This is a genomic window from Variovorax sp. FG153, assembly GCF_057809595.1.
Genome location: NZ_JBMDKG010000012.1, coordinates 111797 through 168623, shown reverse-complemented (window position 1 = coordinate 168623; position 56827 = coordinate 111797). Strand labels below are relative to the sequence as shown.

Genomic DNA, 56827 nt, shown 5'->3' with positions numbered 1-56827 from the left:
CGCTCGAACGCGTGAACCCCGGCGTGCCGGTCATCGACATCACCGACCCGGCCAGGCCGTGGCGCTCGATGTCGCTCACCACGGCCGCGATGATCGACCCGTGGGAATCGCTGCGCGTGAATGCACGGCGCCAGCTGCTGCTGGCCGACAACGGAGGCAACAGTGGCCTGTTCGGTGGCGCCGAGGTCGACATCTACGACCTTTCGGCCGATTGCCGCACGCCGCAACTGCTCGCGAGCATGGAGGTGGGCACCGGCAAGGACGGTGGCATCCAGTCGCCGAAGAGTCCGAGGGGGCACGAAGGGAACGTGTCGCCCGATGGCCTGACCTACTACATCGGCGACATCATGAGCCAGCGCTACCACGCGGTCGACATCACGAACTCGACCCGGCCGCGGATGGTGGCTGCGTTCGACATGGCCCCCATCGGCCCGGTGACCGCACACGGGCTCTCGGTCAGCGAGGACGGCAGGCGCGCCTATGTGGTGTCGGCCGGCACGCCCACGGCGCAAGAGGTGCTCGATCCCGACGCGAAGACCCTCAACGGCTTCCTGATCCTCGACACCTCGGAAGTACAGGCGCGCGTGCCCAACGCGCAGATGAAGGTGATCTCGACCACGACCTTCAAGGACGGCAGCGTGGCGCAGCACACCATCCCCGTGACCATCGCGGGCAAGCCGCACCTGGTGATGGTCGACGAAGGCGGCGCCGCGGGCCTGAGCGACACCGCGAACGCCAAGCTGGCCTGCGAGGCGAAGCTGTCGCCCTATCCGATGGCACGCATCTACGACATCAGCGACGAGAAGAAGCCCGTGCTGGTGTCGAAACTGATGCTCGAGACCCACGACCCCGCGAACTGCGACAAGGTGCTGCCCGACATCGCGGGCCTGTCGACCTTCACCTACGGCAGCCACTACTGCTCGGTCGACAACCGCGACAACGGCACGGCGCTGGCCTGCTCGTACTTCAACTCGGGCGTGCGCGTGTTCGACATCCGCAATCCCGCGCGACCCAAGGAGATCGCGTACTACAACCCCGCGGGCGTGACCGCGCCGCGCGCCGGCTCCATCCACCGGCAGATGTCCTGGGCTGGTCGTGGCGGACCCGACTGGTGCGCCTCGCGCGTGGACTTCGACTTCGACCGCAAGCTGTTGACCACCATGTGCCAGGACAACGGCCTGCTGATGCTGAAGTTTGCCGAGAACACCTGGCCCTTCGCGCAGAGCACGCCTTCCATGCTGCAGAACTGACGATGACGCGCACCCTCGATCGATATCTGCGCGCTTGGATGGGCGCCGCCGCCATGCTGGCGAGCGGCCTGCCTCTCACCGCCGCCGCCTGGGAGGCCGACGTGCATTTCGGCCTCACGCGCTGGCTCGCGGTGCAGGCGGGCTTCAGCGCGCCGCAGGCCGATGCGATCGCGACCGGCAACCAGCGCGTGGACTTCGGCGCGATGGAGACGATGCTGCTCGTGACCGAGTACGCCTGCACCGGCGCCGATGCCGAGGGCCGCGCGGAGGCGGCTCACGCGGCGCGGCGCCTGCACGCCCCCGGCGCCGGCGAGGCTTCGACCGAGGCGCTGCGCACGCTGCTGCGCGATGCGGGGCCGAAGGCCGGATTGCTGCTGCTCAAGTTCGGCGAGGCGCTGCATCCGCTGCAGGATACGTCGGCCCATGAAGGAACGGACACGGCCGGGATCGGCGCGCCCGCCATCGCGGGACTGCCCTGCGATCCGCCGCCGCCGGCCGCGGCCTCGGGCGGCGAGCAGGCCCATCGCGCCGACCTCACCGCGGCGCGCCCGGCCGCCGCGCTCGCGATGGCGCGCGCGAGCTTCGAATGGCTGCAGCGCTATCCGCCGATCGCGGACGCGCCGCGCGTGGTCGCCGACTGGCCGCGCGTCGAAGCGCAACTCGGGGGCTTCCTGACGGCTTCCACCAAGGCGGCGAAGGCCGCGTGGTTCCACGAGCACGGCATGGAGGACACGGGCTTTCTCGAAGGCATCAGCCTGCCCGATGGCGCGCAGCCCTGGACCGCGACCTGGTCGGGGCGCCGGTTGCCGCGGTTGCAGGAGGCGGCCTCCACGCAGCATGGCGTGCCCGAGGAGGTGCACCGCTTCTTCGACGACTTCTTCGCGGCCTGGCTCGGCGATGGCGATCCGGCCGCCGCGCTGGGCCTGGCCAAGGGCGAAGGCACGCCCGCGCAGCGCGACCTCGCGGCGCGGCTGCGCCTGTGGCGCCTGCACGATCACGGCGCCGCGGCCGCGCTGGCGCATGCGCCATCCGCGCTCACGCGCGCGCAATTGCAGCGCGTCGATGCGCTCGCGCGCGACCGCTCCGCCTACGCGCGCTATCCGCGGCTGGCCGATGCCTTCTTTCCGCTCATGGCGATCGAGTCCTATGCGCCGCCGCTGCTGCCCTACATCGTGCGGCCGCTGCCCGCGCTCGCGGATGGCGAGCCCCGGATGCTCGCGATCGCGAAGCTGCGGCACGCGCCCTACGACGAGCTGCTGCTGGTCGCGCAGCGCCGCGCGGGGCGCTGGTCGGTGGTTTCGCTGCAGGGCGTGAGGGATCACTGATGGCGATGGATGCGCGCCGATGGATCGGCCGGCATGCGGTCGCGCTGCTGCTGGCCGCCGCCTGGGCCGCACTGGCGGGCCTGCTCGCGCTCGGGCTGGAGCGCGCGGACCGCGATGCGCGCTTTCTCTACCTGGTGGAGACGCAGGTCTGCCATGTGCCCGGGGCGGTCCAACCCCTGGCCTTGTCGTCCGCGGCCACTGTTGCCGACCCGCGAAAGGCATCGCGCTGATGCGTTCGCCCGTCCGCTGCCGCCCCGCCCTTCTTCTCGCCGCCGCGGCCGTGCCGGGCCTCACGTTCGCGCATTCCTTCGGCGTGCAGTACACGCTGCCGGTGCCGTTCTGGATGTATGCCTATGGCGCGACCGCGGCGCTGGTGCTGTCGTTCGTGATCGTGGGGATCTTCGCGGCCGTGCCGCCCGCGCGGAGCGAGACCTCGCCGAACGCGCGCCGCGTGGGGACGCATGTGTTCGTCCCGGCCTTCGTCGTGCAGGGCCTGCGCTCCCTGTCGGTGGGCCTGCTCGTGCTCACCATCGCCTGCGGCTTCCTCGGCACCGACAACCCGTTCCGCAACCTCAACATGACCCTGTTCTGGATCGTGTTCGTGCTGGGCCTGACCTATGCCACCGCGGTCGTCGGCGACCTGTTCGTGTTCTGCAACCCGTGGCGCACGCTCTGCGAGCTGCTGCGCGCGCGTTGCGGCATCTGCTTCGACGGACGCATCGCCTATCCCGCGTGGCTCGCCTACTACCCGGCGCTGGCGCTCTACATCGCCTTCATCTGGATCGAGCTGTTCGGCCACGGCACGCCGCGGCAACTGGCGCTGATGCTCACCGCCTACACGCTGCTGACCGTGGCGATGGCCTGGCTCTTCGGCAGCGCGGCCTGGTTCCGGCATGGCGAGTTCTTCGGGTTGTTCCTCTCGCTCGTGGGCCGCATGGCGCCGATCGCGTGGCGGCGCGCCGGCTGCCGCGGCGTGGCGCTGCGCTGGCGCCTGCCGCTGTCGGGGCTGCTCGAGCGCCATCCGGGGCATGTGAGCCTGGTGCTGTTCATCCTGTTCATGCTCTCGTCGACCGCCTACGACGGCGCGCACGAAACCTGGCCCTGGAGCCGGCTGTTCTGGAAGACCCTCTATCCGCTGGTCGAGCCGGCCGTGAAGGCCCACAGCGCCCAGCCCTATGCGACGGCGGCCAGCCTGTTCCATGGCTGGCAGTGGCTGGCGCTGTGCCTCTCGCCCTGGGTCTATCACGGCGTCTACCTGTTCTTCCTCGCGCTCACGCGGCGCGTGGCGGCCTCCGAGCTCTCCACGCGCGCGCTGGCCTGCCGCTTCGCACTGACGCTGGTGCCGATCGCCTTCGTCTACCACGCGACCCACTACTACACGCTGCTGTGGTCCCAGGGCGCGCAGTTGCTGCCGCTCTTGTCCGATCCGCTGGGCCGGGGCTGGAACCTGTTCGGCACGGCACGCGCCGCGATGCCGCCGCGCATCATCGATCTCAACATCGTCTGGCACACCCAGGTCGGGCTGATCCTGGCCGGGCATATCGCGAGCGTGGTGCTGGCCCATGCGGAGGCGCTGCGGATCTTTCGCCACACGGGCCGCGCGCTCGCGAGCCAGGTGCCGATGCTGCTGCTGATGGTCGCGCTGACGGCCGTGGGGCTGTGGATTCTTTCGCTGCCGCTGGCGGGATAGGCGCCGCATCCCCTTCACTCACCCGACCCGCCATGAAGTCCTCACTGATCTACACCCTCGGCGGCTTCGCCATCGTCGCGCTGCTGGCGCTCGGCTATCTCGCGGCGCGACCGTCGACCGACCCGGCCACGTCCGCCGCGGCACCCGCGCGCACCGGCACGCAGTTCGAGGTGCGGATCGGCGCGGCCGCCGAGGCCGAAGGCACGCCGCTGCCGGTGCTGCCCGTCGCGCGCGGCGACATCGTCTCGATCGCCGTGAGCTCGGCGCAGGCCGGCCAGCTGATGATCCACGGCTACATGCAGGAGATGGTGCCGGTGGCCGCGGGCCAGACCGCCACGCTGCGCCTCGCGGCGCTGCATGCGGGCCGCTACCCGCTGCACCTGCATGGCGAGGACCAGAGCCACCGCGAAGTGGCCATTCTCGAGATCCGGCCATGACGCCATGGCGTGTTGGCATACTCGGCCCCCATGACGGTCGAAACATTGGGCGGCGAGCGCCCCTATGTCATCGAGGTGCAGGGAGAGGAAGTCACCGTACAGGACACGATGGTGGCCGGCTTCACCTATCGCATTCAGCTCGAATCGCAACTCGGCAGCTCGGCGCGCGTGGTCCAGTGCTTCAAGGCCTGGACCCGGCTGCAGCGCGAAGGCGCCGCGAACCTGCAGGGACCCGAACTGGAGCATGCGGCCGCCTGGCTCGAGGCGCATCGGCAGGCACGCTGGCAGGCACGGCGCCTCTTCCTGGTGCCGAACGCGAAGACCTTCGTGCTGAGGCTGCGCGAACAACCCAAGCGCTGAGCGGGCCGATTCCGGTTTGGGAGGGAGTGTTTGGTGCCGCTTGTCCGAATCGAACGGACGACCTTCCGCTTACAAGGCGGGTGCTCTACCAACTGAGCTAAAGCGGCCGAAAAGAAAAACCTGCAGCGGATTCTAGTGGGGGTCCCCACCAGGGCCCGGGCCGACTACTTGATGCGTTTGAGCGAAGGCCGCGCGCCGCCACCGGCCGGAGGGCGCGGCGGCTCGTCGGTCGGGTCGGCATCCGGGCCGTCGCCGATCTCCGTCACGTCGCTGCCCGCATCGTCGGCCGTCACCAGGTGCACGACCCGGTTGGCCTCGCTCTCGCCAGCGCCGCGCGAGGCATCGCGCAGTGCCGAACGGACGGGACTCGCCGGCGCCGGCACGCCCGTGGCGGCCGGAGAGTCGAGTCCCATGCCGGTATCGGCCGCGGGAGGCGGCGCGGGAAAGGCCATGCCCTGGCCGTTCTCGCGCGCATAGATCGCAATCACGCGGCCCACGGGCACGCTGATCTCGCGCGCCGTGCCCGCGAAACGGGCCTTGAACTCGATGAAGTCGTTGCCGAGCTTCAGCGAGCTGGTCGCGTCGAAACTGATGTTCAGCACGATCTCGCCGTTCTTCACGTACTCGCGCGGCACCTGGACGGTGTCGTCGACCTGCACCGCGACATAGGGCGTGAACCCGTTGTCGGTGCACCATTCGTACAGCGCCCGGATGAGGTACGGGCGGGTGGAAGACGACTCGAGCGCGTTGATCATGAAGGACGGCGATGAAGCGAAGCGGAAAACGGACCTGCGCGAGGATTACTTGCGCATGACCTTTTCGGAGGGCGTGAGTGCTTCGATGTAGGCCGGGCGCGAGAAGATGCGTTCGGCGTACTTCAGGAGCGGCGCGGCGTTCTTGCTGAGGTCGATGCCATAGTAGTCCAGGCGCCACAGCAGCGGCGCAATGGCCACGTCGAGCATGGAGAAGTTGTCGCCCAGCATGTACTTGTTCTTGAGGAACACCGGGGCGAGTTGCGTGAGGCGGTCGCGGATGTGCGAGCGTGCCTTCTCGAGCGCCTTCTCGTTGCCCTTGGCGGTGCGGTTCTCGAGCGTGGACACGTGAACGAACAGCTCCTTCTCGAAGTTGAGCAGGAACAGGCGCACGCGCGCGCGGTCGACCGGGTCGCCGGGCATCAGCTGCGGATGCGGGAAGCGCTCGTCGATGTACTCGTTGATGATGTTCGACTCGTACAGGATCAGGTCGCGTTCGACCAGGATCGGAACCTGGCCGTAGGGGTTCATCACGCTGATGTCTTCAGGCTTGTTGTAGAGATCGACATCGCGGATCTCGAAGTCCATGCCCTTCTCGAACAGCACGAAGCGGCAGCGGTGGGAAAAGGGGCAGGTCGTACCTGAATACAGCACCATCATGGCGAAAGACTCCTAAAAATCAAAAAGAGTGGGTCGCGTTGGCAACCCACTCCACGGGACCGGCGCACTTGACGCTCCGGTCGGCAAGGATGGAACTACTTGACGTCTTTCCAATACGAGGCGTTCAGTCGCCACACGAAAACCACCGACATCGCGAGGAACAGCAGCACCCAGACACCGATGCGGATGCGCGTGTTCTGCGCGGGCTCGGCCATCCACTGCATGTAGCTCACCAGGTCGCCCACGGCGGTGTCGAACTGCAGCGGGGTCATGGTGCCGGGCGTGACCTGTTCCCACTTGTTGGCGAACACGTCGACCTCATGGCCATGCTGCTCGACCTTGGTGTAGACCGGACGGCGCTCGCCCTGCAGCTCCCACAGCGGGTTCGGCATGGCCACGCTCGGGAAGGCCAGGTTGTTCCAGCCGGTGGCCTTGGTGTCGTCGCGGTAGTAGGTGCGCAGGTAGGTGTAGAGGTAGTCGGCACCGGTGCCGCCGTGGCCGGCGCGCGAACGCGCGACCAGCGTCAGGTCGGGCGGCGTGGTGCCGAACCATTCCTTGGCCTGGCGCGCATCGATGTTGGCCTTCATGGTCTCGCCGACCTTCTCGGTCGTGAACAGAAGGTTGTCCTTGATCTGCTGCTCGCTGATGCCGATGTCCTGCAGGCGGTTGAAGCGCATGAAGGCGGCCGAGTGGCAGTTGAGGCAGTAGTTGACGAACAGCTTGGCGCCGTTCTGCAGCGCGGCCACATCGTTCGTCTTGTTCGGTGCCTTGTCCCAGGCGAGGCCGCCGGACTCGGCCGAAGCGGCCGCGGAGAAGGTCAGGCCCAGTGCCAAGCCCAGGGCCGCGAGCCAGCCGGAAATGCTTTTCTTCATCGTGTGTCTCTCGAGCTGTCTTGCGCTGGTCAGTGGGCGGCGAAGGTCACGCGGTCGGGCACCGTCTTGAACTCGCCCTTGCGGCTCCACCACGGCATCAGCAGGAAGAAACCGAAATAGAACAGCGTGCCGATCTGCGAGATGGTCTGCGCGATGTCGAGCGCGAACGAGCCGATCACGAGATTGCCCCAGACGCCGGGCGGCTGGATGCCGAGGTAGCCTAGGATCAGGAAGAAGAAGACGAACACGCCGTACACGTACTTGTGCCAGCCCGGACGGTAGCGGATCGACTTGACTTCGCTGTGGTCGAGCCACGGCAGGAAGAACAGGATGATGACCGAGCCGCCCATCACGACCACGCCCCAGAACTTGGCGTCGAAGGTCTTGAGCAGGAAGATCGCCACGGCAGCCACGACGATGATCGCGACCTTGAGCGCCACGCCCGACTTGCCCTTGACGAAGTTCCAGATCGCGGCCGCGGCGATGATCAGCGAGAACACGTTGACCATGTCGTCGGTGGTCGCGCGCAGCATCGAATAGAAGGGCGTGAAGTACCAGACCGGCGCGATGTGGTTCGGCGTCTTCAGCGAGTCGGCCGGGATGAAGTTGTTGTACTCCAGGAAGTAGCCGCCGGCTTCGGGGGCGAAGAAGATCACCGCCGAGAAGATCGTGAGGAACACCACCACGCCGAAGATGTCGTGCACCGTGTAGTACGGGTGCGACGGGATGCCGTCGAGCGGATGGCCGTCGGCACCGCGCTTGGCCTTGATCTCGATGCCGTCGGGGTTGTTCGAACCCACTTCGTGCAGCGCGATCAGGTGGGCCACCACCAGGCCGAGCAGCACCAGCGGCACGGCAATCACGTGGAAGCTGAAGAAGCGGTTGAGCGTGGCGTCGCTCACCACGTAGTCGCCGCGGATCAGCAGCGCCAGATCAGGGCCGATGAACGGGATGGCGGCGAACAGGTTCACGATCACCTGGGCGCCCCAGTAGGACATCTGGCCCCATGGCAGCAGGTAGCCCATGAAGGCTTCGGCCATCAGGCACAGGAAGATCGCGCAGCCGAACACCCAGATCAGTTCGCGCGGCTTGCGGTAGCTGCCGTACATGAGGCCGCGGAACATGTGCAGGTAGACCACCACGAAGAACGCGGACGCGCCCGTCGAGTGGATGTAGCGGATCAGCCAGCCCCATGGCACGTCGCGCATGATGTACTCGACCGATGCGAAGGCCTGGTTCGCGTCGGGCTTGTAGTGCATCACGAGGAAGATGCCGGTGACGATCTGGATCACGAGGACCAGCATCGCCAGCGAGCCGAAGATGTACCAGAAGTTGAAGTTCTTCGGCGCGTAGTACTTGCCCCATTGGTCGTTCCACAGCTTGCTCAGCGGGAAGCGGTTGTCGACCCAGTTCAGCAGCTTGGCGCTGGCCGGGGCGTTGGGGGAGATTTCGTGGAATTCAGCCATGTTCTTCTTCTGCCTCAGGCCTTCTTGGAGTCTTCACCGATCAGGAGCTTGGTGTCCGACAGGTACATGTGCGGCGGCACAGGCAGGTTGTCGGGCGCGGGCTTGTTCTTGAAGACGCGGCCGGCCAGGTCGAACGTGGAACCGTGGCAAGGGCAGAGGAAGCCGCCTTCCCAGTCGTTGGGCAGCGAGGGCTGCGGGCCGGCCTGCAGGCGGTCCACCGGCGAGCAGCCGAGGTGGGTGCAGATGCCGACCACGACCAGCACGTCGGGCTTGATCGAGCGGTGCTCGTTCTGGGCGTACTTGGGGGTGAATTCGTCGGGATGACGCTTGGACTGCGGGTCCGCGAGCTGCGCATCGAGCTTCGGGAGCTCGGCGACCTGCTCGGGCGAGCGCTTGAGGATCCAAACCGGCTTGCCGCGCCACTCGACGGTGACTTTCTCGCCGACCTTCAGGCCGGAGATGTCGACCTCGACGGCAGCGCCGGCGGCCTTGGCCTTTTCGGAGGGCTGGAACGTGCTGACAAAGGGAATCGCGGTGGCCACGCCTCCCACTGCACCGGCACAGCCGGACGCGATCAACCAGGTCCGCTTGCTTGTGTCGATCCGGGGGGAGCCGGCGGTCATGTCACTCATGGGGATCCTCTATCTTCTTCGCTGGAGCAGGGTCAACCGACGATTGTAGCGGGGCGCAACGTGCGAATTCAACGGTTGCAAGACCGTGCGGTCGCGCGAATGACGCTCCGATCCGACATCGGCGGGGCGCGGAAGGCGCGCACGCGAAAACGCCCGCGGCTCGTCGCCGCGGGCGTTTCACGAGGGGAGATTCAGTTCAGCAGGCCGTGCTGCATCGCTTCGCGAACGGCTTGCGTGCGCGACTTGACCGCGAGCTTGCGGTAGATGCTCTTGGCATGGAACTCGATCGTGTTGATCGAGAGATAGAAGGCCTCGGCGATCTGCCGATTGCTCCAGCCCTGCGCGATCAGGTTCAGCACCTTGAGCTCGCTGACCGACAGCACGGACTTCGGCGCCTCGGTTTCGGCAGCCGCCGACGGTACTTGCGTGCTGCTGCTGGCCGGCGCGCGGCGTGCGGTGCCGAACATGCGTTCGAGCACGCAGCGGGCAACACGCGGATCCATGGCCGCACCGCCGCGCTCGAGCGAGCGCAGCAGGAAGACCAGCTCGGTGTCGAGCGCATCGGTGAGCAGGTAGCCCGCCACCCCGGCCGACACCGCGGCGCGCACGCGCTGCGTGTCGGGCAGCGCCGAGACGGCGATGCGCTCCATGTGCGGGTGCGCTTCGCGCAGATGCAGGATCGTCGAGACGCCGCCGTCCTCGGGCAGGTCCATGCCGATCAGCGCCAGCGCGCAGGAACTGCGGGCCAGGATCTCGCGAGCCTGCGCGCACGAACGGGCGACCAGCACACGGGCCCGCGGCTCGAGCACGGACACGACGCTGCGCAGGCGCTCGGTCACTTGAAGATCGTCGTGGACGATCAGCACGCTCTGGAACTTCGAATTCCTCGCCATCACGCTGGCGTCGGTCTTTTCCAACAGAATTTCCACCTTGAATCTCCCGATGCGGCAACTGGGTTGCGGGTCTGAAAAAAGTTAACGTTGGTTTACGCAAACGCAGGATCGATGCCTGCGCGTGCCACCCCAGAGCCAGCGCGGCCATGAGATCGCCCACACTGTTGATTTCATTGGATTTTTTCGAAGGCACTCGACTTGAATGCCCCCGGAACCCGGTGGACTGGAGGCCTTTTGGAGGCCTCGTTACGGCCGACATCGCGGTCGTTGCTACGTAACATCACATCCGTAACCTTTTCACGATCGCCGCCATGACTTCTTCAGAAAGAAGAAACCAAGTGCAAGCGGGTTGCTACCCACTTTCAATACTGCTACCCTCGACGCGATTGCATAAAAATCTTTGAGAGGATCCCTTATGAAGACCACCAAACTGGTTGCAGCTGTCGCCCTTTCCGCTCTGGCGGCTTCTTCCGCGTTCGCTCAAGGCGCTCCCGCCGGCGGCAATGCCGCCACAAACAACGCCCAAGGCGGACTGACGACCGAACAGTGGGTTGCCGCTGGCGCAGGTGCAGCCGTCTTCGTCGCCGCCGTGAGCGGCAATGGCGGCAATTCGGGCGGCGGCTTCGGCCTGATCCCTGGTACCGGCACGACTGGCACCACCGGCACTCACCGCTGATGTTGCGAGCCCTCCTAGACGGAGGGCACTCGCTGAAAGGTCCCCGCGTCGGTATCGCCACGCGACTTATTAAATGTTGCCTTTGGGCAACGTTTTTTTTGGGCGTTGGCGGTTGTTCTTCCGGTTCTTCGGCCATTGTGGAGACGGCACGCGCGCTCTATCGGGGGCAGCCGTCTGCAGCCACACCGAATTTCAATCCCAATTTTGCTTACCTGAGAGCCAATATCTCGGGTCGCACCATCTATATGGTGCTCGGCTATCTGGACCCGCGGCCGGAAGGCACCGTCGAGGTCTGGTACAGCGGTGGCGGTGAAGTCGTGCGACTGCAGAACGGTCGCCTGGTCGGCACTACCGGGCTCACCACGGATTGGCGCGCCGTTCGCATCGCCGATTGGCCCGCCTGGCCTGCAGTTGCCTCGACACCCGGCAATGCGCCCATCGCGCAGCACTATGTGCGCGAGCGCGACGTTATGCCAGGCTATCGATTCGGCATCAGTGACGAGATTACCCGCATTTCCATCCCGGCGCCCGGCGACACAGCCATCGCGGGCGCGGACCCGAAGTCGCTACAGTGGTACGAGGAGCGCAGCGTCTCGCGCCCAGCGACTGGCTCGCTCCCTACCGCCCGGTTCGGAATCTCGTACAAGACAGGCACACCTGTTGTCATCTATTCCGAGCAGTGCATCTCCAACAATCTGTGTATGAGCTTCGAGCGGTGGACACCCCCCACGCCGGTAGCCGGCGCCCCGGCGAGCGCTGGGACATGACCTCCCGAGGTCCGCATCCCCGGCATTCCTACTGGCCTCGTCACATCGCGGCGGCGTGCGCACTGGTCGTCACATGCGGCGCATGGGCACAGCAAGCGATGCCGGCGAATTCGAACGACCAGACGCCCCGCTCCGACACCGATGTCCGCGCCGGCGAACGATTCAGCACATGGTTGCTGCGGCAGCCACCGGAAACGGCCTCCCCCGGGCTCTCGTGGCGCGTCCCCGAGGAGCGGCTGGCCCAGCAGTTCCTAAAGAACACACTGCTGGTTCGCCTCGAAGCCGAAGCCCGCCGCGCCTCACGCGAGAGCCAGGTCGACCGGCTTGCCCTGATCACCTGGCTACAAGGCTTGCCGGTGACCGGACGCGTAGCCCTCGGCATCGTCGATCCTCGATGGCTGGAAACACATCCCGCAGAAGATCCCGTGCTGTCGGCCGGCCAGCAGCTCGTGCCTGGACCGCGAGAATTGAAGACCATTGCCGTGGTGCGCCCCAACGGCGAGCTTTGCCATGTCCGGCACGAGGCCGGGCGCAGCGCCTGGGACTATGCAAAGGCCTGCGACCTGCCCACCGCGGATTGGGCCTGGGTGGCACAGCCCGACGGCCGCACGGCGCGCGTCGGTGTGGCCCCCTGGAACGCCCAGCCCTCCGATGAACCCGCGCCCGGCTCCTGGATCTGGGCCGCGCCTCGACAGATGCCGGACCTGGTCGCGGCCTCGGAGGGGATGATCAAGTTCCTGGCGACCCAGGGACCGTCGCCCCAGGCGCTGGATGCCGCGGCGCTCGATACGGCCACGCTGACTACCGCTCCCGAGAAGCGCCCACCACTGACCACGAGTCTCGGCGCCGGAAAAGACACCGCGCCCGCCCACTACGCGCCGGTCCGCTCCGTGCTGCCCGAGCCCGTGTCCACCCCCAAGGCCTTCAGGACCAGCACCAACGACTGGGGCGAAACCGGCCTCCTGCAGACGCCCACGGCCCGTATGGGCGAGCTCGGCGACTTCCGGTTTTCGTTCACCAACGTCTATCCCTACTCGCGGCTGAACTTCATGTTCCAGCCGCTGGAGTGGTTCGAAGCCGGCTTTCGCTATACCTCGATCAGCAACCAAGCCTACGCGGCCAGTACCACAGGCCAATCGAACAAGGACAAGAGTATCGATTTCAAGGTCCGGCTCGCCAAGGAGTCGGCCTACGTGCCGGAACTCGCCCTTGGCTTCCGCGACTTCGGCGGTACCGGCCTGTTCTCTTCCGAATATCTCGTCGCCAGCAAGCGCTACGGCGACTTCGATTTCAGCCTCGGCATCGGCTGGGGCTACATGGGCAGCAGCGGCAACATCAAGAATCCGTTGATCGCGATCAGCAATCGCTTCAGAACGCGCCCCGGCAGCACCGCCTCGACCGGAGGCCAGGCCAACTTCAACAGCTTCTTCCGCGGACCCTCAGCGCTTTTCGGCGGTGTCGAATGGCGCACCCCATGGGATCCGCTGACCCTGAAGCTCGAATACGACGGCAACGACTATCAGCACGAGCCGTCGGGCATCAATCAGCGCCAGCGCACCCCTTTCAACGTGGGCCTCGAGTATCGTTACTCGCCGGCTGTTTCCTTCTCGCTGGGCTTCGAACGTGGCGACAAGGTCATGCTCGGTGTGTCGCTCTCGACCAACCTTGCCAAGCTCCGGTCCCCCAAGGTGGCCGATGCACCGCTACCGCGCTTCACACCTGAAGCGCCCAAAGCATCGCCTGGCTGGCCGACGACCGCAGCCGACATCGAAGCTCGCACCGAGTGGACCGTGCAGCGCATCGCTCCACAGGGCGACAAGCTCCATGTCTGGATCAGCGAGAGCATGACCGTCTATCGCGAAGCCCGCGTCGAGACCATCACTGCATTGCTGCATCGCGATGCGCCGGCTTCGATCAAGTACTTCGTGCTCCACTACCGCGAACGCGGACTTTCGCTGCACGCGCAGGTGATCAACCGCGACGAGTGGGTCAACGAGCACTACAAGGCGATGACCCCCAGCGAGAAGCGCGCAGTTGGCCAGCGTGAGTACGCGCCGAACGTCGATAGCAGCGAAGACATGCAGCCCCTGCCGGCAGTGGTTGCAACGGCGGCAAGTGCTCCCGTCAATTCACCGCAGAATGCGGCAGATGCCTCTTCGACGGACACAGCCATGGCTGCGGCGCCCGCACCTATGGCTCCGTGGGAACGCAAGCGTGAGCGCTACACCTTCGGCATCACGCCCAGCACCACGCAGATCGTCGGCGGCCCGGACGCCTTCCTGCTCTACCAGATCGGCATCCAAGCGGTTCTCGAGTACCGATTCACCGACAGCACCTGGTTCAACGGCGCCCTCAACTGGCGCATGTTCGACAACTTCGACAAGTTCACCTACACCGCGCCCAGCAATCTGCCGCGCGTACGGACGTTCCAGCGCGAATACGCGACGACGAAGCGGCTGACGATGCCGGTGTTCCAACTCACCCATGTGGGCCGGCTCGCTGAGGATCAGTACTACAGCGTTTACGGCGGTGCACTCGAGCCCATGTTCGCAGGTGTCGGGGCCGAATGGCTCTACCGCCCGTCACGCAGTCGTGTCGCTTTCGGTATCGACATCAACCATGTGCGGCAGCGCGACTTTGCCCAAGACTTTGGCCTGCGTGACTACAAGGTCAACACGGGCCACGCCACCCTGTATTGGGACACGGGCTGGAACGGCGTTCGCGCAACCATCAGCGTGGGTCAGTACCTTGCGGGTGACAAGGGCGTCACGCTCAACGTCAGCAAGAGCTTCGACAACGGCGTGGTGCTCGGCGCCTACGCGACGAAGACGAACGTGTCGTCGCGTGAGTTCGGCGAAGGCAGCTTCGACAAGGGCATCTACGTGGCAGTGCCTTTCGATGCCTTCCTGCCGAAGTCGAGCAAGTTCACGGCGGCTTTCAACTGGTCCCCGCTCATTCGGGATGGTGGCGCGAAGCTGGGCCGGATCAATCCGCTGTACGACATGACGTCGATCAGGGATCCGAAGTCCTTCTCGATCGGGGCTCCGGAGAGCAGTCCGCCTCGGGCGGGGGACAATATCTTGAATTTCGAAGGCGCCCGTTAAGCGGCGTGCTCCCGGGATTTACAAATTTCAAGTCGTCCTTGGCTTGGAAAAGACCTCCGACGCCAGAGCCTGCAAGGCAAGTGCTTAATTCTGGGCCTTGCCATTGGCTTGGACCGGAACGGAATATAGTCGCGTTTTATGGCTCGGTCGAACAACTACTGGCCAGCGCCTGATCGAAATAACGCTCAGCCGCCGCTAGCGCGATGTTGTCAGTTGATGCGTGGACAACCGTGGCGGGACTGATCACCTTGCAGCACCGCGGCCTTACACGAATACGGCACGTCGGGGCTCACCGCGACCCATCTAAGCTCGGAAGCCTCCAAAATCAGAGCCAATCGCTCTCATCAACTGCATCGCGGCCCTCGCGGCGATACTGCAAATGCAGCGGCGTTCGTCGGCGTGCCGGACGAGGCTAGCGCACGCAAGTGATTCTGCCCCCCGGCCCGAGTAGTTATGCTTAATTAGGATGGTACAGATCATATAGATTCCATTGATGACTCTTCTCATCACCCTACAGAATGATCCACTCCTAGGACGGGACTGCTGAGACGAACGACGCAAAATAGTGGCGCCGACGCAGTCAATCGTGCTTCTTGCATGCTTTGCCCAGGCCGGACAGGAAAGACTTACTCCATGCAGCGCAGAAATTTATTACTCAGCGGGCTCTTCATCCCGACTGGCTCAAATGCCTCCCCGAATGAAACGCCGAACGGCTTCTCGTTGCGGGGCGACACGGAAATCAAACAACGGCTCGCCGATTTTAACAATACGATTGACGGAGCAAAAGGCGCGGCGCAAATCGGCTATGACGGCGCATCAGCGCAGGCGGTTCTCGACAGCGTGCGACCCATGCGAGATTTCACGGCTCTTCGTGCCTACAAGGGTAGAGCATCTGGCATTCGCATTACCGCTAGCGGGATTTCCGGGCAATTTTGGTTAGACCCTTCCGACGTGTCATCGCCTGACAATGGCGGCACCGTCATCGTCGACGCCATTAGGCGCCGCTGGAAACGCGATTGTACAGGCCCACTTCGGCCTGAGATGTTCGGCGCAAACGGTGGTCCAGATGACTCCTCCGCTTTTAACGCTGCCCTCGCTGTTTCCGGCGCCCTGTTGCTAGCTGACGGGGCAACATACACCTTCATGGCAGGATTAAAACGGACTGGCTCAATTTGGCTGATGGGAAATGCGCAGTTGGTCTTCAACTTCTCAGGCACACCTGGATTAATCTGTATTGGCAGCGCCGATCAAACAGCCCGCTTCAACGACATTACATTCGACGCAGGCTCTTCCCAAGGCCAAACGCGAGCAGTCACACTGCAAATCTCTGGCTATGCTTCGGTAGTTTTGACACGAACATCAGGGATTAGGCAGCATAACGCAAATAGATCCACAACTCGCTTTCTAAATATGGTCAACTGCTTCGATGCAACCATAGAAGGTGGCTCCTTTACGAATATTACGGCGCTTGGGAATGGCAACATCGGCGATGCGCAAGGGGCCGTCCGTGCCATCTATGCAACTGGTAGCAAGCACCTTGGAATGCTACACGTACATGGTGGCACTCTATTCGAAAACATTCACACTGTAAATTCTTCAGGGACGCCAGTCTTCGAGGATGCCGATGCGGTGGTTGTCCAAAACGATGGGACGTTCAAGCATGATGCATGGGTAGACCGATGCCGCTTTCGCAATGTAGGGAAGCGCGCATTGAAATCGCAGGCAAATCTTGACAGCCTGACCATGTTCAGCGGCAATGTGGTCGATTCGACTTGGGTCTCAGCCGATCCCGCTTCCATGATCAGCGATGGCATGTTCGCCATGGCTTCTGCCTACGGAGGTAATTTGGTCACGCGAGACAATTACGTGTCCGGCGCCATTAACTACTTTGAAGAATCCATCAATTGCAGAAGCGTGACTTCTTCCGGAAATGTTCACGTAGGAAGTTACGTTCATGGAGTAGCCAACAACCTTACTCGCCCATACTACCACACCAATATCAGCGAAAGCTTTATGTGCTTCGGAAATCGTCGAAACAGCGCCGCTGCGGGATATGCATCAGGTGCTGCCGCCGGCGCTTTCGATGTCATTGCCGCCGCGAATTTTTTTTCGTCACGGACGTCGTCAATGGAGTTTGTGCATGCTCGAAATGTTGCCATTTCCACCAACGTTTTCCACGCTGATTCAAACGCCGGGCCATCAATTCGTCTAAACCAGTCGATCGGTAATTTTTCTAGTGTAGGCTGCGTAATGGTTGGATTTCAAGATGGCTACTATTTCGATAACTCTATTTCAGCCACATTCTCAAACGTTATCGTAGGCAACACATTTGATGTAAGCCGCAATCCAATATCTAACTTCTCACCCTTTGCAGCACAGCGGCAAGCTACGGCTGGAAATATGCGCAACTCCTCCCTCTCCGGAATGATGACCGCGAAAGCATCGCCGACCACTAGCCAAGTCGGTGCATCAGGCTCATCAGCCGCGCTTCCAGAGAAACCGGCGGCCTATGAAATAGTTCGGATCAATGGAATTGTTTATCATCGGCCCCTCTATAATGCACCCGCTTGAAAGGCGCACCAAACACCGCCGCTCACGAATACAATGACTGCGTGTCCGCTATACGTTTTCGCTCTTACGGCGAATGTCCGGCTTCAAACTTTCGTAGATTTACAACACCATTTTACCCAGCGGTCAAAACGGCGCCGGAACGTCAAGAGAGCTATCTAGAATTTTTTTCTTTTCCCTACTGGGTTCACCATCAATCTCAAGAAGTAATAATGCACTCGCGGATTGATTTTCAAGGTGCACCCAGTCGACCACTTCTGCGTGCGGCCGATAACCGGGAAGCATTTGTGAGAGTGCCTGCTTAAGCGCAGGTATATCATTACGATCAAGAATGGACCTCAGCATTGCAAACTGACGCCATAGCTCATCGGCTGGAGGGCAAGGCTCATGAGCCTTCATTACGCGTGGATGCATAGTCCCCATTGGATTATCGCCAATAAGAAGCTCTTCATAGAGTTTCTCACCAGGCCGCAGACCCGTAATTCGAAGCTCGATGTCACCTTCAGGGGTGCGCTCGTCACGTACGGTTCGCCCTGATAGTTCTACCAGCCGACGGGCCAAATCGATGATGCGCACGGGCTCGCCCATGTCGAGAACGAAAACGTCCCCTCCCTGAGCCATTGCACCCGCTTGAATTACCAATTGAGCGGCCTCGGGAATTGTCATGAAATAACGAGTTATGTCCGCGTGGGTCAGAGTGATCGGGCCTCCAGCCTCAATCTGGCGGCGGAACAGCGGCACCACCGACCCGCTGGATCCCAGCACATTGCCAAAACGGACCATCGAAAAACAGGTCCCCGAATGCTGCTGGGCCAAACCCTGGAGAGCCAGTTCAGCCAGCCGCTTACTCGCACCCATAATGTTGGTTGGTCTCACTGCCTTGTCAGTGCTCACCAACACGAATCGCCGCACTTGGCACTCCATCGCAACTTGTGCCGCCATGAGAGTGCCCAGCGCATTGTTTCGTACACCTTCCACAGGGTTGTGCTCCACCAACGGCACATGTTTGTAAGCTGCAGCGTGATAGACAGTATCAGGCCGCCAAGTACGCATGATCTCCCGCATGCGCGCAGGATCGCGCACCGAGGCCAGAAGAGGAATTACCGAAACACCAAGGTTCATTCCCTCCAGTTCCTGGTGAATTGCATAAAGAGCAAACTCTGTTAGCTCCACCAGCAACAGCTTAGAAGGCGAGAGCCTCACTATCTGGCGGCAGAGTTCGCTACCGATGGAACCGCCAGCACCAGTGACTAGGATTACTTGGTGCCGAATATGCCTTTGAAGCAAGTCATCGACTGGTGCCACAGGATCACGGCCAAGCAGATCTTCGATGTCCACTTCGATCAGGTCCTGGACCTGCACTCGTCCATTTGCTAGATCGGCTAAGGCGGGCAAAGTACGCACGTGCAAGTGAAGCGGTAACAAATCATTCAGAATCTCCGCTCTGCGCGCGCGGCTAGCAGAAGGCATTGCCAGCAAAACATCCGTAATTCCGAAGATAGCCGCGTGATCTTGCAGCCAACTTGGTGGCTGAATGCGGATGCCATTGAGTGTGCTCCCGTGAAGGTGTTGCGCATCATCAATGAAGGCCCGTACCAGCATGTCGCGACTTTGTGCAAGCGCAGCTGCGAGCTGAAGTCCAGCTCCCCCAGCACCATAAATAACTACCTGCGGCAGCGATTTACGCTGAACCGCACTCATGTACATCCCTCCTAGCCAGTAGCGCGCGAGCATGCGCAGACCACCAATGCACATAAACAATAACAACGGCACCACCAGTCCAACCGTGCGAGGCACCGCATTCACGCCAACGACCGTGAAGATCATCGCATAAGCAAAACCGAACAATGCACTGGCGCGCAAAATGGCCAAAACCGCCGGCGCACCCGCGTAACGAAAAATCGCGCGATAGAGCCCAAACACCGTGAACAAAGGAAGCGCAATCAACACAGCCAATGCAGCCGCCCACCACTGCGCCCCATGAGGAAGCATCCATTGTTCGAAGCGAAGGCTTAGCGCGAAGAATACGCAAAGGACACATACCAGTGCGTCCACCCATAGCGCCAGCAAACGCTTGGCGGGCCTAGGCAACGCAAGCAAATGCTCCGCCAGACGATTGATCACAGAAACTCCTATCCGAGTAATGCCCGAACGCTGCGAAAGACGGTGCGTTGCATACCCTCAAACTATCTTTCGCTTCGCAAGCTCGATACCCAGGAAGTGTACAAACTTCTACATTGGGGCACGATCTTCCGAAAGGCATAGAAAGTTCGCACAATTAGGAAAATACTCGAGGGCATCAGAAGACGAGGCTTTTACCTGTTTACGCCGATTGTTTGTATTTATATTCTGTATAACGATACCCGCCATACTTATACCCATAGCTGCCATAGTGCCGACGGGAAAGGTCCATTCCGTTAAATACAATGCCACTCACCCGTCGATTGGCATGGGCCAACCGCTTGACGCTCTCGCTCAGTTCACCAATCTGCGTAAGCCCATCACGAGCGACCAACAAGATTGCTCCCACATGCGCAGAAACTGCCGCCGCATCCGCAGCCACCAATACCGGCGGACTATCAATCACGATCAGGTCGTACCGCCGCGACGCTTCATCCAAAAGCTCTCCAAGCGAAGAAGACAACATCATGTTGGCCGGATTGAAGGGATAGTTTCCGGTCGTGAGAACATCCAGATTGGGAAGTATGTTCGAGTGAACCGCTTTTTCGCAGGCCATCTCTCCAGCCAGGACGTCTGCAAGCCCTCCCTGGCGCGGGAGCCCGAAGGATTTGTTGATATGTCCCTTACGCAAATCTGCATCGATCAATAACACCCGTTTCCCGGCTTGTGCCATGATAACGGCGTAATTACTTGACACGAAGCTCTTCCCGACACCGGGAGTGACACCCGTCACCAATACAAGATTGCTATCAGATTCCAGTAGCGCCAACTGCAGAGAAATGCGAAGATTTCGCAAACTTTCGATAGCCAGACTTTCTGGGGCAGTGACTGCAAGCACCTGGGCACCACTCGCACCTGTTGCGATAAGTTGAAGAAGTGCATCTTGCTCGATCGCTTGTGGCACTACCGAATAAACACTCAAGCCCAAGCGATCCTCAATTTCCTGCGGGTTATGAATGCCGCTTGCCATCTTGCTTCGAGCGACGGCCAGTAAAATACCGCAAAATAAGCCGAGCACCATCGACAATGCAACAATCAATGATTTCTGAGGTTTAACAGGTTTTTTCGGCTCGGTTGCTTTATCCAGCAAACGGACATTACCCACTTTTCCTTCTTTTACCAAGCGGAGTTGAAGCGAACTATTAAGAAGCGATTTATAGAGCTCGCCATTAACTCGAACATCTCTTTCGAGTCGAAGAGCATCTCGCTGTAGCATCGGCATCGCGCTCACGCGACGGTCGATAGCGCCAAGTTCATGGCGAAAGGCCATTATCTGTCCATCAACGACCCGCACTTTCGGGTTCGCTTCAGTGAATCGCGACAGCAATTCACGCCGCTGCTGCTCAGCCTCAAGCATCTTGGTCTGCAACTGCACAGCTTGACTCAGGATTTCCTTAGCTTCTTCATCGAAAGCGATTGTGCCGTTCTTATTACGGAAGTTCGCGTAAACATCTTCGGAATTTTCTAGCTGCTTTTTAAATTCAGGTAGCTGGCTAGTGAGAAATTCGAGCGTCTTCTCGGCCTCCGCAGCCTTACGTTCAACATTCTGACGAACATACTGCACCCCAATTTCGTCCAGGGTGCGCCGCAGGCGATCGCGATCACTATCTTCAAGAGTCGCACTGATAACATTTGATTGCTTGCCCTGTTCACTGAGTTGCAGCCTCTTCTGCAGGTCCTCAGTTGTGGCAAGAACTGAGGAACGTGATATCACAAACTGAGACCCAGGTTTACCCGCGAGCTCCGACACAATCAATTCGAGCGAACCTCCCTCGACTTCTCGGCTCAACAACTCACCAATGGTACCGATTAATGGCTCGGCAAGGTCAGGGTGAGTCAACTCATATCGGTTACCTGGCCGCACGGTAACGATAAAAGGCTTCTGGTCCTCGAGTGCCGGAGGAACATCGAATCTGGCAATATTAATCGCCTCTGTACCTGAGACGTATCCGCTCATTCCAAGAAAACCAGGCTCTGACAATCCCTTGGCGCGTCGCGCTAGCCACTCGCCAACTATTGGTATATAGCGAGGTTTTGCATCGATATATAGGCGCGTTGCATTAACCGCTCCGCCGATGATCATCCGCGATCGGATGATCTGAATCTCTCCAGAGGCAGGCGTCTTCACGTCAAACAGGTTGGCAGTATCTCCAAGAAAATTCTTCGCGTCAGGCGCAGAATCCTCGACCTGAATTAGCAAATTGGATTGATAAATCGGCGTTGACAACAACGCATAGGCAATGCCCAATGCGATCGCTATGCAGACGACGCTCGATACCAACCATCTTCGGTCAATCAGTATGTCAAGGTATTCCGACAAGCGAATCGCATCGTCGTCATCGTCCCGCAAAGAGCTGGGAACAGAAACCGATGGAGTGGATGATGTAGCAAGGGCGTTCATGAAATTTTTTTAATACGTTCAACCCACGCGGCGGCGCCGGCATCGATGAGTTGCAGTGCTTCCTCGAAAGCCGAACGGCCAAAACGATATGGGTCAGGAATGTCCACACGCGCGACCTCGCCTAAGCGAAACAATTTACCGCGCGTGAAAGGATGACGCTGACTAATGTGCAACCGCTGCTCCTCATCCATCGTTAGCATCAAGTCAGCTTCTTGGCACATTTGACTTGTTAATTGTCGCGCTCGATGGGACTCAATATCTAGACCACGCTCAGCCATCAGCTCGCGCGCCAACGGATCAGCGGGTTGGCCCACAAGAGCGCCCACGCCGGCGGACGTAACCTTCAAGTGCGGCAAGGCTGTAGAAATCAATGCTTCACCCATAGGGCTACGGCAAATGTTGCCAATGCACACGACCAGTATCGACTTCATGGCGCGAACCACCCTGGCAAAAAAGCTACGGCAAATGGCCGCTCCAGACGATCAATCACAGTAAAAAACTCCCTAGTCTTCTCACATTTTAGTTGCTGACAGCCCTGCTGCGGGACCGCCCCGGATTTTCTGCGCCCGCCAACCTTCGAACTTTACGCCAATCGAAGCGCTACTCAAATCGACCTCTAGCTAAAGGGCGCGAACGTCTTGAACTCTCACGACCAACGATGCCTACCGAATCCGCGCTTAGCAAAGAGCCGCGACCCGCTCCAATAGAGTTAGTGCAAGACCCATCTTGCACATCGGTGAAAACCACAATCTCAGGCGACTCATCAGTCTAGGCCGAAGCCTCCGCTAGCACTTGCGCAATGACGCGACAACTTTGAGCTATCTCGGCCGAAGTCAATGTGGGATGCACCAAGAACATCAGACTCGTCTCACCGAGGGCATTGGCAACAGTTAGAGGTGCAAGGGGCCGCCATCCGGTGTCATCAAACGCCTTCTCCAAATACACCTCCGAGCAGGACCCCTGATAACAGGGCACTCCATTTTCCTGAATCGCATCCACGATGCGATCGCGATTCCAGCCCAGCGCCAAATGTTCGGGTCTCACATATGTGTAGCACTTGTAATGCGCATGAACGCTGCCTTCTGCCTGGAAGCTCGAAAAGTCAGGAACACGCACCGCTGCATACGGACGCGCGGCCTCCCACAAGGCCTGCGCGTTGCGTGAGCGCGATTCAGTCCATTCGTCCATACGCTGTAACTGAATCCGACCGATGACCGCCTGCATCTCAAGCATGCGCCAATTCGTGCCAAAGCTCTCATGCACCCAGCGAAAGCCTGGCGGATGCTTGCGTTGGAATACAGCTTCATAACTCTTGCCGTGATCCTTAAATTCCCACATCACGCGCCAGAGCGACTCATCATTGGTAGTCACCATGCCCCCCTCACCACCAGTAGTCATGATCTTGTCCTGACAAAACGACCAAGCACCGATATGGCCGATCGCACCGACCGATCGGCCCTTATAGCGCGCACCATGCGCCTGAGCGCAGTCTTCTATCACTTTGAAGTCATGCTTCGCCGCTAGCAACATGATTGGATCCATGTCACATGGCCACCCCGCAAGATGTACGCAAACAACCGCTCGCGTACGCGGTGTCAACACTCGAGCGATAGTTTCTGCAGAAATATTTCCACTATCGGCTTCCACCTCTGCAAATATAGGCGTAGCCCCAGCGTTAACAACACAAGATACGCTGGCAATAAAAGTGCGCGGAGTTACGATGACTTCGTCCCCAGGTCCAATGCCCAACGCCTTTAAAGCAAGATCCAATGCCAACGTGCCATTGGCAAGTGCAACCGCATACGCGCTTTCAGTCCAAATCGCAAACTCTTTTTCAAATTCACGACATTCTTGTCCGGTCCAATAATTGACCTTGTTAGAGGTCAGGACGCGCTGAACAGCAATGGTTTCTTCAGTGGTGAAACTGGGCCATGGAGAAAATTTGGTATTTAGCACGAAAAATCAGCTTTCAGAGGAAAAAGACGAGCCGGATTACCGACAACGGTCACGCCTGGCGGAACATCACGTGTGACAACTGCGCCCATACCTACAATCGCACCTCGCCCAATAACGAGCGGGCGATTCAAACGGCCCTGCTTAATAACCGCGCCGGCACCAATGTAAGCATGGTCTTCAATCACAATGTTTCCATTGCATTTGACGCCAGGCGCAAAAGTGACGAAATCTCCAATCAGGCAATCATGCTCAACATAACTATAAAGATTGGCATGAAAATGGCGTCCGATCCGGATATTTGACGTAATAGTAACAAAGGGGCTGATCGCTGCCCCATCCCCCAATACAACGTCATCCATAAACATGGCGCTCTCTGCACGGACAGTCCAGGGCTTGACTCCATCGGCCGCACAACGCGTCGCAAGCTTTTCGCGTATTGCACCATTAGCAATTGCCAAAACTATATGGCGCTCGCTTGCCTCTTCTTGAATAAATTCCGAGTAACTTAACGCCCGCTGTCCATTGATTTCTTTGGCCTCACGTCCATCATCAATAAAAATAAGTCGATCTAATGCGATGCCGATTTTCTTTAACTGCGCTCGAGCGAGCGGCATAACTCCACGACCGCAACCACCTGCTCCATAGACTGCATATATAGGGGCCATCATAACTCTGTGCGCACTGAGTCGGATCCAGTAAAGCGCGGCATAGTTGCTTCACCTATAGCACTTATGCCCTCCCGCACTATAACTTTGCGCAGGGTAAGCCATAGAATTTTAATGTCAAGCCACATTGTTTGATTGTCGACATACCAAATATCAAGTTCGAATTTTTCTTCCCAGCTTAACGCGTTGCGACCATTAACCTGAGCCCATCCTGTAACTCCAGGTCGAACCTCGTGGCGACGAGCTTGCGTCGGCGAGTAAAGAGGTAAGTATTCGACTAATAATGGGCGAGGCCCAACCAAACTCAAATCACCTCGAACAACATTCCACAAACTCGGCAACTCGTCGAGACTACTCGAACGAAGAAATTTGCCCAAAGGCGTTAGCCGTTGATCATCTGGCAAAAGAATACCATTAGAGTCACGCGCATCAGTCATTGACCTGAATTTTATTATATTGAATACCTTTCCACCGATTCCTGGCCTAGGCTGCGTAAAAATAACTTTATGTCCAAGCCTTCTTTTTATTAACAACGCAATAAAAATCATTGGCAGAAAAAAAATTAGGAGCCCCAAGAGCGACAGCACAAGATCAAATATTCGCTTCATGAAATTACTCACGGCAATCAGAATATCCATTAGGGTTTTTAAATTGCCAGCGCCACGCATCCGCCACCATTTCCGGCAGTCCCAACTCAGCTCTCCAACCCAACTCTTTAAAAGCTTTATCGGGATTTGACCAGCATTCAGCCACATCGCCTTCGCGACGGCCGACAATATCAAATGGAATGCGCACTCCACTTGCTTTTTCGAATGCCCGAATCATTTGCAGGACACTAAATCCTTGACCAGTTCCCAGATTCCAAGTATTCAATCCTGTTCTGCACTCAACAAATTCCAACGCTTTTAAGTGGCCGCTCGCCAAATCCTGTACGTGGATATAATCCCGCACACCTGTTCCATCTGGCGTTGAATAATCGTTGCCAAAAACTTTAACTGCGGTGAGCTTTCCCACGGCAACTTGTGCGATATACGGCAGCAAATTGGTGGGGATTCCATTCGGATCCTCTCCAATCAATCCACTTGGATGAGCACCCACCGGATTAAAATAGCGCAAAACTCCGATGCTCCAGGTAGCATTGGATTTTACTAGGTCGCCAAGCATTTTTTCAGCGGCAAGTTTTGAGTATCCATATGGATTAGTGGGAGCATCGGTTGGAAAATTTTCGGTTACCGGCACGAATGCCGGATTGCCGTAAACTGTCGCTGATGAACTAAAAATCAGATTGAATACCTTTGCTTCTGCCATCGACTCGCATAACTGCAAGGTTCCGCCAATATTGTTCTTATAGTACGTCAATGGATCAGCAACACTTTCGCCCACGGATTTGAGACCGGCGAAGTGCAAAACGGAATCTATAGAACTTTCAGCAAAAATCCTTCTAAGCAGATTTCCATCAAGAACATCTCCCTCTACAAAACCAATATCCCGGCCAGATATAGCCTTTATTCTTACCAAAGACTCCACGGAACTATTGCAAAGATTATCAAGTACTAATACCTGATATCCCGCACGAAGCAAGGCAAGGACGGTGTGTGAACCTATGTAGCCAGCACCACCTGTAACAAGAACGGTTTTATTCATTGCGCGTCTCAATTTGCTGCAAGGAGGGATTTGTAGAAAATAACCATCCGCGCCCAGTGCTCAGTACGCTCATACCGCGTGCAGACCCGCTCGCGTGCCATCTTTCCCATTTCTTGCAAAGCGGCCTTAGGCATTACCAGTGCCTCTTGCATAGCAGCCCTCAACGCTTGCACGCTTCTGGCAGGAACGAGCCACCCATTAATTGTCGGCTCTATAATTTCGTTGCAGCCATTTATATCTGTTGCAATAACAGGCAACGCCATTGCTCCAGCTTGCAAGATGACGTTTGGAAATCCCTCTCTGTAGCTCGGGAGCACGAGTAGATCAGAGATTTCTAGTATTGATCGAATATCCTGCAAGAACCCAACCAGATGAATTCGAGGGTGACTCTCGATTGCCTCAAGAGTTATTTGAGCAACAGGCGCAGTGTGGTCGAGGGCGCCCACCAGTAGCAAATGAGAGTTTTTCGGCACCCCCTCAAAGGCAGAAATTAATTCGGAAATCCCTTTATCCTTGTTCAGCCGGCCCACGAAACAAAAAACAAAATCCCCCTCCGAAATCCCCCACCCCCCCCTTAGCCTCTCAAGAATATCTTTTCCATAAGATACGCGCGGAGAAAAATGCGTCGTGTCAACTCCAGCAATATTACCGAAGCCAATAACCTTGAGCTCTTTCCCTGTAATTTTGAATCTTTCCAGATCGCTTTTAATTCCATTACCCTCCGGGACAATGTGAGTTGCACAGAAGCATATCAATCGATCTACAAAAATCAGCAATTTCCTCTTAAATCCGATTTCAGTTGGAAAGATTAATCCAGTAAAAGTATGAGCCCGACAAGGGACGCGACATAACCATGCCGCCAGCATAGAAACAAGGCCCGCCTTTGGGGTATAAGAATGGATCAAAAAGGGTCGAACTCTAAGCAGCAGATATATCATTCGCAAAAGAGAAAAAAAATCACGCAAGGGACTGATGCCTCTAACCATTGGCACCAAATGCGTTTTTAATTCTTCGGCGTAAACGATCTCCTGCAACCCAATTTCCTCTCCCGTCGCCAATTCAATTTTGAAAAATTCAGAGAGATATTTAGGTTGCCCTTTTAATATGGTTAATAGCGTCTCGGGCACCGTTGTAACAATAAGAATTTTTCTAACTGTCTTGTCATGCATGCTGCACCATTAAGGCTCAAACCCAGGAACTTGAAAACTCAGCACCTCAGAGATCTCTTTTTCAAAAAAAGAAAACATCTCATCGTCCAGGATCGCCTTATTTCGACGCTTTACCATCAAATCAAGTTTACCCAAAATACCTAAGGCGTGGACGACGAATGATTTACCTAGTGACTTGGCGAAGAGAATCGCCATTTCGCTCTCGGCAAAGAAATCTCGCCCGTATTTAGAGTACAGTTCTCGTTGGCTTGAATAAGCGGCCAAAAGCTTGGTTAATGTCGCACTACCTTCTTCGCGATAATAATAAAGCGGCTCATTAATTATTTTAATCCGGAAATCATTCGCCAAAAAAGAGCGCAGCCACAATTCGTAATCCTCAGTTCGCTTGAGCGTTACATCATAAGAATTTCGTAAGAACCAATTTTTTCGCCCCAGAATTGCAGCATGTACTATCGCATTCCTTCCAAGAAGCAGGTTTTTTCCAGAAACCACGTCTAAATCCGTCCCGACTCGAAAGCCCACTGGAGTATTGTCGTTTTTTATAGAACACACACCAGACGTCACAAGATCGAGCTCATTATTTTCAAGCAATACCTTCAACTGCTTTTCAATTCGATACGGTGACATCAGATCGTCGGCATCCATTCGAGCTAGAAAATCAAACCTAGCTTCTCGGCAAATTTGATTCAGTCTATAAGGGAGCCCAAAATTTCTTCCATCCGAAAGGACCTTGACACGAGAATCTCGAATTCTATTCAAGATTTCCAGCGACCCATCTGTTGATCCATCATCTATTAAAATCAACTCCCACTCTTGGTGACTTTGCGCGAAAACCGATCGAACCGCGTCCATCACGTATTTTTCGGCATTGAAAACCGGAATTCCAATAGAAACAAACATTTAAATCAGAAATTAAAAACAGCCAAGGGGGAATATTTTTCTTATTTTCTCCTCAAAGTCGCAATTTTCTAATGCATGGGTCCTGCTGTAATTCAGATCTATCGGCGTTATAGCCTCATACCAATCTAGCAACTGATCAATCTCAAGGATTTCATCCGTTGAAGGAATTAAGTAGCGATAAGGGTAGCCGACAGGGAAATCACAATCAAATCCGGTTGCAACAAAAGGCAACCCCGCTGCGCAGTATTCCCTGTCTTTCAAGGAGGATACAGACACCAGCCCTTTTCGATGGATCCCCAATGAACCTATCGCGATATCTGCTTCTTCGTATAACAGGGACAACTCATCGCCTTCGGCTCGCCCATGGAATGAAATTTGCGACTCAACTCCTAATGACGTGGTTAAGTTTTTTAATTTCTCAATTGCACCGCCTTCGCCAACGACAAGAAAATTAATCTCCACTTTGGATTTTTTATTTCTTAAATGCGCAGCAATTCCCCGAATGACTCGGTCATAACCATGCCAATCCTCCACATTCGCGACGCCAATAAGCCGCAAACTCCCGCGCATCCATCGCCGACTTTTTTTCAAAGGAATTGCACTCACGTCAATGCCATTTCCCATCAAATAAGTCTTCCTCTTATTGAAGATTGAGAAATATTCAGATTCCTCGGCGTATTGAACAATTTTATTGACAGGCCAAAGAACCCACGGCCCATCTAGAATTACCGCCGCTAGTGCAATACATTTTTTTAGGAGGGACTGGCTTCCATAAGTAATTTCTGATAACGCAACAGTTCTTGGAGTGGGAACATCTGCGACAATATATGCCCCTCTCAAACGGGCCTGGAGTAAAGGAAAAAACAGCAACACCCCCCCGTAGGAAGGCCACCTGATTATGATTCTGCGCTCTTTTGTTTTTGCAATCTTTCTTGCCAACCCGCGGAGACGATCCAGAGCCGATGCCCCATCAATATTCACGAGGCGCGCGTCAAATCCTATTTTCTTTGAAACTTTGACAAAGCCAGCTATCTTTTTATGAATTCCTGGAAATTTATCTTGATCATAAATGGCCAGATAAACCAAGCCTTCGCAATCCTTATTTTGCATTTTTATGAGCCGCATGCTTTGCTGGTTTCCCAGCAATGATATATATCAATATCATTCCCCAAAATGCCCAAACATATGAACGACTCAGAGCAATATTCAGTGTCAGAAACAATAGAATCGGCAAAAGCGCACTTAGATTTTCCTGAGATTTGAAGACCCTCAAAACCGCTAAAAAATATACAAAAATAAAGTACATTCCAGCAATTAAGCCAAATGACGCAAAGAAGGAAATCCAATTATGGACATACTCCCCTTTTTCTCCCAGAAAAATCTCCTCAAATGGGAAGCAACCCAGCACGATGCATCGATCAAAATAGGGAATGCTTCTTTCCAAAATTTGTTGTCGCCCCTCTTGGCTTTCCTCATAAGTTTGGGGATCAAAAATTCTTTCAAACACACTTCCACCCTCGAGCGAAAGCTGATTAATAGATAGGAAAGCGGCAAGAGCAACACCTAATCCGACAAGTGCCAAAGTGAACTTCCCACCTCCTCGTCGCAGTATTGAGAGCGAATATTTTGCTCCAACAAGGGAGACAATTCCAAAAATCAGCGGAGTTCTTGACCCCAGAAGAAGAGCCCCCACCAGCGCGAGACTTAAAAATAGATAGCGCCATCTACGAGTCTGGCTTATAAATATAATTGCGAGACAAGCAAAGTAGTCGGCGAAAAAATGCATGTCCAAAAGATACGAATCTTCTGACCTGAAATATGCCGGGCGAAAAACATCTCCTTTCGAAAGGCTTTCGAAATTCGAGTACAACGCCCCAGCCACAAAAATAAACACTGCCGCAAAAGATCCGATATAAAAATACTCTCCCTTTGCTCGCGCAAGATAATAACCCATTAGGGAAAAAAATATCGGAACAATCACAGCCGCAGAGAACTTCGAACCGAATTGCCCTTCACCCATTTTCTCGGAAAATCTAATCCCAGAAATAAGAGCTAGCAAAATTATTAGCCCAAATATTCCCAGAGCAAATCCAAGGTTAGAGGAGTTTCCTCGAATGCTTTTCTTATATTTTAGAATCAAATATGACAATACAGCGAACCCATAAAGGTAAAACGGATACCTAGACTGTATCGAATCTGAAAAATATAGCGCAAATGAAAGATCGAAAACAAAGATGCCGATCACCAAGAAAGCAACCGTCAATTCAAGAAAACCGCCTTTAGTTATTTTCACTTAGCAACACCCCAAAAGCGTCTAATAATCTAAATATAAGGCCGCCGCAGCAATCCCAAGGTACAGGTCTTCAATGTCAAGTCGAAAGGCCAGCGCGTTAGGTATTCACGACAAAAAAATATGTTTAATAGAGAACGCAAAAATCAAGCCCGCGCAGACCCAGGCGGCGACGATTGCTGCTGAGTTCGCAAAACCCTTTGACAATCCTATAAGTTGAATATTCGATGCTCGGACTATAGTGAAAGCATATGCGAGATAGAACAGCAGCCCCGATACCGCATAGAACTCGAAAACAAAATCCTTAAAATAACTCACTGCAATTAGTACACTTCCGACTCGAAGCAGAAATCCCACCACCTGAATACCTAATGCCAAACGCTGATTCGGTGTAATCTGAAGCACCATTGACAGAGGAGAAGCCAAAAATTGAAAGATGAACCAAGGCGTCATCCACATAACCATTTCACCAGCACGACGCCAGCCATCTCCAAATACCAGTGGAAAGATAGCTGGCGAAGCTATTCCAAGAAAAACAATCGGACCAACCCCTGTTTTTATCAACCCCAATAAGACTTGGGCAGTAAAATCCCCCAATCTTCCATTGCGCAGCTCTTCTGGGGCTTGCGACAAATAAACTTGGGAAACTGCTCCGCCAACCAACGTCAATGGAATGATCATGACTCGGCTTGCAAGCATCAAATACCCTGCTTCCGCCCCAACTGAAGCTCCCGCAATTATAATTATTGGAAGCTGAATCCCCGAGCTATTTGCTAACGATTCGAGAACCGAATACTTTGGAAATTTTTTGTACGCTTCAAACACTCTTCTCAATTCTCTCCAGTGAATCTCTTTCAGAATACCTCGGTCGCTTTTATATGCGTCTCTAGACATTCCAAAAATTCCCGCACAGTTGTTTATTAACTGCCCCAGTATTAAACCGAGTGAATTGAGCCCTACAACGCCGAGGCTGATCTGAGTAACTACTCCCCCGACAGATTGAGTAATTCTGGTTCGAGTTATAAGACCAAATTTCTTTTTTCGTGTTGCCCAGAACTGCAGCGCCGAGTACGAACTGCTTAGCCAAACGCCAACTGGAAGCAACCAAAAATAGGAAGTCAGCCGAGGTTCTGGCAAGATCGAAATGATCTTATGAGAAAAAATTTCCAACCCCAAGGCCAAGAGGACCGAGATGCTTGCAGAGCATCCGAGTGCCAGAACTAGCAGATTTACCGCGTCTTTATCACTTGGCGGAATAGGGATTGCAATCTCAAATCGCAAGCAAGCGGCAACAGAAACAATTCCAAGCGCGGACGCATAGACTGCCAAGACATTGAAATCGCTAGGATCGTATAGTCGAGTTAATATCGGCAGCGCAAGAAAGGTCAACCCCTGTGCAAAAGCTGTTCCGCCAACCAGCAAAGACGCAGATCGAAGAAATCCAGACTGAAATATGAGCTTGATCTTTTGACGCATTGCTCTGTTCAAAGACAATACGCGAAAACTGGGGAAGGCATGGTTTAAAAACAGCTACTATCGGGCGAGTCAATCTTGGGCACCGTTTGCCAGAATGCTCAGTGCACGCACGATTTTCTCTTGCTCCCATTCTGTCAAGTAGGGATGCATTGGCAAACTCAAGACCGTCTTCGCCACTTCATCTCCTACGGGCAAATATGCGCTAACATCCGCAACCGCAGGCTGTTGATTTAGAGGAATAGGATAATGGACCGCTGTAGGAATCCCTTCTGCGATCAGTTTTGATTGAAGAACTTCGCGACTCTTTACTCTTATCGTGTATTGGGCATATACGCTAAGATTGTGCGACGGTACAAAAGGCGTGCTGTTAAACCCTGCGGCTTGCAGCATTTGATCATATCGGCTTGCTACGACTTGACGCATACCAATCTCTTCTTCAAGAATTTTTAACTTCTCCAAGAGGATTGCCGCTTGAATTGTGTCCAGTCTGCTATTTACGCCTATAACAACATGATGATAGCGGCGTGTTTGCCCGTGCCTAGCTATTTGACGAATGGTTTTTGCCACAACATCACTGTTGGTAAATATTGCACCCCCATCCCCATAGCAGCCCAGAGGCTTACTAGGAAAAAAACTCGCGCATGAAATTTCGGAAAGGTTGCAGCTTTTTCTCTCTCTGAACGTCGCCCCAAAACTTTGCGCCGCATCTTCAATCACGGGAATCTTGTATTTTTTTGCAATTGAATTGATTGCATCAAAATCAGCGCATTGGCCGTACAAACTTACTGGCACGATCGCTTTGGTCCGTGGCGTGATTGCAGCTTCTAGCAGCGCCGGATCCAAGTTGTAGGTTCGCGGATCGATGTCCACGTACACGGGTTTGGCCCCCAGCAATGCTACGGTTTCGGCGGTGGCGATGTAAGTAAAGCCTGGCGTAATAACTTCATCTCCCGGGCCAATGCCAAGCGCCATTTGCGCAATCTGCAATGCGTCGGTCCCGTTGGCCACGGTGATGCAATGTTTGGCGCCTGTATAAACCGCCAACTTCTCTTCCAACTCAGCTACTTCAGGGCCAAGAATGTACTGTCCATGAGCGAGCACGCGCTGAATGGCTAAATCGATCTGGTCCTTGATACGAGCTTGTTGGGTCTTGAGGTCGATGAATTCGATCATGGCTTCTTGCTATCCAACTTAGTCACTGCATTGCCGTTGAGTACATAGCGCGTGCCGGTATGCGCGCAAACGGCTTCCGCCACGCCTTCGAGTGGCAACGCAAGCTGCTGCCCGAATTCGCTCATCCAGCCGATCTGCCGGGCTGGTACGCCAACCACGAGCGCGTAGGCTGGCACACTCCTGTTGATCACGGCGCCAGCGCCAACAAAGGCGTATTCACCCACCGTATTGCCGCAGACAATGGTGCAGTTGGCGCCCAGCGTCGCGCCGCGCTTCACTAGAGTTCGGCGGTACTCCTCTTTGCGAGTGACGGCCGATCGCGGGTTATAGACATTGGTAAATACCATGCTCGGCCCGCAGAACACATCGTCTTCCAAAGTGACAGCATCATAGACACTGACATTATTTTGAATCTTTACGTTGTGGCCGATGGTCACGTCGTTACCTATATAGACGTTCTGGCCCAACGAGCAACCTTCGCCAATGGATGCCTGCGCACTGACGTGAACCCAATGCCAAATTCGGGAGCCGTCACCGATGCGGGCGCCCTCGTCAACAATAGCGGTGGGGTGGGCTTTGTATGCCATGGCGACTTTGCTCCGCTTCAGGCCAGATTGCGCACAAACGGATGCACTTCGCCCTGCGCCCCTTGGACAGGTGTCAAACGGCGAATCAGATCAACGGTCTCGATGCAGTGGCGCGCGTCCTCGAGGCCATAGCCTCGGCCCGCCAGAATCTCCTGGTAGCTCACTGTGTGCAGGTCGGTGAAGCCTTCGGAGAACTCGAGCTTCTCGCCGCTGATATCGATGTTGCGGAACGTTGTCTTCTTGCCTTTCACGTCGGCCGGCAGGTCGTTGGCGTCGATCGACAGGAACCAGCGCACGCGAGCGCGTTCATATTCGAGGTAGCCGGCCGCCTTGGCCGTGCCGCTGTAGTGCACCACGTTGCGCTGCAGCTTGCCAAAGATGAAATGCAGCATGTCGTAAAAGTGCACCCCGATATTGGTTGCTACGCCAAACGACTTACGGTTGTCGCCCTTCCAGCTTTCCATATACCACTTGCCGCGAGAGGTGATGTAAGTCAGCTCGACATCGAACTTGGTGTCCGTGGGTGCTGCTGCTACCTTCTCCCGCAGCTTGAGGATGGCATCGTGGTGACGCAATTGAAGAATATTGAAAACGCGCTTACCGGTTTCCTTTTCGATACGCTCCAACTCGTCGACCAAATCTGGCGTCGGTACCAGCGGCTTTTCGCAGATCACGTCGCATCCAAGGCGCAGGCCCGCGGCGATATGCGGGTGATGCAGATAATTGGGGCTGCAGATCGAAACGTAGTTCAGCGCAGTCGTGGGATCGCGTTTTAACTGCTGCGCGTATTCGTAGAACCGTTCGAATTCAGTGAAGAATTCGCTTTGTGGCGAAATGCTGTCGATGATGCCGACCGAATCATTGATGTCGTAGGCAACTGCGAGATGATTGTCCGTGTCCTTGATGGCACGCATGTGGCGCGGAGCTATGTAGCCGGCAGCGCCGATGAGAGCGAAGTTTTTCATGTCGGAGAAAAGCGGGAAAGGCCTAAAGGCGGAAAACAGAAAAGCCGCTGTTGCGCGCGTCCTGGGCGTTGAAGAGACTCTTTACGTCGACCAGTACAGGCCGTTCGCCTCGGCAGAGAGCACGCAACTCGGTTAAGCTGGCACGGCGGTACTCGTTGTGCCCCACCGCGACGACAAGTGCATCGACCGGATGATCCTGATCGATGTTGCCGAGCTGAAGACCATACTCATGAGCAACATCTTCGGCGTCCGCCCAAGGATCCACGATCTCGACAGTGGCACCCCATGCTTCGAACTCGCGGACCATGTCAACGATCTTGCTGTTGCGGATATCCGGGCAGTTCTCCTTGAAAGTGATGCCCAGCACACCGATGCGGCACCGAGGAACGTCCATACCGTTCTTCAGCATCAACTTAATGGTGTTTCGCGCGACATAGCGAGCCATGTTGTCGTTGATGCGGCGCCCGGCCAGAATTACCTGCGGGTGGTAACCGACCTGCTCCGCCTTGTGCGTCAGGTAGTATGGATCGACTCCGATGCAGTGCCCGCCGACCAAGCCGGGACGGAACGGCAGGAAATTCCATTTACTGCCAGCGGCCTCGAGCACGTCGAGCGTGTCAATCCCCAAACGCTCGAAGATCACAGAGAGTTCGTTGACCAAAGCGATGTTCAGATCGCGTTGCGTGTTTTCGATCACCTTGGCGGCCTCTGCGACCTTGACGCTGGCTGCCTTGTGCGTCCCAGCCGTGATGATCTCGTTATAGAGAGCGTCAACAACATCCGCCACCGCTGGAGTGCTTCCACTCGTGATCTTCTTGATCTTGGTGAGCGTGTTGATCTTGTCGCCGGGATTGATCCGCTCCGGGCTGTATCCGCAGAAGAAATCGACATTGAATTTCTTTCCGCTGTGCTTCTCCAGCACAGGTACGCAAACCTCCTCCGTCGCGCCCGGATACACGGTGGACTCGAAGATCACGATAGCGCCCTGACGCATGACTTTGCCAACGGTTTCACTGGCTTTGATCAATGGCGTGAGGTCGGGTCGATTGGCGTTATCGATGGGCGTGGGCACCGTGACGATAAAGACGCTGCAGTCGCGCAAATCATCAAGGTGAGAGGTAAAAGTCAGCTGGACGGCAGCCTTCAGCTCCTCCGACGTGGTTTCGAGAGTGTGATCGTGCCCCCCCTGAAGCTCGGCGATGCGCTTGACGTTTATATCGAAGCCGACTACGAGACGCTTCTTGCCAAACTCCACAGCAAGAGGAAGCCCCACGTAACCAAGGCCGATGATTGCAATGGGCTGATTCGGATGAATGGTTTGCATATTGGGAACACAGGAAAATTTTGGCAGCGCCACCCTGATGAGAACCATGCCCCATCGCGCCTGATCGATCTTTTCTAAAGCCTGGTCACGACGTTCGCCATCCAGGCTGCGAATAGGCTCCTAGCGTCAGTTGTTATGCCTGACGTAAATCTCGCTGGCGGTATTCGCCACAGACGCCGACGGAAGAATCAGATTGACCACGCGATTCCACTTGACTAGCGGCACAGGGTCGATATAGACCACATCCTGCGACTGCAGCCGGAATTGGCTAGCAATGGCCAATGCCGCAGGGTTCCTGGCATTGAGATTGAAGATGGCAGGTGCGCCGGTCGCGCCTTGGCGAATCACATAGATCTGACCAGCGCTCGCAGTCGCATTCATTGGCCCACCGGCTTCGCCTAGCGCTTCGCTCAAACTGAGGCGGCCGTTGCTGCGCATGGGCAAGGCCAGCGGCGCGAGCACTTCGCCCATCAGAAACACCTTCGTGTCTTCCCGATTGGCGATGCGAACCGTATCGCCGTTCTTCAATGGGATGCTGTTGCCGTCGTAGCCAGCTTCACGCAGAGTTGTCAGATTGATCGGAACCGATACTCCGTCACGAATCAGTGTGACCGCCGAGCGATTGCCCGCCGCGGTAATTCCTCCCGCGCGATTGATTGCCTCGCTCAACGTCATTGGCACATCCGTGAAAATTTGGGAGCCAGGCGTACGCACTTCGCCTTCGACATAGGCACGGCGACTTCTGAATGATTGGATGCGGACGGTCACTTGCGGATCGCGAATGTGAGGCCTCAATAGCTTGACCATCAGGTCCGAGGCATCACCTTCGCTCAAGCCGGCGATGCGAACGCGACCGATATAGGGAAACGCGACCTCACCATCCGCGTCGACGATGAAGCCCGGCGCGACCTGCACGCCGGTCGGGTCCGCAGATTGCGAAATGACCGCGCCAGCATTCGGCAACAGTTCGGGATGGTCGTAAACAATGACACCGACCACATCTCCTGGCCCGATCGTGTATCGCGGCCCTTTGCCAAACAACGCTTGCACCTCAGGCGGCACCCCCTTGGGCGCGGCCTCGGCCAAAGTACGAACCAGTGCCAGCGAAATAGGCGTGATCTCGCCTTCGGGCGCTCCATCCGGCAAATAGCGAAAGTCGTTCGGCAACGGGCCACCGGCGTCGTAAGGCTCGACGTTGCCCATCCCCGGCGCAATCGCACAAGCCTGCAGCGCCACCACGGACGCCAACAAGGCCCATTTCAGGAAATTCGCTTCTTTTTTCAATTCCAACCCCCACGGAAAATCAATCTTCGCCATCGTCAATTTCGAATCCGGGACAAGCCCTACCTGAACAAAACCCGAACCAAATGATTGGCTGGCCCAATGGGGTGCACATAGCGTCTTCTCAAAACGATCCTCATCGCACGGTGGATTGGTGTTCAACAGCCCAGACCCCCAGGCACATCCGTGCCTGGCTTCTGACGCGGTGGTCAGCAGCCTCCCTGTTTGGCTGTTGGTCAAGAGACCCAAGGGATTTCCCTCCCCAGGCCAGCCCAGGATTGTCGCCGCACGTGACGACTACCATCTCGGCTTACGAGTTGCAAAAGATTGTGTCCAACCCTTGCTCGACAGGTCGATCATAGGCGAGTCCCTCGGCCTCTCTTGTCTCAACGCTCCCTGTCCAGCAAACCAATCTACTCGATCAAGAAGACTTTTTTATAACCTTCGTAGCATTGCTGAAGTGTTAGCGATCCGTGTGTCTTTACTGTTTTCCGTGGGCTTTCGTTGCTCGGTGCCCACGAAAAACCCAGGCAGAAGGGCTCGCCGCCAGAATGTAAAGTTGCGAAAAAGTTCGCGCATCCCCCGCTTGAGGGAGTGCAACTGTGCGAGTGCGCGTTCGGCATAGACCAAGAACGACACAATCGGACACAAATTAACCTCATCCGAAGTTGCGATGAGCCCTTGCCGGCAGCAATCCACATTCCGCTTAGCTTTGTGAAAGACTTCATGCGGTGCAGGTGCGACACCGGATCGAACACCCCAGTCTCCCCATGCATACTGGCGCCTCCTCCAACAGCTGCGCCCAACCGCCTTCCAACCATGACCATCCTCAGCGAATTCAAGGAGTTTGCCGTCAAGGGCAACGTCGTCGACCTGGCGGTCGGCGTGATCATCGGCGCGGCCTTCGGCAAGATCGTCGACTCGCTGGTGGCCGACATCATCATGCCGGTCATCGGCCTGGTGTTCGGCAAGCTGGACTTCTCGAACCTCTATGTGGTCCTGGGCACGGTGCCGGCAGGTGTCGCCAACACGCTGGCGGAACTGAAGAAGGCCGGCGTGCCGGTGCTGGCGTACGGCAACTTCATCACCATCGTGGTCAACTTCGTGATCCTCGCCTTCATCATCTTCATGATGGTCAAGCAGATCAACCGCCTGCGCCGCACGGAAGAAGCCGCGCCAGCCGCCCCCGCCGCGCCGCCCGAGGACATCGTGCTGCTGCGCGAGATCCGCGACAGCCTCAAGCGCTCCTGATGCGCAGCGCGGCCCGTTGCGGGCCGCGCATCCCTCCTCAGATACCGGCCAGCGCGCGCGCCATGCGCAGCGCTTCGACCAGGCTCGATGCATCCGCTCGGCCGGTGCCCGCAATATCGAACGCCGTCCCGTGATCGGGACTGGTCCGCACCAGCGGCAGCCCGAGCGTCACGTTCACGCCCTTCTCCACGCCCAGGTACTTCACCGGGATCAGTCCCTGGTCGTGGTACATCGCCACCACCACGTCGAACTCGCCGCTGTCGGCCACGCCCGGCTGCTTCGCGCGCGCGCGCATGAACACGGTATCGGGCGCATGCGGGCCATTGGCGGCGATGCCTTCGGCGCGCGCCGCGGCGATGGCGGGCACGATGATCTCCTGCTCCTCCGAGCCGAAGAGTCCGCCCTCCCCGGCATGCGGATTGAGCCCCGCGACACCGATGCGCGGCGCGCGGCCCAGGGTGCGCGAGAGCGCATGGTGAGTGATGCGCAAGGTCTCGAGCACGCCGTCGAAGGTGACGGCCTCGATCGCCTGGCGCAGCGACATGTGGATGCTGACAAGCACTGTGCGCAGCTCGTCGTTGGCCAGCATCATGCGCACGGGCACCTCGGCCACGTCGCGGCCCAGATGCGCAGCGGCTTCGGCCTGCAGCAGTTCGGTGTGGCCCGGAAAAGGGAATCCCGCGGCGGACAGCGCTTCCTTGTGCAGGGGCGCGGTGACGATGGCGGCGATCTCGCCCCGCAGCGCGACCCGCGCCGCCCAGACCACCGCATCGCCCGCCGCGCGCCCCGCCTCGGCGCTGATGCGGCCATGCACCACCCCCACGGGCGGCGCGATCGCCTGCAGCACGGGCACGCAACCCGGCGGAACGTCCAGCGCCTCGGCTGGCGAAACAATCTCGACCACGGGCCACGCCGGCTGTCCAGGCGCCGACAGGGCCTGCAGCGCCGCCCGCATCGCCCCCACGTCGCCCGCCACGAAGGCGCCGCGCGCGGCCTCGGGCGCATCGCGAAACGCCTTGCCGATGATCTCGGGCCCGATGCCCGCGGGATCGCCGAGCGTGATGGCGACGGGCCTTCCGCCCACGGATGCCTCGCCCGTCATGCCGGGTTGCCGATGTCGATGAACTCGTGCTGCAGCCCGAGCTGCGCCGCGACGTGCTCGGCTACGGCGGGTGCGCCATAGCGCTCGGTGGCATGGTGCCCGCAGGCCAGGAAGGCCACGCCCATCTCGCGCGCATAGTGCGCCTGCGGCTCCGAGATCTCGCCGGTGATGAAGGCATCGGCACCGGCCGCGATCGCGGCCTCGAAGTAGCCTTGCGCGCCGCCGGTGCACCAGGCGATGGTCTTGATCGGGCGATGGGCGGTGTCGACCAGCGTCACCGGCCGCTTGAGCACCTTCTCGACATGGACCGCGAGCGCTTTCGCGTTGGCGAGTGTCTCGCCGTCCTCGAAACCGCCGAGAAAACCCAGCTCCTGCTCGCCGAAGCGCCCGGCCGATCCGGGATGGGCCAGCAGGCCGAGCTGCAGGCCGAGTTGCGCGTTGTTGCCGAGCTCGGGATGCGCGTCGAGCGGCAGGTGGTAGGCGAAGAGGTTGATGTCGCGGTTCAGCAGCAGCGCCAGCCGCTGCTTCATCCAGCCGGTGACGCGGCCGTCCTGGCCGCGCCAGAAGAGGCCGTGATGGACGAAGATGGCATCGGCCTCGGCGCGGATCGCGGCCTCGATCAGCGCGCGGCTCGCGGTCACGCCCGAGACGATCTTGCGCACGGTGGTGCGGCCCTCGACCTGCAGGCCGTTCGGTCCGTAGTCCTTGAAGCGCTCGGGAGCGAGCAGCAGGTCGAATGCGTGCAGCAGTTCGTGGCGGGTGGTGCTCATCGCGACATTGTCGCGCCCCCGCCCGACGCGACGCCAGCCCGCATGGGGTGGCCACGGGCGGCCAGGGGCCAGAGCGCGAGCACGAAGCCCAGCGCGGCCAGCACCGCCACGTAGTGCGCGGGCGCCATGGGGTCGTGCTGCAGCCAGAGCGTGAGGATCACCGGCGTGAGCCCGCCGAAGACGGCATACGACATGTTGTAGGCGAACGAAAGCCCCGTGAAGCGCACCGGCGCCGGAAAGGCGCGCACGCCGGCGATCGGCACGGTGGCGATGGTGCCCACGAACAGCCCCACCAATCCGTAGTGCCAGAACAGCGTGGCCGGCGTGCCGGGCAGGCCGGTGTAGAAGAGATAGGCGGTCGCGAACAGGCCGCCCCAACCGATCAGCATGACGGCACGCGTGCCGATGCGGTCGCTGGCCCAGCCGACGATCACGCAGCCGATGGTCAGCGTGAGGGTGGCCAGGGCATTGGCCTCGAGCGCCAGCGCGGCCGGGATGTGGTGCACCTTCTGCAGGTAGGTGGGCGTGTAGAGCACCACCACCACGATCGCGGCCGACAGCACCCAGGTCTGCAGCGCGACGAACACGCTGGCGCCGCGGTGCTCGCGCAGCACGGTGCGCAGCGGCAGCTCGCGCGCCACGCTGCGGCGGTCGGCCAGCTCGCGGAACACGGGGGTCTCGTGCAGGAAGCGGCGCAGGTACACCGACACCAGCCCGAACACGCCGCCGAGGATGAAGGGGATGCGCCAGGCGAAGTCGTGCACCTGCTCGGGCGCGTAGTGCCGGTTGATGGCCACGGCCACCAGCGAGCCCAGCAGGATGCCGCCGGTGATGCCCGAGGTCAGCGTGCCGATGCCGAAGCCGTAGCGCTGCGCGGGCACGTGTTCGCCGACGAACACCCAGGCACCGGGCATCTCGCCGCCGATGGCCGCGCCCTGCAGCACGCGCATGGCCAGCAGCAGCAGGGGCGCCGCCACGCCGATGCTGGCGTAGGTGGGCAGCAGGCCGATCACCAGCGTGGGCGCGGCCATCAGGAAGATCGACAGCGTGAACATGCGCTTGCGGCCGAGCAGGTCGCCGAAATGCGCGATCACGATGCCGCCGACCGGCCGGGCCAGATAGCCGGCCGCGAAGATGCCGAAGGTCTGCAGTTGGCGCAGCCAGTCGGGCATGTCGGCCGGGAAGAAGAGCGCGCCCAGCACGGTGGCGAAGAAGACGTAGATGACGAAGTCGTAGAACTCGAGCGTGCCGCCGAGGGCGGAGAGGGCGAGCGTCTTGTAGTCGCGGGCATCGAGCGCGCGGGCCGGGGCCGGCGCTGTGCCGTCCGGGGTGGTTGCGTGTGAAGTCATGGCGGGCGGAAAGTCGTGGCCGCGCACCGGGGCCGCGGGGCCGGATGGGAAGCGAAAGCGGTGCGCCGACGAAATGCCCGGCCGCGTCCACCGGATGGGCGGGGCGGGGGCGAGGGAGAGCCGGGCCGGTAGGCCCGGGGCCACGATGCTAGGGGTTATCCCTTATTGGCGCCTCGACCTTCCGTGAATCTCGACCGGCCGGCGCGGTCTTCGCCCCCTGCCGTTGAGAGACAATCGTCGGCGATGCCGCGCTCCGCGGCCTTTTTCCCCTCAGCGCCCTCGCCTTCGCGCCTTTTCACCAAGTTTTCATGAAACGCACCTGGCTGCTCTTCGCCCAAGCCGTGACCGTCCTGCTGGCGGCCTATTTCGTGGTCGCCACGCTCAAGCCCGAATGGATCAACCGGCGCACGACCTCGCTGGGCGGCGTGGTGTCGATCATCGAGGCGCCCGCGAGCTCGACGCCCGGCGTGCCCGCGCCCGGCAGCCTGAGCGCCGCGGCCAAGAAGGCCTCGCCGGCGGTGGTGAGCATCAACACCAGCAAGGCGGCACAGCGCCATCCGCGCAGCAACGACCCCTGGTTCCGTTTCTTCTTCGGCGACCAGGACGACCAGCCCCAGGTGGGCCTGGGCAGCGGCGTGATCGTGAGCACCGACGGCTACATCCTCACCAACAACCACGTGGTCGAGGGCGCCGACGAGATCGAGGTCACGCTCAACGACAGCCGCCATGCGCGCGGCAAGGTGATCGGCACCGATCCCGACACCGACCTGGCCGTGCTCAAGATCGAGCTCGACAAGCTGCCAGTGATCGTGCTGGGCAGCTCCGACGAACTGCAGGTGGGCGACCAGGTGCTGGCCATCGGCAATCCCTTCGGCGTCGGCCAGACCGTGACCAGCGGCATCGTCTCGGCGCTGGGCCGCAACCAGCTCGGCATCAACAACTTCGAGAACTTCATCCAGACCGACGCGGCCATCAACCCCGGCAACTCGGGCGGCGCGCTGATCGACGTCAACGGCAACCTGCTGGGCATCAACACCGCGATCTACTCGCGCTCGGGCGGCAGCATGGGCATCGGCTTCGCCATTCCCGTGTCGATGGCCAAGATCGTGCTCGAGGGCATCGTAAAGGAAGGCCAGGTGCGCCGCGGCTGGATCGGCGTCGAGCCGAACGAGCTGTCGCCCGAACTGGCCGAGACCTTCGGCGTGAAGGCCGACGCGGGCGTGATCATCACCGGCGTGCTGCAGAACGGCCCGGCCGCCAAGGCCGGCATCCGCCCCGGCGACGTGATCACCGCGGTGGGCGACAAGAAGACCGACAGCGTGCAGGCGCTGCTGACGGCGGTGGCCGGTCTCAAGCCCGGCAGCACCGCGCGCTTCGCGCTGCAGCGCGGCAGCGACAAGATGGAACTGGACGTGATGCCGGGCCTGCGGCCGAAGAGCCCGGTGCGGCAGGTGCCGAACCAGCAGGAGTGACGAACGAGACGCGCGGGCCCCGGGTCCGCGGCGCCATGAAAAAAGCGGCCGACAGGCCGCTTTTTCTTTGCCGGATCCGGAAGATCCCAGCCGCTCAGGGCGGCGTGGTCGACGAGGAATCCGCTTCCTCGTCCTCCGGCGCCTTCGAGACGCGCGAGAAGTACTTGGCCCCGATGATCCCCACCTCGTACAGCACGCACATCGGGATCGCCAGCGCGAGTTGCGACACCACGTCGGGCGGCGTCAGCACGGCGGCCACGATGAAGGCCACGACGATGAAGTAGCCGCGGAAGGAGCGCAGCTTCTCGATGGTCACCATCTCGAAACGCACCAGCAGCATCACGACGATCGGCACCTGGAAGGCAACGCCGAAGGCGAGGTACAGCGACAGGATGGCCTCGACGTACGAGGAGATGTCGGGCGTGGCCGCGACCGCGGCCGGCGTGAACTTCTGGATGAAGCCGAACATCTTGTCGAGCACGAACAGCTGCACGAAGGCGATGCCCGCATAGGCCAGGAGGCTGCCGAAGATGATCAGCGGCAGCGCGAAGCGCTTCTCGTGGGTGTAGAGGCCGGGCGCCACGAACATCCAGGCCTGGTACATGAGCCACGGCAGCGCGAGCAGCACGGCGGCCATCATCAGTACCTTGAGCGGCACGAAGAAGGGCGAGAACACGCCCACGGCGATCAGCTTGGCGTCGGGCGGCATGTGGGCACGGATCGGCATCGCGATGATGTCGATCAGCCCCCCCGGGCCGGGCCAGATCGCCAGCAGGATGCCGGCGATCGCCATGCCGTAGACGCAATAGAGCAACCGGTCGCGCAGCTCCATCAGGTGCGCGACGAAAGGCTGCTCGGTGCCGGCGAGCTCGTCTTCTTTGTTCTTGGAGTCGGAATCAGCCATTGAGGAGATGGAAAGCGTGGGCTGCCGACGGGCGGCGCGCGTGGGAACGCTGGGTGGAGGGGAAAACGCGCCGCGCCGCTGCTAGCTGACCTTGTGCGGCCGGTAGCGCGCGACGCGCGCCGCGCCCGACAGTGCCTTGGTGCGCACGCCGTTGCGGGACTTGTACCACTGCGGCGTGGCGCCCTGCTTGAGGCGCCAGTTCTTGCGCGGATGCTTGTAGACCGGCATCACCGGTTCGGGTTCGGCCAGCGCCGAGAGGGTTTCGCCCGCGGGGGTGGAGAACTGCTTCTCGAGGTCGCTCACGCCCGAGTGGATGTTCTGCTCCACGTCGCGCGCCGCGTCCTCGACGGTGCTCTTCATCTTGCGGAGCTCGTCGAGCTCCATCGAGCGGTTGACCTCTGCCTTGACGTCGTTGACGTAGCGTTGCGCCTTGCCGAGCAGCGTGCCGACGGTGCGCGCCACGCGCGGCAGCTTTTCGGGTCCGATGACGATCAGCGCCACGACGCCGATCAGCGCCATCTTCTCAATGCCGAGGTCCAGCACGTGTCGCCCGGATCAGGACTTGTGGCGTGCTTCGACGTCGATCGTCGGCTTGTCGGTGGCGGCCGACTGGCTCGTGACCTGGGCAGCCGGGCCGGTGGCGGTCGGTGCGTCGGAAGAAGCGCCGTCCTTCATGCCGTCCTTGAAGCCCTTGACGGCACCGCCGAGGTCGGAACCCATGTTCCGAAGCTTCTTGGTACCGAAGATCATGACGACGACGAGCAGCACGATCAGCCAGTGCCAGATGGAAAAAGAACCCATGGAAGACTCCTAAGAATGTGCCGATTTTAGTCGCGGCGAATGTGACAAATTTACTTAACGGCTCAGCCGCGAAGCCAGGGGCGCGGACCGCCCATGACATGGACATGGAGATGATGCACCTCCTGCCCCCCTTCGGTCCCCGTATTGACCACCACCCGGTAGCCGCCTTCCGGGTAGGGGTTGCACCCTTGCTCCAGCGCCAGCCTGGGCGCCAGGGTCATGATCTTGCCCATCAGCGCCGCGTCGTCGGGCGTCAACTGGGCCATCGAGGCGATGTGCTTTTTGGGCACCAGCATGAAATGCACCGGCGCCCAGGGCGCGATGTCGTGGAAGGCGAAGACGTCCTCGTCCTCGTAGACCTTGCGCGACGGGATCTTGCCCTCGACGATTTTGCAGAAGATGCAGTTCGGATCAGATGACATCGTTGGGTTCCATGGGACGGCCGTCGTTCATCCGGATCATGCCTTTCACGATCCGGTAGAGGAACCACAGCGAAATCAGGCTCCAGGCGATCCAGCCCGGGACGAAGAGCAGCAGCCAGAGCCACGAGGTGACGATGTACAGCAGCCCGGCCCAGAGCACCGAGCGGATGCGCCAGCTGAAGTGCGAGGCCTGCCAGGTGCCGGCCGCGTCGTCGCGCTTCACGAAGTCGATCACCAGCGCCACCAGCAGCAGCAGCACCGAGGCCTGGGCACCGGGCACCACGGCGCCGATGGCGACGATCAGGTGCAGGATGTAGCTGACCCAGCCCCAGGTCTTGAGCGAGTCGTCGGGCTGAACGTTCACGATGTCGTTGGGCATGGCGATGTCCTTTCGGTCGTCAGAGTCATCCCTCGGCGCTCAGGCGGTCACTCGCTGGCGGCTTCGCGGGCCTGCACCTTGCGCAGCGCCTTTTCCTCGATGCCGCTGGTGCCTTCGCGCCGCTCGAGCTCGGCCACCACCTCGGCGGGCGACAGGCCGTAGTGCGCGAGCGCCACCATGGTGTGGAACCAGAGGTCGGCCACTTCGTAGACCACCTTCGTGCGGTCGCCGCCGTGGTCGGCGTCCTTGGCCGCCATCACCACTTCGGTGGCTTCCTCGCCGATCTTCTTGAGGAAGGCGTCGGGGCCCTTGTGCAGCAGCCGCGCGACGTAGCTCTTCTCGGGATCGCCGCCATTGGCGGGCAGGCGGCTTTCGATGACCGCGGCCAGGCGTGCGAGGGCGTCGTTGGTGTTCACGGTGCCGCTCATTTGTAGATCGATTCCGGGTCTTTCAAGACCGGCTCGGTCACGGTCCACTGGCCGTTCTCGTACTTGTTGAAGAAGCAGCTGTGGCGGCCGGTGTGGCAGGCGATGCCGGGCTCGTGGCCCAGTTGGGTGACCTTGAGCAGCACCACGTCGTTGTCGCAGTCGAGGCGGATCTCGTGCACGGTCTGCACGTGGCCCGATTCCTCGCCCTTGAACCAGAGCTTGCCGCGCGAGCGGCTGAAATACACCGCGCGGCCGAGTTCGGCGGTCTTCTCGAGCGCCTCCCGGTTCATCCACGCGAACATCAGCACGTCGTTGGTGCCTTGTTCCTGGGCGATCACCGGCACGAGGCCGTTGGCGTCCCATTTCACTTCATCGAGCCAGATCATGGGCAGGATTGTCGGCGATCGGCCGGCGAAACCCGGCGCCGAAGGGTCATTCGATCCGCACGGGGATGCCGCGCTCGGCCATCCGCGCCTTGGCCTCGCCCACCGTGTGCTGCCCGTAGTGGAAGATGCTCGCGGCCAGCACGGCGTCGGCGCCGCCCTTCTGGATGCCGTCGGCCAGGTCGTCGAGGTTGCCCACGCCGCCCGAGGCGATCACCGGCACGTTGACGGCGTCGCTGACCGCGCGGGTCAGTGCCAGGTCGAAACCGCTCTTGGTGCCGTCGCGGTCCATGCTGGTCAGCAGGATCTCGCCGGCGCCGCGGCGCGCCATCTCGGTGGCCCATTCGACGGCGTCGAGGCCGGTGTTCTTGCGCCCGCCATGGCTGTAGACGTCCCAGCCCGGGCCGCGGCTGGCCGCTTCCTCGGGCGTGCGGCGCTTGGCGTCGATGGCGACCACGATGCACTGGGCGCCGTACTTGGCCGAGGCGTCGCTGATCACCTGCGGATTGGCGATGGCGGCCGAATTGAAGCTGGTCTTGTCGGCGCCGGCATTGAGCAGCCGGCGCACGTCCTCGACGGTGCGCACGCCGCCGCCCACGGTCAGCGGAATGAAGACCTGCGAGGCGACCGACTCGATGATCGGCAGGATCAGGTCGCGGCCGTCGCTGGTGGCGGTGATGTCGAGGAAGGTCAGCTCGTCGGCGCCCTGCGCGTTGTAGCGCGCGGCGATCTCGACCGGATCGCCCGCGTCACGCAGTTCGAGGAAGTTGACGCCCTTGACGACACGGCCGCCGGTGACGTCGAGGCAGGGAATGATGCGTTTCGCGAGCATGGTGGGGTAACGGGGAAAAGAAGGAATCAGAGGACGCGCAGTTGCTGCCAGCCCTGCCATTCGGCGCCGGGCGCCAGTTGCACGGGCTCGTCGATGCGCGCGGCCTCGACGCAGAGCATGTGGCGAAAGCCGTCCTCGGGCATGTCGGCGAGTTTCGCACCGAGCGCGGCACCCGGGTTCCAGACCACGGTTTCGGTGCAGGTGGCGCCCTGGGCGATCTCGAGCGTGCCGCCGGGCTGCACCAGCCGCAGCGGCTGGGTCGGCGCGGCATAGACGCTGTCGAACTCGGATTCGAAGCGCAGGGCCGGCGCGGTTTCCACATGGCGGTCGTCGCGCACCGCATCCCAGCGGTTGGCGCCCTGCAGGCCTTCGAGCCGGGCCTCGGCGATGTCGTCCACCGCCAGGTAGGTGTGCAGCGCGGCCGTGAATGCGAAGGGCCCGCCGCCGAGATTGCGCAGGCTCAGCGCGGTGCGCAGCTGCCCGGCCTCGAGCGTGAAGGCGACCCGCGCCTCGAAGGCATGCGGCCACAGGGCCCGGGTGGCGTCGTCGTCGCGCAGCCGCAGGGTCAGCGCGCCCGATTCGGGATCCACGCCCTGGCTCTCCCAAGGCAGATTGCGCATGAAGCCATGTTTGGGGAGCATGCCGCGCTGGTTGAACTGCGGGCAGCAGATGGGCACGCCGCCGCGGATCGCGGTCTTGCCGTCGAACACGGCGCGCGGGCTCAGGTAGAGCCTTTCCCTGCCGTCGGCCGTGGTCCAGGAGAGCAGGTGGGCCCCGTGCAGGGCCACGGTGAGGGTGCTGCCGTCGGCACCGGAGGCGCGCAGCGCGGGCTGGCCGCGGAACTCGATCGAGCTGGTGTGCATGTGAGGAATTGTAGGCAGCGCTCCGATCGCTCCGGCTTCGCGCAACATCGGCGCCTCGCGCGGCGCGGCCATGGGGCCTAAAGACTGCATGGTCAGGCCCCGATTGCAAGCCCGGGGCCTTCTTGGATACCCTGTGCCTGCCCAAAAAAACGCTCACACAACCAGGACAAGGGGAATCGAATGAAGAAGAAGTTGCCGATGGCGGCGTGGATCCTGATTGCCATGGTGCTCGGCATCATCCTCGGCTACATGATCTTCGCGAGCTTCCCGGACAAGGGAACCGCCAAGGAGATCGCGGGCTACGTCTCGATCGTCTCGGACGTGTTCCTGCGCCTGATCAAGATGCTGATCGGGCCGCTGGTGTTCTCCACGCTCGTGGTCGGCATCGCGCACATGGGCGATGCCAAGTCGGTGGGCCGGGTGTTCGGCAAGGCCATCGGCTGGTTCCTCACCGCCTCGCTGATCTCGCTGGTGATCGGCCTGGTGATGGCCAACCTGCTCGAGCCCGGCGCCAACCTGGGCCTCCCGCTGCCCGACATCGGCGCCTCGGCGAACCTCGCGACCTCCAAGTTCACCTTCAAGGACTTCGTGAGCCACACGGTGCCGAAGTCCTTCATCGAGGCCATGGCCAACAACGAGATCCTGCAGATCGTGGTGTTCTCGATGTTCTTCGGCGTGGCGCTGGCCTCGCTCGGCGACAAGGCGAAGACGCTGGTCGCCGCCACCGAGGAGCTCTCGCACGCGATGCTGAAGATCACGGGCTACGTGATGAAGCTCGCGCCGCTCGCGGTGCTGGCCGCCATGGCCGCCACGGTGGCGGTCAACGGGCTGGGCATCCTGATCAAGTTCGCGGTGTTCATGCGCGACTTCTACCTCGGCCTGTTCGTGCTGTGGGGCGTGCTGATCCTCGCGGGCTTCACCTTCCTCGGGCCGCGCGTGTTCAAGCTCCTGGTGCTGATCAAGGAAGCCTTCCTGCTCTCGTTCGCCACCGCCAGTTCGGAAGCCGCGTACCCGAAGATCCTGCAGGCGCTCGACCGCTTCGGCGTCAAGCGCAAGATCTCGAGCTTCGTGATGCCGATGGGCTACTCGTTCAACCTCGACGGCTCGATGATGTACTGCACCTTCGCCGTGCTGTTCATCGCGCAGGCCTACAACATCCACATGCCGATCAGCACGCAGATCACGATGCTGCTGATCCTGATGCTCACCTCCAAGGGCATGGCCGGCGTGCCGCGCGCCTCGCTGGTGGTGATCGCCGCCACGCTCAACCACTTCGACATTCCCGAGGCCGGCCTGCTGCTGATCCTGGGCGTGGACACCTTCCTCGACATGGGCCGCTCGGCCACCAACGCGGTGGGCAATTCGATCGCCACCGCCGTGGTCGCCAAGTGGGAAGGCGAGCTGCTGCCGGAGAGCGAAGCCGAGCTCAACGCGGCCCGGCTCGACGAGGAAGCGGCCGCGACGCTCGCGCATCCGGCACATGGCTGAGGCGATGCGCAGCATGACGACGATGCCTGGCAGGACCGCCCTGGCCTGCGCGGCCCTGCTGCTCGCGGCCGGCGCGGTGCAAGCCCAGGAGCTTCTCACCGGCACGCTCGCCAAGGCGCGCGCCAGCGGCGCCATCACCATCGGCTACCGCGAATCCTCGGTGCCCTTCTCCTTCCTCAACACGCGCAAGGAACCGGTCGGCTATTCGATCGAACTGTGCCGCGAGCTGGTCACGGCGATCGGCAACGCGGTCGACCGCACGCTCGCGATCCGGTGGGAGCCGGTCACCTCCGACTCGCGCTTCGACGCGGTCACGAGCGGCAAGGTCGACCTCGAATGCGGCTCGACCACCAGCAACCTCGAACGCCAGAAGCGCGTGAGCTTCTCGCCGACGATCTTCGTCTCGGGCACCAAGGTGCTGGTGAAGAGGGGCACGCCGATCGCCTCGTTCCGCGACCTCGCGGGCCGCAAGGTGGCGGTGACGGCCGGCACCACCAACGAGAAGACGCTGCGCGATCTCTCCGAGAAGTTCAAGCTCGGCATCCAGCTGCAGGTGGCGCGCGACCATGCCGAGTCCTTCGCGCTCGTGAAGAGCGGCCAGGCCGATGCCTTCGCGACCGACGACGTGCTGCTCTACGGCCTGATCGCGCAGGAGAACGCCCAGGCCGACTACCGCGTGGTCGGCGACTTCCTCTCCTACGACCCCTACGGGATCATGTACCGCAAGGGCGATCCGCAGCTCGCGAAGGTGATCAACGACAGCTTCCAGGTGCTGGCCGAGGACGGCGAGATCGAACGCCAGTACAAGCGCTGGTTCCTGCGCAAGCTGCCCACGGGCGCCAGCCTCGACCTGCCGATGAGCGCGCAGCTCGAGACGATCATCAAGACGATGTCGGTGAAGGCCGAGTAGCCGGGGCCGCTTTCAGCGCGCCGGCCACTCCCAGCGCGGAATCTCGCTCATGTCGAGGTTCGCGATGCGGGTCTCGCCCAGGCGCTTCTCGAGCACCACCGACTGCAGCTCGACGCCACCCGCGGCCGCCTCCTCGAGCGCGGCGATCAGCCGCGAGGCATGCGACACCACGATCACCTGCGACTCGCGCGCCGCATGCGCGATCAGCCGTCCGAGCGCGGGCAGCAGGTCGGGATGCAGGCTGGTCTCGGGTTCGTTGAGCACCAGCAACGCGGGCGGGCGCGGCGTGAGCAGCGCCGCGATCCACAGCAGGTAGCGCAAGGTGCCGTCGGACAGCTCGGCGGCGGTCAGCGCGCGCAGCAGGCCGTGCTGGTGCATCAGAGTCTGGAAGCGGTCGCCCGCGGCGTCGATCTCGATGCGCGCGCCCGGAAAGGCGTCGTCCACGGCGCGATCGAGCGCCTCGCCGTCGCCGATCTCGCGGATGGTCTGCAGCGCGGCGGCGAGGTCGGCACCATCGTTGGCCAGCACCGGCGTGCGGGTGCCGAGCTGCGGCTGGCGCGCCGGCGCCTCGGCGTCCGAGCGGAAGTGGTCGTAGAAGCGCCAGGAGCGCATCTGCTCGCGCAAGGTGAGCATCTCGGGCGCGTCGCGCGGGTCGGCATGCTCGGTCATCATGCTCGCGAAGGACGGGATCGGCCGGCCCACCGGCTGCCAGCCGCGCCCGCCGCGCAAGCGCAGCGAGGCGCCCTTGCGGTCGACCAGCTGCGTGGACGGCCGCAGCAGCGGACCGGCCCAGATGGCCTCGTGCTTGATCTCGGGATCGCGCGAGAAGGCGGTCGAGGGAATCGGCGGCGGCAGGCCGATATCGATCGCGTAGCCGAAGTCCTCGGCGCTGGCGCCAGCGAAGCCCAGCTTCAGCGCGACCGGTTCGCTGCGCGTGGTGCCCTGCACCGGCATCTCGCCGCGCAGCATGGCGGCCGAGAAGCGCTCGGGGCCGGCCCACAGCGTGGAAGACAGCCCGCCCTCGCGCACCAGCGAACGGATCGCGCCGCCGTTGGCGATCTCGGCCAAGAGGCGCATGGCGCGGTAGACGCTCGATTTGCCGCTGCCGTTGGGCCCGGTGACCACGGTGAGCCGCGCGAGCGGCACCGTGAGCTGGCGCAGCGAGCGGTAGCTGGCGATGGCGAGCGCGGACAGCACGCGCCGCCAGGCCCTCTCAGGCGCCGGCCAGTTCGTCGGCGCGCGCCTGCGCCTGTCCGAAGTCGAGGTCGCCCGAATAGATGGCGCGGCCGCAGATCACGCCCTCGACGCCTTCGGACTCGACCGCGCAGAGCTGGTCGATGTCGGCCATGTTCGACAGGCCGCCCGAGGCGATGACGGGGATGCTCAGCGCGCGCGCGAGCTTGACCGTGGCGTCGATGTTGATGCCCGACAGCATGCCGTCGCGGCCGATGTCGGTGTAGATGATCGACTCGACGCCGTAGTCCTCGAACTTCTTGCCCAGGTCGGCCACCTCGTGGCCCGTGAGCTTGCTCCAGCCGTCGGTGGCGACCTTGCCGTCCTTGGCGTCGAGGCCCACGATGATGTGGCCGCCGAAGGCGCTGCAGGCGTCCTTGAGGAAGCCCGGGTTTTTCACGGCGGCGGTGCCGATGATCACGTAGCGCAGGCCGTCGTCGATGTAGCGCTCGATGGTGTCGAGGTCGCGGATGCCGCCGCCGAGCTGCACCGGGATGTCGTCGCCGACCTCCTTCAGGATCGCCTTGATCGCCGCGTGGTTCTGCGGCTTGCCCGCGAAAGCCCCGTTCAGGTCGACCAGGTGCAGGCGCCGGGCGCCCGCCTCGACCCACTTGCGCGCCATGGCCGCGGGGTCTTCGCTGAAGATGGTGGACTGTTCCATGTCGCCTTGTTTCAGGCGTACGCAATGGCCGTCTTTGAGGTCGATCGCTGGGATGAGGAGCATGAAAGTGACGCGAGAGTGCAACGAAAGGACGCCGGCCGGCGGCGCCCGGTCAGGGGAACGAGGTGTTCAGGGATTCCAGTGGAGGAAGTTTCGGTAGAGCTGCAACCCGTGGTCCGCACTCTTCTCCGGGTGGAACTGGGTGGCAAAAATGTTATCGCGTGCGATGGCGGCGGTAAAGCATGCCCCGTATTCGGCTTCGCCCACGCTGTGCCGCGCATCGACCGGCCGCGCGTAGAAGCTGTGCACGAAATAGAAGTGGCTGCCGTCGGGCACCCCGGCCCACACCGCGTGCGGCTGCGCCTGGCGCACCTGGTTCCAGCCCATCTGCGGCACCTTGAAGCGGCTGCCGTCGGGCTGCAACCGACCTTCGAGCTCGAAGCGGACCACCTCGCCCGGAATCAGGCCGAGCCCGTCGGTCGGTCCCTCGTCGCTGCGCGACAGCAGCATCTGCATGCCCACGCAGACGCCGAACAGCGGCTTCGTCGCCGCGGCCTCGAGCACCGATTCGAGCAGCCCCGAATCGCGCAGCTCGCGCATGCAGTCGGGCATGGCGCCCTGCCCCGGCAGCACCACGCGCGTGGCCTTGCGCACCACCTCGGGATCGGAAGTCACGAACACCTCGACGCCGACCTGGTCGGCGGCATGGCGCACCGCCTGCGCGACGGAATGCAGATTGCCCATGCCGTAGTCCACCACGGCGACGGTGTTGGCGTTGTTTGCTACAGTTTTCATAGCTTCAATGACAGGCGGAGCGTGCGATGGCACGCTGTTCCGCTTGCAGGATCAGAGCGAGCCCTTGGTCGAGGGAATGACGCCGGCCGAACGCGGATCGAGCTCGAGCGCGGCGCGCAGGGCGCGGGCGAAGGCCTTGAACACGGTCTCGCACTGGTGGTGCGCGTTGACGCCCTTGAGGTTGTCGATGTGCAGCGTGACGAAGGCGTGGTTCACGAAGCCCTGGAAGAACTCGTAGGTGAGCTGGCTGTCGAAGGCGCCGATCATCCCGCTGGTGAAGGGCACGTGCATCTCGAGGCCGGGCCGGCCCGAGAAGTCGATGACCACGCGGCTGAGCGCCTCGTCGAGCGGCACGTAGGCATGGCCGTAGCGGCGGATGCCCTTCTTGTCGCCCACGGCCTTGGCCACGGCCTGGCCCAGCGTGATGCCCACGTCTTCCACCGTGTGATGGCCGTCGATGTGCAGGTCGCCCTGGCAGTCGATCTCGAGGTCGATCAGCCCGTGGCGGGCGATCTGGTCGAGCATGTGGTCGAAGAAGCCGATGCCGGTGGCCAGCTTGGCGCGGCCGGTGCCGTCGAGGTTGACGCTGACGGTGATCTTCGTCTCGGCGGTATTGCGCGCGACCGTGGCGGTGCGCGCGGCGAAGGCGTCGGGGGTGGCCGCGGGAGCGGCTTGGGGGGTGGTCATAGTGAGGCTTCGAGCGCCGCGAGCATCCTGGCATTCTCGTCGGCCGTTCCGACGGTCAGGCGCAGGCAGTTCGCGAGCAGTTCGTGCATTTTAGAAACGTTCTTCACCAGCACCCCGCGCGCCTTCATGCCGTCGAAGGTGCGGGCGGCCCGATCTCCCTCTCCCAGTACGCGCAGCAGGATCATGTTGGCGTCGCTGGGCCAGACCTTGACGCCCGGCAGCCGGCCGAGCCCCATCATCAGCCGCTCGCGCTCCTCGCGGATCTGCTTCGCCTGGGCCTCGAACACCTCGGCATGCTCGAGCGCGAACAGCGCGCACTCGCAGTTCAGTACGCTGACGTTGTAGGGCGGGCGCACCTTGTCGATCTCGGCGATCAGCGCGGCCGGGCCCATCAGGTAGCCCAGCCGGATGCCGGCCAGGCCGAACTTGCTGAGGGTGCGCATCAGCAGCACGTGGCGGTGCTTCGCGAGGCGGTCGATGTAGCTGCGCGCGGCGAAGGGCTGGTAGGCCTCGTCGATCACCACCAGGCCGCCCTGCGCCCCCTGGGCCTCGACGATCCTCTCGAGCACCGCGTCGTCCCAGAGGTTGGCGGTCGGGTTGTTCGGGTACGCCAGGTAGACGATGGCCGGCTTCTCGCGCGCGATCGCGGCCAGCATGGCGGCCTCGTCGAGCTCGAAGTCGGCCGTGAGCGGCACGCCCACGAAGCGCAGGCCCTGGAGCTGGGCGCTCATGGCGTACATGACGAAGCCCGGCAGCGGTGCCAGCACGCTGGCACCCGGCAGGTCGCAGGCGATCGCGAGCAGCGAGATCAGCTCGTCCGAGCCGTTGCCCAGCACCAGCGAGAAGCCCTCGGGCAGGCGCGCCTGCGCGGCCAGCGCGCGCTGCAGGTCGGCGCCGCGCTCGCCCGGGTAGCGGTTGAGCGCCAGCGCGCCGAGCCGCGCGCCGAGTTCGGCCTGCAGCGCGGGCGGCAGGCCGAAGGGGTTCTCCATCGCGTCGAGCTTGACCAGGCCGCGCGCGTCCTGCACGGCATAGGCATGCATGGCGCGCACGTCGGCGCGGATGCGCTGGAGCGCGGGAACGGAGGCGGTGGTGTCGGACATCGGGGGACTCGGGGAAAACGGTCGATGGAAAAAATCAGGAAGCGCAGCGGAAGCTGTTCTGCAGCGCGGCCGACAGCACCAGCTGCACCGGCATGTCGGCCTCGTAGAGCTCGGCATTGCGCTTGAGCTCGGCCTCGAACAGCGAGCGTGCCATCGAGGGCTCGAGCCGGCGGCCGTCGACGCAGAACAGCGGCTTCTGGCCCGCGCGGCGCGCGGCATCGCCAGCCTCGCGCAGGCCCTCGAGCACGCCCACGAGGTAGTAGCTGGCGTAGGCCTTGCCCTGCTTCTTCTCCTTCACCTCGAGGGTGTGGAACTCGCGGATGCTCATGGCCTGCGCGCCCAGGCTGGCCGCGGCCAGCGCGAGCGGCAGCAGCAGGAGACGCGTGCGCTGCATGGCGGACCTCACTTCGCGTAGCGCGGCGGCGGCGCGTAGCCGGTCGCGCCGTCGGCCGGGAAGGCATTGGGCTGCGCGGCATCGGAGCCACGGCGCGGACGGCGCGGGGCGTCGGGCTGCGTGATCTCGAACAGCGCGGCGCCGAGGATGCCGATGTTGCGCGCGTCGCCGGCCTCGGTGTTGGCGGCATAGGCGCGGCCCGGCGTGGCGAAGCGGAAGGCCGCGACCTCGGACTGGCTCTTGCGGAAGCCCTCGATGTCGATCACCTGCAGCGGCCGCAGCACGTAGCCGCCGTTGCGCAGGCTGCCGGGCTTGCCGTTGAGCACGTCGAGGCCGTCGACCGTGGCGATCACCTCGTAGCTGCGGTCGCTGAGGTTGCGAAAGCGCAGCGTGTAGCGCGCGCCCTCGGCGCCCGCGAGGCGGAAGTTCTCGTCGCCACCGCTGCCGCGGCGCGCGCGCTGCAGCGGGGTCGCGCGGCCCGATTCGTCGATCACCGACCATTCGACGTCGCCCTGCGCCAGCTGCAGGTTGAGCCGGCGCTCGGGGTTGGCGCCGACGCCGCGGCGCACGCTGGCGGCGTCGTTGTAGCCGATGGAGGCGACCTCGTCGGGCTGGTCGGGCGTGTAGCGCTGGACCTGCACGCTGCGCGTGTTCGATTCACGGCCCTCGCCCCACTGGGTGCCGAGGCGCGGCGCCGGTGCGGCGGCGGCGGCCGTGCTCGGCACCGCCTCGGCCTGGCTCTGGGTCTGGGTGCGCGGCATCGGGGTGCAGGCCACGAGCAGCGCGGCACCGGCCAGCAGGCCGAGGGCGAACTTGAACAGGCGCGAACGACGCAGACGTTGATTCATCATCAGGCTTGCTCCTCCCGAGCGGGTTGTGGACGGAAACGGAATCCGGACCGGACGCGCGGGCGCGCCCCTCAAACCTTGCGCAGCCGCATGCGCGCGGCCTCGGCGTGGCCCTGCAGGCCCTCGCCCTCGGCCAGCGTGACGGCGATCGGCCCGAGCACCTGGGCCCCGGCCTCGCTGACCTCGATCAGGCTCGAGCGCTTCTGGAAGTCGTACACGCCCAGCGGGCTCGAGAAACGCGCGGTGCCGCTGGTGGGCAGCACGTGGTTCGGGCCGGCGCAGTAGTCGCCG

57 protein-coding genes and 1 tRNA gene (2 of these 58 cut by a window edge) are annotated in these 56827 nt (G+C 60.6%); 14 read left to right on the top strand and 44 right to left on the bottom strand.

Going from position 1 to position 56827, the window contains the following annotated elements; all coding sequences use genetic code 11:
* The 6 genes from ACODT0_RS15995 to ACODT0_RS15970 all read left to right on the top strand — a co-directional run.
* Positions 1-1250: part of an LVIVD repeat-containing protein coding region (locus ACODT0_RS15995; protein WP_489041700.1), annotated on the top strand (this coding region is incomplete at its 5' end). The annotated region extends 362 nt beyond the left edge of the window; the window shows 1250 of its 1612 annotated nt.
* 2 nt (positions 1251-1252) lie between these two features.
* Positions 1253-2575: a hypothetical protein gene (locus ACODT0_RS15990; protein WP_489041699.1), complete on the top strand. Its 1323-nt coding sequence runs from the start codon at positions 1253-1255 to the stop codon at positions 2573-2575.
* On the top strand, positions 2575-2805 hold the full coding sequence (locus ACODT0_RS15985) for a hypothetical protein (protein ID WP_489041698.1): 231 nt from the start codon (positions 2575-2577) through the stop codon (positions 2803-2805). The genes ACODT0_RS15990 and ACODT0_RS15985 overlap by 1 nt, the downstream gene beginning before the upstream one ends.
* On the top strand, positions 2805-4265 hold the full coding sequence (locus ACODT0_RS15980; RefSeq protein ID WP_489041697.1) for a hypothetical protein: 1461 nt from the start codon (positions 2805-2807) through the stop codon (positions 4263-4265). Before ACODT0_RS15985 ends, ACODT0_RS15980 begins: the two co-directional genes overlap by 1 nt.
* 32 nt (positions 4266-4297) lie before the next feature.
* Complete coding sequence (locus ACODT0_RS15975) at positions 4298-4702, top strand: hypothetical protein (RefSeq protein WP_489041696.1); 405 nt, start codon at positions 4298-4300, stop codon at positions 4700-4702.
* A gap of 30 nt (positions 4703-4732) precedes the next feature.
* Positions 4733-5062: a hypothetical protein gene (locus ACODT0_RS15970; RefSeq protein ID WP_489041695.1), complete on the top strand. Its 330-nt coding sequence runs from the start codon at positions 4733-4735 to the stop codon at positions 5060-5062.
* A 31-nt stretch (positions 5063-5093) separates the two neighbouring features.
* Here ACODT0_RS15970 and ACODT0_RS15965 read toward each other — a convergent pair.
* From ACODT0_RS15965 to ACODT0_RS15935, 7 genes are all read right to left on the bottom strand, one after another.
* A tRNA-Thr gene (locus tag ACODT0_RS15965) sits at positions 5094-5169 on the bottom strand.
* A 57-nt stretch (positions 5170-5226) separates the two neighbouring features.
* Positions 5227-5817, bottom strand: a complete 591-nt coding sequence (locus tag ACODT0_RS15960) for a ClpXP protease specificity-enhancing factor (RefSeq protein ID WP_261209938.1) — start codon at positions 5815-5817, stop codon at positions 5227-5229.
* Between the two features lie 45 nt (positions 5818-5862).
* On the bottom strand, positions 5863-6474 hold the full coding sequence (locus tag ACODT0_RS15955) for a glutathione S-transferase N-terminal domain-containing protein (RefSeq protein WP_057596959.1): 612 nt from the start codon (positions 6472-6474) through the stop codon (positions 5863-5865).
* Positions 6475-6569: 95 nt separating this feature from the next.
* Positions 6570-7346 carry a cytochrome c1 gene (locus tag ACODT0_RS15950; RefSeq protein ID WP_261209935.1) on the bottom strand — a complete coding sequence of 259 codons (777 nt, stop codon included), beginning with the start codon at positions 7344-7346 and terminating at the stop codon, positions 6570-6572.
* Between the two features lie 29 nt (positions 7347-7375).
* The gene (locus ACODT0_RS15945) at positions 7376-8812 is read right to left on the bottom strand and encodes a cytochrome b (RefSeq protein ID WP_261209932.1); all 1437 of its coding nucleotides are present in this window, start codon (positions 8810-8812) and stop codon (positions 7376-7378) included.
* Between the two features lie 14 nt (positions 8813-8826).
* Positions 8827-9444, bottom strand: a complete 618-nt coding sequence (gene petA / locus ACODT0_RS15940; RefSeq protein ID WP_057596962.1) for a ubiquinol-cytochrome c reductase iron-sulfur subunit — start codon at positions 9442-9444, stop codon at positions 8827-8829.
* 191 nt (positions 9445-9635) lie between these two features.
* A complete protein-coding gene (locus ACODT0_RS15935) occupies positions 9636-10361 on the bottom strand; it encodes a LuxR C-terminal-related transcriptional regulator (RefSeq protein ID WP_479671805.1) in 726 nt (241 codons plus the stop codon).
* Between the two features lie 391 nt (positions 10362-10752).
* Between ACODT0_RS15935 and ACODT0_RS15930 the strand changes: the two genes are divergently transcribed.
* The 4 genes from ACODT0_RS15930 to ACODT0_RS15915 all read left to right on the top strand — a co-directional run bounded on the left by ACODT0_RS15930 (position 10753) and on the right by ACODT0_RS15915 (position 17455).
* Positions 10753-11013, top strand: a complete 261-nt coding sequence (locus tag ACODT0_RS15930) for a hypothetical protein (RefSeq protein WP_261209927.1) — start codon at positions 10753-10755, stop codon at positions 11011-11013.
* Entirely contained in the window at positions 11013-11780 is a 768-nt protein-coding gene (locus ACODT0_RS15925; protein WP_479671804.1) for a YjbF family lipoprotein, read from the top strand. Before ACODT0_RS15930 ends, ACODT0_RS15925 begins: the two co-directional genes overlap by 1 nt.
* Positions 11729-14884: a YjbH domain-containing protein gene (locus tag ACODT0_RS15920; RefSeq protein ID WP_489041694.1), complete on the top strand. Its 3156-nt coding sequence runs from the start codon at positions 11729-11731 to the stop codon at positions 14882-14884. Before ACODT0_RS15925 ends, ACODT0_RS15920 begins: the two co-directional genes overlap by 52 nt.
* A 633-nt stretch (positions 14885-15517) precedes the next feature.
* Positions 15518-17455, top strand: coding sequence for a hypothetical protein (locus tag ACODT0_RS15915; protein ID WP_489041693.1), 1938 nt, complete (start codon positions 15518-15520; stop codon positions 17453-17455).
* Positions 17456-17578: 123 nt separating this feature from the next.
* Here the strand turns inward: ACODT0_RS15915 and ACODT0_RS15910 are convergent, their stop codons facing one another.
* From ACODT0_RS15910 to ACODT0_RS15830, 17 genes are all read right to left on the bottom strand, one after another.
* A complete protein-coding gene (locus ACODT0_RS15910; protein WP_489041692.1) occupies positions 17579-19576 on the bottom strand; it encodes a polysaccharide biosynthesis protein in 1998 nt (665 codons plus the stop codon).
* Between the two features lie 199 nt (positions 19577-19775).
* On the bottom strand, positions 19776-22034 hold the full coding sequence (locus ACODT0_RS15905) for a polysaccharide biosynthesis tyrosine autokinase (protein ID WP_489041691.1): 2259 nt from the start codon (positions 22032-22034) through the stop codon (positions 19776-19778).
* A complete protein-coding gene (locus ACODT0_RS15900; RefSeq protein WP_489041690.1) occupies positions 22031-22465 on the bottom strand; it encodes a low molecular weight protein-tyrosine-phosphatase in 435 nt (144 codons plus the stop codon). Before ACODT0_RS15900 ends, ACODT0_RS15905 begins: the two co-directional genes overlap by 4 nt.
* A gap of 337 nt (positions 22466-22802) precedes the next feature.
* Positions 22803-23990: a DegT/DnrJ/EryC1/StrS family aminotransferase gene (locus ACODT0_RS15895; RefSeq protein ID WP_489041689.1), complete on the bottom strand. Its 1188-nt coding sequence runs from the start codon at positions 23988-23990 to the stop codon at positions 22803-22805.
* Positions 23984-24658 carry an acetyltransferase gene (locus tag ACODT0_RS15890; protein ID WP_489041688.1) on the bottom strand — a complete coding sequence of 225 codons (675 nt, stop codon included), beginning with the start codon at positions 24656-24658 and terminating at the stop codon, positions 23984-23986. The genes ACODT0_RS15895 and ACODT0_RS15890 overlap by 7 nt, the downstream gene beginning before the upstream one ends.
* Entirely contained in the window at positions 24655-25263 is a 609-nt protein-coding gene (locus tag ACODT0_RS15885) for a sugar transferase (RefSeq protein ID WP_489041687.1), read from the bottom strand. The genes ACODT0_RS15890 and ACODT0_RS15885 overlap by 4 nt, the downstream gene beginning before the upstream one ends.
* A 4-nt stretch (positions 25264-25267) precedes the next feature.
* Positions 25268-26299 carry a UDP-glucose 4-epimerase GalE gene (galE, locus tag ACODT0_RS15880; RefSeq protein ID WP_489041686.1) on the bottom strand — a complete coding sequence of 344 codons (1032 nt, stop codon included), beginning with the start codon at positions 26297-26299 and terminating at the stop codon, positions 25268-25270.
* A gap of 8 nt (positions 26300-26307) precedes the next feature.
* On the bottom strand, positions 26308-27468 hold the full coding sequence (locus tag ACODT0_RS15875) for a glycosyltransferase family 4 protein (RefSeq protein WP_489041685.1): 1161 nt from the start codon (positions 27466-27468) through the stop codon (positions 26308-26310).
* Between the two features lie 9 nt (positions 27469-27477).
* Positions 27478-28368 (bottom strand): glycosyltransferase family 2 protein, encoded by an 891-nt coding sequence (locus ACODT0_RS15870; protein WP_489041684.1) that lies wholly within the window; start codon positions 28366-28368, stop codon positions 27478-27480.
* A gap of 12 nt (positions 28369-28380) precedes the next feature.
* Positions 28381-29478 (bottom strand): glycosyltransferase, encoded by a 1098-nt coding sequence (locus ACODT0_RS15865; protein ID WP_489041683.1) that lies wholly within the window; start codon positions 29476-29478, stop codon positions 28381-28383.
* Complete coding sequence (locus ACODT0_RS15860) at positions 29468-30661, bottom strand: hypothetical protein (protein WP_489041682.1); 1194 nt, start codon at positions 30659-30661, stop codon at positions 29468-29470. Before ACODT0_RS15860 ends, ACODT0_RS15865 begins: the two co-directional genes overlap by 11 nt.
* Before the next feature lie 105 nt (positions 30662-30766).
* Positions 30767-32134: a lipopolysaccharide biosynthesis protein gene (locus tag ACODT0_RS15855; RefSeq protein ID WP_489041681.1), complete on the bottom strand. Its 1368-nt coding sequence runs from the start codon at positions 32132-32134 to the stop codon at positions 30767-30769.
* A gap of 69 nt (positions 32135-32203) precedes the next feature.
* A complete protein-coding gene (locus tag ACODT0_RS15850) occupies positions 32204-33307 on the bottom strand; it encodes a DegT/DnrJ/EryC1/StrS family aminotransferase (protein ID WP_489041680.1) in 1104 nt (367 codons plus the stop codon).
* Positions 33304-33894, bottom strand: a complete 591-nt coding sequence (locus tag ACODT0_RS15845; protein ID WP_444813627.1) for an acyltransferase — start codon at positions 33892-33894, stop codon at positions 33304-33306. The genes ACODT0_RS15850 and ACODT0_RS15845 overlap by 4 nt, the downstream gene beginning before the upstream one ends.
* Positions 33895-33911: 17 nt before the next feature.
* Positions 33912-34859, bottom strand: coding sequence for a Gfo/Idh/MocA family protein (locus tag ACODT0_RS15840; RefSeq protein WP_444813629.1), 948 nt, complete (start codon positions 34857-34859; stop codon positions 33912-33914).
* A 22-nt stretch (positions 34860-34881) separates the two neighbouring features.
* Positions 34882-36183 carry a nucleotide sugar dehydrogenase gene (locus tag ACODT0_RS15835; protein WP_444813661.1) on the bottom strand — a complete coding sequence of 434 codons (1302 nt, stop codon included), beginning with the start codon at positions 36181-36183 and terminating at the stop codon, positions 34882-34884.
* Between the two features lie 126 nt (positions 36184-36309).
* The gene (locus ACODT0_RS15830) at positions 36310-37713 is read right to left on the bottom strand and encodes a polysaccharide biosynthesis/export family protein (RefSeq protein WP_489041679.1); all 1404 of its coding nucleotides are present in this window, start codon (positions 37711-37713) and stop codon (positions 36310-36312) included.
* A 570-nt stretch (positions 37714-38283) separates the two neighbouring features.
* Here ACODT0_RS15830 and mscL point away from each other — a divergent pair.
* Positions 38284-38715: a large conductance mechanosensitive channel protein MscL gene (mscL, locus tag ACODT0_RS15825; RefSeq protein ID WP_057595247.1), complete on the top strand. Its 432-nt coding sequence runs from the start codon at positions 38284-38286 to the stop codon at positions 38713-38715.
* Positions 38716-38752: 37 nt separating this feature from the next.
* On the opposite strand, the gene pdxA is transcribed toward mscL, so the two are convergent.
* Genes pdxA through ACODT0_RS15810 form a run of 3 tightly spaced genes read right to left on the bottom strand, consistent with a single transcriptional unit; the run spans position 38753 to position 41936 of the window.
* Positions 38753-39817, bottom strand: coding sequence for a 4-hydroxythreonine-4-phosphate dehydrogenase PdxA (pdxA, locus tag ACODT0_RS15820; protein WP_489041678.1), 1065 nt, complete (start codon positions 39815-39817; stop codon positions 38753-38755).
* On the bottom strand, positions 39814-40587 hold the full coding sequence (locus ACODT0_RS15815) for a Nif3-like dinuclear metal center hexameric protein (RefSeq protein WP_489041677.1): 774 nt from the start codon (positions 40585-40587) through the stop codon (positions 39814-39816). Before ACODT0_RS15815 ends, pdxA begins: the two co-directional genes overlap by 4 nt.
* Positions 40584-41936 (bottom strand): MFS transporter, encoded by a 1353-nt coding sequence (locus ACODT0_RS15810; protein ID WP_489041676.1) that lies wholly within the window; start codon positions 41934-41936, stop codon positions 40584-40586. Before ACODT0_RS15810 ends, ACODT0_RS15815 begins: the two co-directional genes overlap by 4 nt.
* A gap of 308 nt (positions 41937-42244) precedes the next feature.
* On the opposite strand from ACODT0_RS15810, the gene ACODT0_RS15805 reads away from it, so the two are divergent.
* On the top strand, positions 42245-43408 hold the full coding sequence (locus ACODT0_RS15805) for a S1C family serine protease (protein ID WP_057595250.1): 1164 nt from the start codon (positions 42245-42247) through the stop codon (positions 43406-43408).
* Between the two features lie 94 nt (positions 43409-43502).
* On the opposite strand, the gene tatC is transcribed toward ACODT0_RS15805, so the two are convergent.
* From tatC to ACODT0_RS15760, 9 genes are all read right to left on the bottom strand, one after another.
* Positions 43503-44312, bottom strand: coding sequence for a twin-arginine translocase subunit TatC (tatC, locus tag ACODT0_RS15800; protein ID WP_057595251.1), 810 nt, complete (start codon positions 44310-44312; stop codon positions 43503-43505).
* Positions 44313-44393: 81 nt separating this feature from the next.
* Entirely contained in the window at positions 44394-44855 is a 462-nt protein-coding gene (tatB, locus tag ACODT0_RS15795; RefSeq protein WP_057595252.1) for a Sec-independent protein translocase protein TatB, read from the bottom strand.
* Between the two features lie 12 nt (positions 44856-44867).
* Positions 44868-45113, bottom strand: a complete 246-nt coding sequence (gene tatA, locus ACODT0_RS15790) for a Sec-independent protein translocase subunit TatA (protein ID WP_057595253.1) — start codon at positions 45111-45113, stop codon at positions 44868-44870.
* A gap of 62 nt (positions 45114-45175) precedes the next feature.
* Complete coding sequence (locus tag ACODT0_RS15785; RefSeq protein ID WP_057595254.1) at positions 45176-45535, bottom strand: histidine triad nucleotide-binding protein; 360 nt, start codon at positions 45533-45535, stop codon at positions 45176-45178.
* The gene (locus tag ACODT0_RS15780; protein ID WP_057595255.1) at positions 45525-45914 is read right to left on the bottom strand and encodes a DUF4870 family protein; all 390 of its coding nucleotides are present in this window, start codon (positions 45912-45914) and stop codon (positions 45525-45527) included. The genes ACODT0_RS15785 and ACODT0_RS15780 overlap by 11 nt, the downstream gene beginning before the upstream one ends.
* A gap of 47 nt (positions 45915-45961) precedes the next feature.
* A complete protein-coding gene (locus ACODT0_RS15775; RefSeq protein WP_057595256.1) occupies positions 45962-46342 on the bottom strand; it encodes a phosphoribosyl-ATP diphosphatase in 381 nt (126 codons plus the stop codon).
* Positions 46339-46728: a phosphoribosyl-AMP cyclohydrolase gene (gene hisI, locus ACODT0_RS15770; RefSeq protein WP_057595257.1), complete on the bottom strand. Its 390-nt coding sequence runs from the start codon at positions 46726-46728 to the stop codon at positions 46339-46341. The genes ACODT0_RS15775 and hisI overlap by 4 nt, the downstream gene beginning before the upstream one ends.
* A 46-nt stretch (positions 46729-46774) precedes the next feature.
* The gene (gene hisF / locus ACODT0_RS15765; protein WP_261209860.1) at positions 46775-47557 is read right to left on the bottom strand and encodes an imidazole glycerol phosphate synthase subunit HisF; all 783 of its coding nucleotides are present in this window, start codon (positions 47555-47557) and stop codon (positions 46775-46777) included.
* A 26-nt stretch (positions 47558-47583) separates the two neighbouring features.
* On the bottom strand, positions 47584-48420 hold the full coding sequence (locus ACODT0_RS15760; protein WP_489041675.1) for a D-hexose-6-phosphate mutarotase: 837 nt from the start codon (positions 48418-48420) through the stop codon (positions 47584-47586).
* A gap of 180 nt (positions 48421-48600) precedes the next feature.
* On the opposite strand from ACODT0_RS15760, the gene ACODT0_RS15755 reads away from it, so the two are divergent.
* Together ACODT0_RS15755 and ACODT0_RS15750 are read left to right on the top strand one after the other, a co-directional pair.
* Positions 48601-49908, top strand: coding sequence for a dicarboxylate/amino acid:cation symporter (locus tag ACODT0_RS15755; protein ID WP_489041674.1), 1308 nt, complete (start codon positions 48601-48603; stop codon positions 49906-49908).
* Between the two features lie 13 nt (positions 49909-49921).
* A complete protein-coding gene (locus ACODT0_RS15750) occupies positions 49922-50818 on the top strand; it encodes an amino acid ABC transporter substrate-binding protein (RefSeq protein ID WP_409976502.1) in 897 nt (298 codons plus the stop codon).
* Between the two features lie 12 nt (positions 50819-50830).
* Here the strand turns inward: ACODT0_RS15750 and ACODT0_RS15745 are convergent, their stop codons facing one another.
* The 8 genes from ACODT0_RS15745 to hisD form a co-directional block, all read right to left on the bottom strand.
* Complete coding sequence (locus ACODT0_RS15745; protein WP_489041673.1) at positions 50831-52015, bottom strand: AAA family ATPase; 1185 nt, start codon at positions 52013-52015, stop codon at positions 50831-50833.
* A 16-nt stretch (positions 52016-52031) separates the two neighbouring features.
* Positions 52032-52775 (bottom strand): 1-(5-phosphoribosyl)-5-[(5-phosphoribosylamino)methylideneamino]imidazole-4-carboxamide isomerase, encoded by a 744-nt coding sequence (gene hisA, locus ACODT0_RS15740; RefSeq protein ID WP_261209853.1) that lies wholly within the window; start codon positions 52773-52775, stop codon positions 52032-52034.
* Between the two features lie 66 nt (positions 52776-52841).
* Positions 52842-53507, bottom strand: a complete 666-nt coding sequence (gene hisH, locus ACODT0_RS15735; protein ID WP_261209851.1) for an imidazole glycerol phosphate synthase subunit HisH — start codon at positions 53505-53507, stop codon at positions 52842-52844.
* A gap of 51 nt (positions 53508-53558) precedes the next feature.
* Positions 53559-54194 (bottom strand): imidazoleglycerol-phosphate dehydratase HisB, encoded by a 636-nt coding sequence (gene hisB, locus ACODT0_RS15730; RefSeq protein WP_296783020.1) that lies wholly within the window; start codon positions 54192-54194, stop codon positions 53559-53561.
* On the bottom strand, positions 54191-55294 hold the full coding sequence (gene hisC / locus ACODT0_RS15725) for a histidinol-phosphate transaminase (protein WP_296783022.1): 1104 nt from the start codon (positions 55292-55294) through the stop codon (positions 54191-54193). The genes hisB and hisC overlap by 4 nt, the downstream gene beginning before the upstream one ends.
* 34 nt (positions 55295-55328) lie before the next feature.
* Positions 55329-55688 carry a hypothetical protein gene (locus tag ACODT0_RS15720; RefSeq protein ID WP_057596766.1) on the bottom strand — a complete coding sequence of 120 codons (360 nt, stop codon included), beginning with the start codon at positions 55686-55688 and terminating at the stop codon, positions 55329-55331.
* Positions 55689-55696: 8 nt separating this feature from the next.
* A complete protein-coding gene (locus tag ACODT0_RS15715; RefSeq protein WP_489041672.1) occupies positions 55697-56539 on the bottom strand; it encodes a hypothetical protein in 843 nt (280 codons plus the stop codon).
* Between the two features lie 68 nt (positions 56540-56607).
* On the bottom strand, positions 56608-56827 hold the final stretch of the coding sequence (gene hisD, locus ACODT0_RS15710) for a histidinol dehydrogenase (RefSeq protein ID WP_261209839.1). Its footprint extends 1151 nt past the window's final position; the window shows 220 of its 1371 coding nt (coding positions 1152-1371); its start codon lies beyond the right edge, outside the window — the gene reads right to left on this strand; it ends in the stop codon at positions 56608-56610.

Coding starts and splice junctions, on each gene's coding strand:
- ACODT0_RS15850 (WP_489041680.1), bottom strand. CDS start 33,307: ATGATCGAATTCATCGACCTCAAGACCCAACAAGCTCGTATCAAGGAC.
- ACODT0_RS15890 (WP_489041688.1), bottom strand. CDS start 24,658: ATGATGGCCCCTATATATGCAGTCTATGGAGCAGGTGGTTGCGGTCGT.
- ACODT0_RS15905 (WP_489041691.1), bottom strand. CDS start 22,034: ATGAACGCCCTTGCTACATCATCCACTCCATCGGTTTCTGTTCCCAGC.
- ACODT0_RS15915 (WP_489041693.1), top strand. CDS start 15,518: ATGCAGCGCAGAAATTTATTACTCAGCGGGCTCTTCATCCCGACTGGC.
- petA (WP_057596962.1), bottom strand. CDS start 9,444: ATGAGTGACATGACCGCCGGCTCCCCCCGGATCGACACAAGCAAGCGG.
- ACODT0_RS15755 (WP_489041674.1), top strand. CDS start 48,601: ATGAAGAAGAAGTTGCCGATGGCGGCGTGGATCCTGATTGCCATGGTG.
- ACODT0_RS15810 (WP_489041676.1), bottom strand. CDS start 41,936: ATGACTTCACACGCAACCACCCCGGACGGCACAGCGCCGGCCCCGGCC.
- ACODT0_RS15975 (WP_489041696.1), top strand. CDS start 4,298: ATGAAGTCCTCACTGATCTACACCCTCGGCGGCTTCGCCATCGTCGCG.
- ACODT0_RS15900 (WP_489041690.1), bottom strand. CDS start 22,465: ATGAAGTCGATACTGGTCGTGTGCATTGGCAACATTTGCCGTAGCCCT.
- ACODT0_RS15925 (WP_479671804.1), top strand. CDS start 11,013: ATGTTGCGAGCCCTCCTAGACGGAGGGCACTCGCTGAAAGGTCCCCGC.
- tatC (WP_057595251.1), bottom strand. CDS start 44,312: ATGGCTGATTCCGACTCCAAGAACAAAGAAGACGAGCTCGCCGGCACC.
- ACODT0_RS15865 (WP_489041683.1), bottom strand. CDS start 29,478: ATGCAAAATAAGGATTGCGAAGGCTTGGTTTATCTGGCCATTTATGAT.
- hisB (WP_296783020.1), bottom strand. CDS start 54,194: ATGACCACCCCCCAAGCCGCTCCCGCGGCCACCCCCGACGCCTTCGCC.
- ACODT0_RS15760 (WP_489041675.1), bottom strand. CDS start 48,420: ATGCACACCAGCTCGATCGAGTTCCGCGGCCAGCCCGCGCTGCGCGCC.
- ACODT0_RS15780 (WP_057595255.1), bottom strand. CDS start 45,914: ATGCCCAACGACATCGTGAACGTTCAGCCCGACGACTCGCTCAAGACC.
- ACODT0_RS15785 (WP_057595254.1), bottom strand. CDS start 45,535: ATGTCATCTGATCCGAACTGCATCTTCTGCAAAATCGTCGAGGGCAAG.
- ACODT0_RS15945 (WP_261209932.1), bottom strand. CDS start 8,812: ATGGCTGAATTCCACGAAATCTCCCCCAACGCCCCGGCCAGCGCCAAG.
- ACODT0_RS15840 (WP_444813629.1), bottom strand. CDS start 34,859: ATGAAAAACTTCGCTCTCATCGGCGCTGCCGGCTACATAGCTCCGCGC.
- ACODT0_RS15875 (WP_489041685.1), bottom strand. CDS start 27,468: ATGCATGACAAGACAGTTAGAAAAATTCTTATTGTTACAACGGTGCCC.
- ACODT0_RS15835 (WP_444813661.1), bottom strand. CDS start 36,183: ATGCAAACCATTCATCCGAATCAGCCCATTGCAATCATCGGCCTTGGT.
- ACODT0_RS15750 (WP_409976502.1), top strand. CDS start 49,922: ATGACGACGATGCCTGGCAGGACCGCCCTGGCCTGCGCGGCCCTGCTG.
- ACODT0_RS15855 (WP_489041681.1), bottom strand. CDS start 32,134: ATGCGTCAAAAGATCAAGCTCATATTTCAGTCTGGATTTCTTCGATCT.
- galE (WP_489041686.1), bottom strand. CDS start 26,299: ATGAATAAAACCGTTCTTGTTACAGGTGGTGCTGGCTACATAGGTTCA.
- ACODT0_RS15960 (WP_261209938.1), bottom strand. CDS start 5,817: ATGATCAACGCGCTCGAGTCGTCTTCCACCCGCCCGTACCTCATCCGG.
- ACODT0_RS15870 (WP_489041684.1), bottom strand. CDS start 28,368: ATGTTTGTTTCTATTGGAATTCCGGTTTTCAATGCCGAAAAATACGTG.
- ACODT0_RS15720 (WP_057596766.1), bottom strand. CDS start 55,688: ATGCAGCGCACGCGTCTCCTGCTGCTGCCGCTCGCGCTGGCCGCGGCC.
- pdxA (WP_489041678.1), bottom strand. CDS start 39,817: ATGACGGGCGAGGCATCCGTGGGCGGAAGGCCCGTCGCCATCACGCTC.
- ACODT0_RS15845 (WP_444813627.1), bottom strand. CDS start 33,894: ATGGCATACAAAGCCCACCCCACCGCTATTGTTGACGAGGGCGCCCGC.
- ACODT0_RS15775 (WP_057595256.1), bottom strand. CDS start 46,342: ATGAGCGGCACCGTGAACACCAACGACGCCCTCGCACGCCTGGCCGCG.
- hisI (WP_057595257.1), bottom strand. CDS start 46,728: ATGATCTGGCTCGATGAAGTGAAATGGGACGCCAACGGCCTCGTGCCG.
- hisA (WP_261209853.1), bottom strand. CDS start 52,775: ATGCTCCTCATCCCAGCGATCGACCTCAAAGACGGCCATTGCGTACGC.
- ACODT0_RS15815 (WP_489041677.1), bottom strand. CDS start 40,587: ATGAGCACCACCCGCCACGAACTGCTGCACGCATTCGACCTGCTGCTC.
- ACODT0_RS15715 (WP_489041672.1), bottom strand. CDS start 56,539: ATGATGAATCAACGTCTGCGTCGTTCGCGCCTGTTCAAGTTCGCCCTC.
- ACODT0_RS15990 (WP_489041699.1), top strand. CDS start 1,253: ATGACGCGCACCCTCGATCGATATCTGCGCGCTTGGATGGGCGCCGCC.
- ACODT0_RS15970 (WP_489041695.1), top strand. CDS start 4,733: ATGACGGTCGAAACATTGGGCGGCGAGCGCCCCTATGTCATCGAGGTG.
- ACODT0_RS15930 (WP_261209927.1), top strand. CDS start 10,753: ATGAAGACCACCAAACTGGTTGCAGCTGTCGCCCTTTCCGCTCTGGCG.
- tatA (WP_057595253.1), bottom strand. CDS start 45,113: ATGGGTTCTTTTTCCATCTGGCACTGGCTGATCGTGCTGCTCGTCGTC.
- hisF (WP_261209860.1), bottom strand. CDS start 47,557: ATGCTCGCGAAACGCATCATTCCCTGCCTCGACGTCACCGGCGGCCGT.
- ACODT0_RS15980 (WP_489041697.1), top strand. CDS start 2,805: ATGCGTTCGCCCGTCCGCTGCCGCCCCGCCCTTCTTCTCGCCGCCGCG.
- ACODT0_RS15805 (WP_057595250.1), top strand. CDS start 42,245: ATGAAACGCACCTGGCTGCTCTTCGCCCAAGCCGTGACCGTCCTGCTG.
- hisC (WP_296783022.1), bottom strand. CDS start 55,294: ATGTCCGACACCACCGCCTCCGTTCCCGCGCTCCAGCGCATCCGCGCC.
- ACODT0_RS15955 (WP_057596959.1), bottom strand. CDS start 6,474: ATGATGGTGCTGTATTCAGGTACGACCTGCCCCTTTTCCCACCGCTGC.
- ACODT0_RS15885 (WP_489041687.1), bottom strand. CDS start 25,263: ATGAAGCGAATATTTGATCTTGTGCTGTCGCTCTTGGGGCTCCTAATT.
- ACODT0_RS15950 (WP_261209935.1), bottom strand. CDS start 7,346: ATGAAGAAAAGCATTTCCGGCTGGCTCGCGGCCCTGGGCTTGGCACTG.
- mscL (WP_057595247.1), top strand. CDS start 38,284: ATGACCATCCTCAGCGAATTCAAGGAGTTTGCCGTCAAGGGCAACGTC.
- ACODT0_RS15985 (WP_489041698.1), top strand. CDS start 2,575: ATGGCGATGGATGCGCGCCGATGGATCGGCCGGCATGCGGTCGCGCTG.
- hisH (WP_261209851.1), bottom strand. CDS start 53,507: ATGAAAACTGTAGCAAACAACGCCAACACCGTCGCCGTGGTGGACTAC.